Source organism: Pseudoxanthomonas sp. PXM04, from assembly GCF_014851695.1.
Classification (GTDB): domain Bacteria; phylum Pseudomonadota; class Gammaproteobacteria; order Xanthomonadales; family Xanthomonadaceae; genus Pseudoxanthomonas_A; species Pseudoxanthomonas_A beigongshangi.
The window spans coordinates 108,393-166,063 of record NZ_JACVAG010000002.1 but is presented as its reverse complement, the minus strand read 5'-3'; the positions used below and the strand labels follow the sequence as shown (position 1 = coordinate 166,063).

The window sequence follows — 57,671 nt, the reverse complement described above, 5'->3', positions numbered from 1 at the left end:
GGAACCGCCGGATGGACCTGGCCGCTGCTGCTGATTGCCGGCCTGGGCCTGAGCCTGTGGGCTTCGCGAATGGTCCATGGCGGCCTGGCCGATCGCACCGCGGTGGTGTTGATGGACTACCGCTTCGCCCTGTTCGTGGTGCTGGCCTGGTTCGTGCTGTGGTTGCCGCCGCGCCGTTCCATGCTGGCGCTGTCGGCGGCGCTGTTCTGCCTGGTGGTGGCGATGTCCGCGAGCGCCGAATACGGCAGCACGGTGCTGGGCCTGTTCAATCTGCTGCACCTGGCGGCCGAAGTGAACATCCTGCTGCTGGCGATGCTTTATCTGTGGGTGATCAGCCGGGATCGCCGCGAACTGTCGCGTCGGTTGGCCGAGGAGATCCAGCGCGATACCCTGACCGGGCTGCCCAACCTGCGGGCGCTGCGCCGGCGCATGGCGGTGGCTCCGCCACGGCGGCGCGAACTGGGTTTCCTGCTGCTGGACAAGACCGACTCGCTGGTGACCGGCTACGGCCTGGACATGCAGGCGGCGGTGGTCAGTGGCATGGCCGCGCGGCTCTCGGACCTGGCCGAGGTGTACGTGCTTGGCACCGGCCAGTTCGCGCTGGTGCCGGTGGCCGACGCCGACGACGATATCTGGGAACGGCTGGTCGCGCGGGTCGAACATGCGGAGTTCGTCGCCGATGGCCAGCCGGTACGGTTGCTGCCGTACCTGGGTGTGGCCTCGCTGCCGGCGGCGGGGACGGATCCGGTGGCCGATGTCGTGGATACCGCGCTGCTCAACGCTTCGCACCTGGCCTTCGACGCGCGCCAGCATGGCGAGCTGCGGCCGCGCTACAGCGATTTCGATGATGGACGCCTGCGCCGCGCCCACCGGCAGCAACTGCAGGATGCCGCGATTGCGCTGGCCTGCCTGCGCAACGAACGGCTGGTGCTGCACTTCCAGCCGATACGCAGGCTCGAACTGGCGGCGGAGCCGGGACCCACCATCTCCGGCGAGGTGCTGTGTCGCCTGCGCGACGATGATGGCAGGCTGATACCGCCATCGCGCTTCATGCGCCCGATCGAGGCGGCGGGGCGAGGCGCGGAACTGGATCTGGCGGTCATCAAGTCGCTGTTCCGGCTGCTGCGGAAATACCCGGAATCCCTGCCGTATTGCGAACGCATCGCGATCAACCTGACCGGGCAGAGCCTGGCATCGATGAGTTTCCAGGTGGAACTGCGGACCCTGCTGGCCGACTCGCCGCTGCCGCTGACGGCGCTGTGCTTCGAGGTCACCGAATCCGCCGCCATTTCGAGTACCCCGGTGGCGGCGCGGCTGCTGCGGGATCTGCGCGCGCATGGCTGCCAGATCGCCATCGACGATTTCGGCACCGGCATGCAGAGCTTCGCGCGGTTGAAGGAGCTGCCCGCCGACGTCATCAAGATCGACGGTTCCTTCATCCGCAACGTCGCCCAGCGCGGCAGCGATCACGCGATGGTCAAGGCCACCGTCGCGGTGGCGGGCGTGTTCGGCGCGGAAACCGTGGCCGAGTTCGTCGAGGACCTCGACACCGCCGACTGCCTGCGGGAGCTGCGCGTGGACTGGGTGCAGGGCGATCTGTACGCGCCCCCGCGGCCGCTGTCGGAAATCCTCTCCGAGGCGCTGCCGCGCGAGTTGCAGTACGCGCCCTGAGCCGGCTCAGCCGCCCGTGCGCAGCGCGCGGTAGGGCGGCGTCGCCATCACCATTTCCGCCAGCGAGAACGCCAGTTCGCGTTCGGCCAGCACGGCACCGTCGGCGCCGTGCTCCAGCAGGTGGCGCACCTCGGCGTCGCTGTGCGCGCGCGCCAGCAGGGTCAGGCCCGGATTGATCGCGCGCAGCTTGGCGATGGCCTCGCCGGCCTCCAGCGGCTGCGGGATCGCGAGCACCGCGATCTTGGCCTTTTCCGGATGGGCTTCGGCCAGCACTTTGTCGGCGGCCGCGCTGCCGCGGATGGCGGGAATGCCCGCGGCGTGCGCACGCTCGACGTGCTCGCCGTTGTCGTCGATGACGATCAACGGCACGCCACGCTCGTGCAGCACGTGCGCCAGCGAACTGCCTACCCGGCCATAGCCGATGATGATGGCGTGATCCTGCACGTCCAGCGAGGGGCCGGGCGGCGGTTCGGGTTCGACTTCTTTCGGTGCGGCCGCCTCCTGGCGCGCCTGCCAGCGATCCAGCAGACCGAAGATCAGCGGATTGAGCATGATCGAGATCAGCGCGCCGGCCAGCACCAGGTCATGGCCTTCCTTGGGCAGGATTTTCAGGTCCATGCCCAGGCCGGCGATGATGAAGGCGAATTCGCCGATCTGCGCCAGACTGGCGGAAATGGTCAGCGCGGTCGAATTGGGGTGGCCGAAGGCACGCACGATCAGGTAGGCGGCGGCCGACTTGCCGAACAGGATGATGAAGGCCGTACCCAGCACTTCGAACGGATGCTCGACCAGGATGTTCGGATCGAACAGCATGCCGACCGAGACGAAGAACAGCACCGCGAAGGCATCGCGCAGCGGCAGCGAGTCGTTGGCGGCCTTGTGGCTGAGTTCGGACTCGTTGAGCAGCATGCCGGCGAAGAACGCGCCCAGCGCGTAGGACACGCCGAACAGGGTCGCCGAGCCGAACGCCACGCCCAGCGCGATGGCCAGCACCGACAGGGTGAACAGTTCGCGCGAGCCGGTGCTGGCGGTGCGTTCGAGGATCCAGGGAATCACCCGCCGTCCGACCACCAGCATCACGGTGACGAACAGCGCGAGCTTGAGCAGGGTCCAGCCCAGGCTGGCGATGATGGCGCCGGCGCTGAGTCCGCCGGTCTCGCCCTGCTGGCCGGCCAGTCCGCCGATCACCGGCATCATCACCAGCGCCAGCACGCAGGCCAGGTCCTCCACGATCAGCCAGCCCACCGCGATGCGTCCGCGCGAGGTGTCCAGCAGGCGGCGTTCCTCCATCGCCCGCAGCAGCACCACGGTACTGGCGGTGGACAGCGAGAAGCCGAAGATGATCCCGTACAGCGTGGGCCAGCCCATCAGCGCCGCCAGGCCCCAGCCGAGCAGCGTGGCCGCGCTGATCTGCACCAGCGCGCCGGGGATGGCGATCCACTTGACCTCCATGAGGTCCTTGAGCGAGAAGTGCAGGCCGACGCCGAACATCAGCAGCATCACGCCGATCTCGGCGAGCTGCTTGGCCAGCTCCTGATCGCCAACGAAGCCGGGGCTGAAGGGCCCCACGCAGATGCCCGCCACCAGATACCCGACCAACGGAGACAGCCGCAAGCGATTGGCCACCGCGCCCAGGACGAAGGCGAGGGCAAGACCAATGGCGACGATGTTGATCAGGTCGGTGTCATGGTGCATCGAGGCTCGCGTTTTCCAGGGGAAAGGAGGTCGAGTTTCGCCGATGCGGCGCCGCTGCGGCAAACGGAAAACTGAGCGGCGTGTTCATCCTACACCGTGCGTGGACCGGGCGAGCCGGCGCCGACGGACGGCGGCGGAAGGCAAATCCCCCGTCGCCTCCGGCGCCCGCCCTTTTCCGCTTTCAACAGCCACATGGCTGGTCAAGGGGGCTATCGAGGTACTCCGACGCTCGCAAACCCGCTTTGCCTCCCCTTTTTAAAAGGGGGACCGAGGGGGATTTGCTTTTCAGCAGCAAGAGCAAATCCCCCGTCGCCTCCGGCGCCCGCCCCCTTTTTCGCTTTCAACAGCCGCATGGCTGGTCAAGGGGGCTAGGAGAGAGTCCGTTGCCGCGCACTCACCACTTGTAGCCGATGCGTCCATACACGTAGGCGCCGTTGAAGCCGGCCGGCGACTGGCTGCTGTAGGGGAACTGGCCGCTGTTGGAGTTCGGGAAGATCGTGCGATCCGGATACTCGTCCAGCAGGTTGTCCGCGCCCAGGGTGAAGGTCCAGCCGTCGAGCCGGTAGCTGGCCGAGGCGTCGACGGTCCAGATGGCGCCGTATTTCTGATCGTTGGCCGGATTGCCGGTTTCGCTGACCCGGGTGGTGAACTCGCCGTAGCGGGTGGTGCCCAGGGCGAAGTCCCATCCCGCCAGGTTCCAGACCGCGTTGAGGCTGAACTTGTCGCGTGGATAGCCTTCCTCGATGCGACCCTGTTCGTCGCGGCCCACGCGCCAGAGATTGGCGCCCAGCGCGGTCAGTTCCGGCGGGTTCGGCGCGATGCGGGTGATCTCGGTCTTGTTGCGGTTGTAGCCGGCGGTGAGGTTCAGCGTGCTGGCGGCCAGCGGGATCGAATAGGTGCCGACCACGTCTACACCGCGGGTGCGGGTGTCGATGGCGTTGTTGAAGTAGCGCGCGCTGGTCACCCCGTTGATGCCCAGGCTGGCGAGCAGCGCCTGCGCGGCGGCGTTGTTGGCCAGCAGCAGGTTGGACGAGAGCACGATGCGATCGTCGATGTCGATCTGGTAGGCGTCGATGGTGATGTACAGGCGATCCACCGGCTGCAGCACCAGACCCAGGCTGTAGGACAGCGAGGTCTCCGCCTTCAGCGCCTCCGCGCCCAGCGCCTGCGCGACCGCGCTGGTGGCCGGGAACGTGCCGGATTCGAAGAAGCGATCCACGCTCGCGTTGTACTGCGAGGTCACCACCTGGTAGTACTGCTGGGCCAGCGCCGGCGCGCGGAAGCCGCTGGCGACGGTGGCGCGCAACGCGACCTTGTCGGTGAACGCGTAGCGGGCCGACAGCTTGCCGGACGTCTCGCTGCCGAAGTCCGAATAGTCCTCGTAGCGCGCGGCGATACCGGCGGAGAACTTGTCGGTGAAATCCGCTTCCAGGCCGACGTAGGCGGCATAGCTGTGGCGGTCCTCGTGCACCGCGTTGGCGGGCGTGAAGCCGCCGAAGCCCTGCGCGCCGCCGCCGGTGTAGGAATTTGGGTTGCCGGGCGACTGGTTCCACTTCTCGCGGCGATACTCGGCGCCGAAGGACAGCGTGGCCGGATAGGCCAGGCCCCAGTCCAGGGTCTTGGTGAAGTCGGCGTTGAACAGGTTCTGGGTGTACTCCAGCGCGCCGTCGTAGAAACGGCGCGGGCTGTTCGCGCCCAGGCTGTAGTTGATGCTGTTCCGGGTGTAGAAGAACAGCTTGTTGTAGCCGTAGTTGTAGCTGACGTCCCAGGTCCAGCCGCTGTCGGTGCCGCCCTTGAGGCCGGCGACCAGCGAGCGATCCTTGGACACCTGGTTGATCTCGGGCACGTAGCCGTTCGGATAGACCTGTGGCACCAGCGGGTTGTGGCCGGGTGAGCGATAGAACGCGAACGAGGTGATGTCGCGATTGCTCAGGATGGTCGTCGCGTAGGCGCTGAGGTTGTCGCTGAACTGGAAGCCGGCATTGGCCGATACCGCTTCGGCTTCGACTTCCGGATCACCGTAGACGTAGGCGACCTCGCCGATGTCGGGATTGTTGCCGGTGTTGGGCGAGGTGCCACCGTAGGGGCCCGCGCGATCGGTCTCGTCCTGGCGGGTCACCTGGCCGGCCACGTGCACGAAGCCGCGTCCGTCGCCGAAACCGACGCCGGCATCGCCGGCCAACTGGTACTGGCGGCCGTCGCCGGCCGAGTACTGGCCGGCGTCAAGCACCAGGCTGCCGCCTTTCTCCGCGCCCTTGAGCACGATGTTGACCACGCCGGCGATGGCGTCGGAACCGTACTGCGCCGAGGCGCCGTCGCGCAGCACTTCGACGCGGGCGATCGAGGACACCGGGATGGCGTTGAGATCCACCGCCGAGGAACCGCGGCCGATGGTGCCGTTGACGTTGACCAGCGCGGACAGGTGGCGGCGCTTGCCGTTGACCAGGATCAGCACCTGGTCCGGCGACAGGCCGCGCAGCTGCGCCGGGCGCACGCCGCTGGTGCCGTCGGTGATGGCCGGGCGCGGGAAGTTCAGCGAGGGCAGGGCGCGCGCCAGCGCGGTCGCCAGCTCGGTGGTGCCGGTGGCCTGCAGCGCTTCCGGGGTGAGGATGTCGATCGGCGACTGCGATTCGGCCGCGGTGCGGTCGGCGACCCGGGTACCTGTGACAATGAGGGTGTCCAGGGTCTGCGGTTTCTGTTCGTCCTGGGCGAAGACGTGGGGGGAGGCGAGGGCCAGGACGATGGCGGCGGACAGCGGAGAAAGCGTGCGGATCATGGGTACTCCAATGCTCGGAACGGGATGCGACGGCCGCGATGCGGCGGTCGTTGGCGTGGCAGAGGCGGCATTCCCGGAGGTATGCTGCACCACAACATAACGTCAATTATTCGTTAACGAGTAGAATCGCGTCGCAGAACTTCTGCTTATGTGCTTATGCCGGTTGGTGCGATTCGTAGGTCGTGATAGCCGCCGGCGCACGTGCATGTCAACGATTTATTAACAAATGTGAGGCCGGCGTGGCGTCGTGCGGATGCCGGAGCCGGTTTCCAGGAACGGACTTTTCATCGTGATTTCCCTGCGTAATTTCGCTCTCCGGCGCGGCGAGCGCCTGCTCCTGTCCAATGTCGATCTGGCCCTGCACGCGGGTTACCGGGTGGGCGTGGTCGGCCGCAACGGCACCGGCAAATCCAGCCTGTTCGCCGCCATCCGCGGCGAACTGGAAGCGGACAAGGGCGATGTCGACCTGCCGGGCAAGGTGCGCATCGCCAGCGTCGCCCAGGAAACCCCGTCGCTGCCGGATCCGGCCATCGACTTCGTGCTGGGCGGCGACACCGAGGTGGCGGCGGCGCTGAAGGCCGAGGCCGACGCGCTGGCCGCCGAAGACTGGGAAGCGGTCGCCGCCGCGCACATCCGGCTGGAGGAAGTCGGCGGCTACGACGCCACCGCCCGCGCCGGCAAGCTGCTGCACGGCCTCGGCTTCCCGGCCGAGACCCACCAGCGCGCGGTGTCCGCGTTTTCCGGCGGCTGGCGGGTGCGCCTGAACCTGGCGCGCGCGCTGATGATGCCCAGCGACCTGCTGCTGCTCGACGAACCGACCAACCACCTGGATCTGGACGCGGTGCTGTGGCTGGAGCAGTGGCTGCTCAAATACCCCGGCACGCTGCTGCTGATCTCGCACGACCGCGAATTCCTCGACAACGTCGCCACCCACACCCTGCATCTGCACGGCGGCGGGGCGAAGCTGTACACCGGCGGCTACACCGACTTCGAGCGCCAGCGCGCCGAGCAATTGCGCCAGCAGCAGATCGCGTTCGAGAAGGAACAGGCCGAACGCGCGCATCTGCAATCCTTCATCGATCGCTTCAAGGCCAAGGCGAGCAAGGCGCGCCAGGCGCAGAGCCGGATGAAGCGGCTGGCCAAGCTGGCCGGCACCGAGGCGGTGCGGATGGAGCGCGAGTTCCGCATCGAGTTCGCCCAGCCCAACCGCCTGCCGCACTCGCTGATCCGCATCAACCACGGCGAAGCCGGCTATGCCCTTTCCCCGCAAGCGGGGGAAGGTGCCCGAAGGGCGGATGGGGGCAAGGCTCCGGAGAGCGGCCCCCACCCCAACCCTCCCCCGCGGGCGGGGGAGGGAGCGACGATCATCCTGCACGAGGTCGGCTTCGGCCTGGAGGCCGGCGATCGCATCGGCCTGCTGGGTCCCAACGGCGCCGGCAAATCGACCCTGGTCAAGACGCTGGTCGGCGAACTGCCGCTGCTCGACGGCGAGCGCAGCGCGCATCCGGATCTGCGCATCGGCTACTTCGCCCAGCACACGGTGGAATCGCTGCATGAGGGCCAGTCGCCGATCGATCATTTCCGCGAACTTTCGCCGGATGCCTCGACCCAGTCGTTCCGCGACTTCCTCGGCAAGTGGAATTTTCCCGGCGATCGCGCGTTCGAATCGGTGGACGGTTTCTCCGGCGGCGAGCGCGCGCGCCTGGCGCTGGCGCTGATCGCCTGGCAGCAGCCGAACGTGCTGCTGCTCGACGAACCGACCAACCACCTGGACCTGGAAATGCGCGAGGCGCTGGCCGAGGCGCTCAGCGACTTCGACGGCGCCATCGTCATGGTCTCGCACGATCGCCATCTGATTGGCCTGGTCTGCGACACCTTCTGGCGGGTGGCCGACGGCAAGGTGGAACCGTTCGCCGGCGACCTGGACGAATACGCCGCCTGGCTGCGCACGCGTCCGGCCGCGCAGGGCACCAAGATCCGCATGGCGGAAGCCGCGCCCACGCCGCCACCCAAGCCGGCACCGGCGCGCAAGCCGCCCAATCCGCACAAGCTGGCGCAGGCCGAGGCGCGGATGACCGAGCTCGAGGAACAACTTGCGGCGGTCGACGCGGAACTGGCCGACCCTCGCAGTTATGCTGACGCCGCGCGCGCGGCGGATCTGGGGCAGCAGCGGACCCGCCTGCAGCAGGAACTGGAACAGGCCGAGCAGGCCTGGTCCGCACTGTACGAGGCAGGTTGACCGCGACGGGCGGGATCCCGGAGGGCGAATGAACCAGGAACTGATCTATCTGGCCTTGATCTTCGGCCTGCTGGTGGTGCCGCGCGCATTGCAGCGCTTCAAGCTGCCGGCGCCGCTGACCTGCCTGGTGCTGGGCATCGCGGCGATGCTGTGGCTGGGCGAGCGCTCGCATGACGGGGTGATCGCGCTGCTGGCGACGCTGGGCATTTCCTCGCTGTTCCTGTTCGCCGGCCTGGAAGTCGAACTGCAGGCGCTGCGCCGCGGTTTCTGGCCATTGCTCACGCACCTGCTGATCCGCAGCGCGACCCTGTGCGGCGTCGGTTGGCTGGCGTGGCGCTACGCCGGCCTGTCATGGCAGGCGGCGGGCCTGCTGGCGCTGGCGCTGTTGACCCCTTCCACCGGTTTCATCATCGACACCCTGGGACGGCTGGGGCTGGACGAGCAGGAGCGCTTCTGGGTCACCAACAAGGCCATCGCCGGCGAACTGCTGGCGCTGGCGGCGCTGTTCCTGGTGCTGCAGGCGGATCAGCCGATGAAGATGGCGATCTCCTCTGGCATCCTGATCGCGCTGCTGGTCGGACTGCCGCTGCTGTTCATCGCGCTGGGGCGCTGGGTGGCGCCGCATGCGCCGGGCTCGGAATTCTCGTTGCTGGTGATGGTGGGACTGATCGCCGCCTTCACCACCTACAAGCTGGGCGTGTACTACCTGGTCGGGGCGTTCGTCGCCGGCCTGATCGCGCGCCTGCTGCGGCAGAAGATGCCGCGCCTGGCTTCCGACGAGAACCTGCACGCGGTGCGCCTGTTCGCGACGTTCTTCGTGCCGTTCTACTTTTTCAACGCCGGCACCAAGGTGCCGGCGGGTGCGCTTAGCTGGGAAGCGCTGGGCCTGGGCCTGCTGCTCACCCTGGCGGTGCTGCCGCTGCGCATCGGCGTGATCTGGGTGCAGCGCCGGCTGATGTTCGGCGAGGACATGCGCAGCAGCCTGCGGGTGTCGCTGGCGCTGGCGCCGACGCTGATCTTCACCCTGGTGCTGGCGGGCATCCTGCGCGAGCGTTTCCACATTCCCGATGCGTTGTTCGGCGCACTGCTGCTGTACGCGGCGCTGACCACGCTGCTGCCGTCGCTGGTGTTCCGCACGCCGTTCGACGTGGATCCGATGGCCGCGCCCGAAGCGGACGCGGCAAGCATGGCGGGCGACGCCCCCGCGTCGTCGCCGGAGCAGCCGGCGGGTGCCGTGGCCGCCGCGGCGGACACCGTGCCGGCGCCGGATTCCGGAACGCGTCCGGCCTAGCGTTCGCCGCCCTCGTCTTCCAGCCATTGGCGCAACCGCGCGGCGGCGACGGATTCCGGGCGCGAGCGCAGGCGAGTGAGCCAGTAGCGCCCGAGTTCCAGCGTCTGCGCGAACGGTTGCAGCAGACGCCCGGAGGCGAGCTCCTGTTCGAACATCGCCAGCGGCAGCAGCGCCACCCCGGCGCCGCGCGTCGCCGCGCTGGCCAGGGTCAGCGAGGAATCGAACTGCGGTCCACGCGCCTGCAGGCCGGAGAGGCCGGCGGCGGCGAGCCAGCGTGGCCATTCGTCGGCGCGGAACGAGCGCAGCAGCGTCACATGGGCGAGATCGCGCGGCTGCCGCAGCGCCTGCGCCAGCACGGGCGCGCAGACCGGCGCGAAGGGCGTGGACCACAGCGGCGTGCAGACCTCGCCGGGCCAGTCGCCGTCGCCGAAACGGATCGCCGCGTCCAGGCCCTCGCCGGGCAGATCGACGCGATTGTTGTGGGTGGAGATGCGCAGCTCGATGTCCGGATGCGCGGCGGCGAACGCGGGCAGGCGCGGCAGCAGCCAGCCGGTGGCGAAGGTGCCGACCACGCTCAGGTTCAGCACTTCGCGCGCTTCGCCGCCGGCCAGCCGATCCAGGCTCAGGCCGATGCGATCGAAGGCCTCGCTGAGCACCGGCAGCAAGGCCGCGCCTTCGTCGGTGAGCGCCACGCCACGCGGCAGGCGCTGGAACAGCACGGTCCCCAGACGTTCCTCCAGCGCCTTGATCTGGTGGCTCAGCGCGGCCTGGCTGACGCACAGTTCGTCGGCGGCGCGGGTCAGGTTCTGGTGGCGCGCGGCGGCCTCGAAGGCGCGCAGGGCGTTGAGCGGCAGTTGGGGCCTGAGCATGACCTGTCATGAGCCTGGCTAATGGATGGCATTGAATAACCTCGCTGGTGGCGTCCGGTCAACGCGGGAACAATCAGCTTTCCTCACATGGAGCCCCCCGCATGTTCGCCCGTCGCCAGTTTTTGCAGATGTCCGCCGCCGCGCTGGTTTCGCTGCCCGTCGTTCGCGTGCTGGCCGGGGAGGACACCACCGGTTCACCGGAGGCCGGCTTCGAGGACGCGCTGGACGGACTGGAGCGCGGCAGTGGCGGACGGCTCGGGGTCTGCCTGTTCGATACCGCCAGCGGGCGGCAGTGGGGACGGCGCGTGGATGAGCGCTTCCCGATGTGCAGCACCTTCAAGTTCCCGTTGGCCGCGGCGGTGCTGCGGCGGGTCGAGCGCGGCGAACTGGCGCTCGACCGGCGCGTGTCGATCCGCCGCGAGGACATGATCCCGCATGCGCCGGTGACGGAAAAACACGTGGGCGGCCAGCTCAGCGTGGGCGAACTCTGCCAGGCCACGATGATCTGGAGCGACAACCCGGCGGCCAACCTGCTGTTGCCGCTGGTGGGAGGTCCCGCCGGGGTGACCGCGTTCCTGCGCGCCAGCGGCGATGCCGTCACCCGCAACGACCGCGACGAGCCGGAGGTCAACCGGTTCAGCCCGGACGACCCGCGCGACACGACCTCGCCGGCGGCGATGACCGGCAGCCTGCGCCGGCTGGTGCTGGGCGAGGGGCTCGGGGCGGAATCCCGCCGCCGGCTGGCGGACTGGCTGATCGACAACCGTACCGGCGACCGCCGCCTGCGCGCCGGCCTGCCGGCCGGCTGGAAGGTCGGTGACAAGACCGGCAGCAACGGCGAGGACACCACCAACGACATCGCCATCGTGTGGCCGGACCGGGGCCGCGCGCCGTGGCTGCTGACCGCCTATCTGCAGGGGGCGAAGGTCGATGCGGACGCGCGTGATGGCGTGCTGCGGCAGGTCGGGGTGGCCGCGGCGCGGTTCATCGGATGAGGCCGCGGCGGGCAGGCCACCGTTGAATCCGGGCCGCCAGGCCCCAGAATAGGGGCCTGCGTTTCCTCATCAATGCGTTTCCGCCATGCCGATTTATGCCTTCGAGTGCGCCGAATGCGGCCACGCCTTCGACCGACTGCAGAAACTGTCCGACCCGGATCCCGATGCCTGCCCGTCCTGTGGCCGGCCGGCGGTCAAGCGCCAGCTGACCGCGCCCGCCTTCCGCCTGGCCGGCGGCGGCTGGTACGAGACCGATTTCAAGAAGGATGGCGACAAGAAGCGCAATCTGGCCGAAGGCGGCAGCACCTCCGCCGCTTCGTCCTCCGGCGACACGGCGGCCCCGGCCAAGACCGAATCCAAGCCGGCCTCGACGCCGTCCGCGGGTTGAGCCTGCGCGGGGACGGCCCGTGCGGCCCGTCCCCGGATCGGACCCGCGGGGCTAGCGCGCGCTGAAGCGCGCGTTGCAGCCGCCGCGGACCCAGATTTCCTGGCGGTTGGCGTCATACCCCCAGCCGCGGGTCTCCACGCAGATGCCCTGCGAGAATTCCTGCTGCACGCGCGGCCGGCCCTGGCGGGCGTCCCAACGGCAGCGGTTGAGCCGCGGATCGCCCGGACGGCTGGCGCACTGGACGCTGTAGCCCGGATTGCCGCCACCCCAGCCGCCACCGGCCACGCCGAAACGGGCGCGGCAGCCGTGGTTGACCCAGATGAGATTGCGCTGGTGGCCCCAGTTGTTCCCTTCCCGGCATTGGGCCTTGGAAAGGTTCTGCACCACCACCGGGCGGCCGCGGCGGTCGTCCCAGGCGCAGGTGCGGTAGCGCGCGTCCTCGCTGGCGCAGGTCACGGTGTAGCCGCTGTTGCCGCCGCCGTTGCCCCACCCCTGCGAGGTTTCCACGAACTCCCCCCGGCAGCCGTTGCGGACCCGGATCACCCCGGGCTGCTGCTGCCAGGACCGGCCCTCGACGCAGGCCCCGCTGGACAGTTGGCGGGACAGCCGGGCGCGGTTGGCGAAGCCGGTCTGGCAACTGCGTTCACGCTGGTCGACGCTTTCGCAGCGGACGGTGCGGCCGGGCGCCGGGCCGGGATTCCAGCCGCCGTTTCCGCCCCCCAGCGAGGTGGCGATGTCCTGCTTGATCCGGCTGAAAGGCCAACCGGACAGGCGCACCTGGTCGAGGTAGAAGCGCAACTGGTCGTCGGGAATGCGGCGCCCGCGCGACTGTTCGCTGTACTCCAGGCTGATCACCCGGGTCTGCTCCGCCACGGTCAGGGTCCGCAGGTTTTCCGGCGCGTAGGCCCGGGTCTGGACCTGGGCCGGGGCATGGCTGGCCAGCAAGGCCAGGAAGAGTGCGCACAGCGACTTCATCACAGCCTTGTTCATGGTGGTCTCCCGTCGGGAGCGGCAAGCTTAATCCCGTTGCGGGCCGGGTAGGCTAGGCCCGCGCGGCGGGGGGCGGGCGACCCGGGCCGGGTTAGACTATGCGGCTTTCCGGCCCTCGCCGGATGCAACTCGCGGAGCCCCCATGCGTACCCATTACTGCGGCCTCATCAACGAGGCCATGATCGGCCAGACCGTCACCCTGTGCGGCTGGACCGACGTTGCCCGCAACCTCGGCGGCGTGTGCTTCATCGACCTGCGCGACCACGAAGGCATCGTGCAGGTGACGGTGGAGCCGGCGGCTGGCGATCGGAATGCCGCGGACGTGTTCGCGGTGGCCGCGGACCTGGGCTATGAGGACGTGTTGCAGGTCGAAGGCGTGGTGCGCGCGCGCCACAGCGTCAACGAGAAGATTCCCACCGGCAAGGTGGAAATCGTCGCCACCCGCATCAGCGTGCTCAACAAGGCGCAGCCGCTGCCGTTCCACGCGCACGAGAACGCCGGCGAGGACATCCGCCTGAAGTATCGCTACCTGGACCTGCGCCGTCCGGAGATGCAGCGCATGCAGCGCACCCGCATCCGCCTGGTGCAGGCGCTGCGCCGCTGGCTGGACGCCCGTGGCTTCCAGGACATCGAGACGCCGATCCTGACCAAGGCCACGCCGGAAGGCGCGCGCGACTTCCTGGTGCCGGCGCGCCTGCATCCGGGCGAGTTCTACGCGCTGCCGCAGTCGCCGCAGCTGTTCAAGCAGATCCTGATGGTCGCCGGCTTCGATCGCTATTACCAGATCGCGCGCTGTTTCCGCGACGAGGCGCTGCGCGCCGATCGCCAGCTGGAATTCACCCAGCTGGACATGGAGTTCGCCTTCGTGCGCGAGCGCGACGTGCAGGACACCGTGGAAGGCATGATCCGCGACATCTTCAAGGAGGTGATGTCCGTCGATCTGGCCGAGCCCTTCCCGCGCATGACCTGGGCCGAGGCGATGCGCCGCTACGGTTCGGACAAGCCCGACCTGCGCATCGACCTGGAACTGGTCGATGTCGCCGAACTGGTCAAGGACAGCGAATTCGCCGTGTTCTCGGCCGCCGCCGCGGATCCGGACGGCCGCGTCGCCGCGCTGCGCGTCCCGGGCGGCGCCAGCCTGTCGCGCAAGCAGATCGACGAGTATGCCGCGCATGCCGCCAAATACGGCGCCAAGGGCCTGGCCTACATCAAGATCGCCGACAACGGCGAAGTCAGCTCGCCGATCCAGAAATTCTTCGGCGAGGAAGCGTTCTCGGCGTTGGTCGCGCACGTGGGCGCCGGCAACGGCGACATCGTGTTCTTCGGCGCGGGCGGCTACAACAAGGTCTCCGACTTCATGGGCGCGCTGCGCCTGAAGGCCGGCAAGGAATTCGGTCGCGTCGCCGAAGGCTGGCGTCCGCTGTGGGTCACCGATTTCCCGATGTTCGAGTGGGATGAGGAAGCGCAACGCTACGTGGCCCTGCATCATCCCTTCACCGCGCCGGCGGTGGACGACATCGCCGACCTGCGCGCCAACGCGAAGACCGCGGTGTCGCGTGGCTACGACATGGTGCTCAACGGCAACGAGATCGGCGGCGGTTCGATCCGTATCCATCGCCCCGACATGCAGAGCGCGGTGTTCGAGCTGCTGGGCATCGGCGCGGAAGAGGCGGAGGCCAAGTTCGGCTTCCTGCTGGACGCGCTGAAATTCGGCGCGCCGCCGCACGGCGGCATCGCCTTCGGCATCGACCGCATCGCCGCGCTGATGGCCGGCACCGAATCGATCCGCGACGTGATTCCGTTCCCCAAGACCACCACCGCGCAGTGCCTGATGACCGGCGCGCCGTCGCCGATTCCCGACGAGCAATTGGCGGAACTGCACATCCAGGTGCGGCCGGTCGCGCCGAAGGCACAGTAATCCGTCGCCTGGCCCCGCATTCGCGGGGCCGGGTTCCGCGAATCGTTCTTCCATTCGTCTGGCGGCAATCGCCGCCTGATTCCCCGCCAGGGGATTTTCTTTCTTCCGGAGTATTGGCATGACCGAGTTTGCATTCGCATTGCAGTGGGAAAAGCTGGGCAACGAGGGCACCGAGCCGGGGCTGGTGACCGAACGCGCCCGCGTGTTCGGCGGCTGGGTGGTGCGCATCGGTACCTCGCCGGCGGCGATGGCGCTGACCTTCGTGCCGGACGGCGAGGGCCGCTGGGATGGCGAGGACTTCGGCGAGGACGACTACGAGTACGAGGACGAGGACGAGGAAGAAGGCGAGGACGACGAGGACGCCGAAGAGGAAGACGAGTCGGACGAGGACGACGAGGAAGAGTGAGCGTGGAGATCCGCCGCGCCACCCCGGATGACGCCGGAACCCTGTCGGCGCTGGCAACACGCACCTTCGTCGAGACCTTTGGCCACCTGTATCCGCCGGAGGACCTGCAGGCGTTCCTCGCGGACGCCTATGCGGTGGACAAGCAGCGGATCATCCTGAGCCACCCCGACTACGCGGTGTGGCTGCTGGAAGCCGACGGCGTGGCGGTCGGCCACGCCGCGGCCGGCCCGTGTGGCCTGCCGCATCCGGACGTCATCGCCGGTGACGGCGAACTCAAGCGCCTGTACGTGCTGAAGACGCACCAGAACGGCGGCTGGGGCGCGCGCCTGTGCGACACCGTGCTGGCGTGGCTGGAACGTGACGGCCCGCGCACGCTGTGGATCGGCGTGTGGTCGCAGAACTTCGGCGCCCAGCGCTTCTATGCCCGCTATGGTTTCGAAAGGGTGGGCGACTACGAGTTTCCGGTCGGCCGCGTGCGCGACCACGAGTTCATCCTGCGACGGACCGCGCGCACGCGGCCCTGATCCGCGCGGCCAGCCTTCCCCGCGAGATCCGGTTGGGGGCTGCGCCTGCGGAGCATCCCTCCACGCGCCCGGTTGGCGGGTGGAGCGGGAATCGGAGAGACTGCGGACATGGTCAAATCCGCGTCCGCTCTCCCCCGCGCCCTCATTCTTCATGGCATCTGGAATGCGCGCTCGTGGGTGGCGCCGCTGGCGTGGCGGCTGCGCGCGGAAGGGTTCGATGCCGAGGTGTTCGGCTATGACAGCGTGTTCGGCGGTCCCGAAGCCGCGATTCCGCGCCTGATCGACCATTTGCGGTCCACTGGCGGCCCCATCGGCCTGGTTGGCCACAGCCTGGGCGGCGTGATCGCCCTGGAAACCCTGCGCCAGGCGCCGGATCTGCCGGTGCCGCGGGTGGTCTGCCTGGGCTCGCCGCTGCGCGGCAGCCTGACCGCGCGGAATCTCGCCAGCCATCCCTGGAGCGTGCATGCGCTCGGCCGCAGTGGACCATTGCTGCTGTCCGGCTGCGCGGCCTGGCAGGGCCCGGCGCAGGTGGGCGTGGTGGCCGGCAACGTCGCGCGTGGTTTCGGCCGCCTGCTGGCCCGGTTCGAAGGGGAATCCGACGGCACCGTGTCGGTGGAGGAAACCCGCCTGGCGGGCCTGGCCGACCACTGCATCGTCGCCGCCAGCCACACCGGCCTGGTGTTCTCCGCCGATGCCGCGCGCCAGGCCGCGAATTTCCTGCGCCACGGACGTTTCGCCCATCCGGAAACGCGTGGAACCGGAGCCGGAACACTGCCCGGAGCGGCGGCCGGAACACGAGCCGATAACGGCCGCGCCGGCGCGATGGAGTAGAATCGCCGCCCCGTCAGCAGCCTTGTTCCGGAAGACCCATGGGTAGAGGACCCTCGATCGAAGCCCGCAAGAATGCCAGCGACGCCAAGCGCGGCAAGATCTTCACCAAGATCATCCGCGAGATCGGCGTGGCCGCGAGGGCGGGCGGGGGCGATCCCAACAACAATCCGCGCCTGCGGGTGGCGGTGGACAAGGGCCTGGTGGCCAACATGTCCAAGGACGTGATCGAGCGCGCCATCAAGAAAGCCACCGGCGAGCTGGAAGGCGTGGTCTACGAGGAAGTGCGCTACGAAGGCTACGCGCCGGGCGGGGTGGCGGTGATCGTCGACTGCCTGACCGACAACCGCGTGCGCACCGTGGCCGACGTCCGCCACGCCTTCAGCAAGTGCGGTGGCAACATGGGCACCGAAGGCTCGGTCGCGTTCATGTTCAAGCGACTGGGTGTTCTGAGCTATGCGCCGGGCGCCGACGAGGAAAAAATCACCGAGGCCGCCATCGAGGCCGGCGCGGACGACGTGGTGGTGTATCCCGACGACGGCTCCATCGACGTCATCACCGCGCCCGACGCCTTCCAGGCCGTGAAGGACGCCATGGACGCCACCGGCCTGTCGGCCGACCAGGCCGAAGTCACCTTCCGCGCCGACAACGACATCGCCGTGCAGGGCGACACCGCCAAGCAGGTGGTGAAGTTGCTGGACATGCTCGAAGACCTGGATGACGTGCAGAACGTCTATTCCAACGCCGAACTCGGCGCGGATGCGTATGCGTAAGGACGGGATTGGGGATTCGGGATTGGGGATGATGACGTCCCCGAAACCGGCCCCGTGCCGTGCGCCATGCATTCCATCCCGAATCCCGAATCTCCAATCCCGGCCCCAATGACCCGCATCCTAGGCATCGATCCGGGTTCGCAGCGCACGGGCGTCGGCATCATCGACGTGGATGGCGCGGGGCGGACGACGCATGTGCACCATGTGCCGCTGGTGTTGCTGGGCGCGGAGGATTTTCCGCAGCGGCTCAAGTGCCTGCTGACCGGGCTGGCCGAGATCATCGAGACCTGGCGGCCGGACGAGGTGGCGATCGAGAAGGTGTTCATGGCGCGCAATCCGGATTCGGCGCTGAAACTGGGCCAGGCGCGCGGCGCGGCGATCTGCGCGGTGGTGCTGCGCGATCTGCCGGTGCACGAATACGCGGCCAAGGAAGTGAAACTGGCCGTGGTCGGCAAGGGCAGCGCCGAGAAGCACCAGATCCAGCACATGGTCGGCATCATGCTGGGCCTGCACGGCAAGCTGCAGGCCGACGCCGCCGACGCACTGGCCGTGGCGATAACTCACGCGCACGTGCGCGCCACCGCCAACCGCCTGGGCGTCAATGCCCGCCAGGCATGGAGCCGCAAGTGATGTCCGGGATTCGGGATTGGGGATTGGGGATTCGCAACGGCGTGGCGCGGCGGAAGGCCGTGCTTCGCCAATCCCCAATCCCGAATCTCCAATCCCGTGCCCGGAGGGCCAAATGATCGGACGACTGCGCGGCATTCTTTCGCACAAGCAGCCCCCGTGGCTGATCATCGACGTGGGCGGGGTGGGGTATGAGCTGGAGGCGCCGATGAGCACCTTCTACGATCTGCCCGACGTCGGCCGCGAGGTCACCCTGTTCACCCACTACGCGCAGAAGGAAGACAGCGTGTCGCTGTACGGCTTCCTGCGCGAGGGCGAGCGGCGCCTGTTCCGCGACGTGCAGAAGGTCAGCGGCATCGGCGCCAAGATCGCGCTGGCGGTGCTGTCCGGCGTCAGCGTCGACGAGTTCGCGCGACTGGTCCAGTCCAGCGACGTGACCGCGCTGACCCGCATCCCCGGCATCGGCAAGAAGACCGCCGAGCGCATGGTGGTGGAACTGCGCGATCGCGCCGCGGATCTGGGCGGCGGCGGTGGCGGGACCAGCGCCAGCCTGCCGGTGGATCCGCAATCCGAAGCCACCATCGCCCTGCAGCAATTGGGCTACAAGCCGGCCGAGGCCGCCCGCATGGCCCGCGATGCCACCGGCAGCGGCGACGATGCGGCGACGATCATCCGCAAGGCCCTGCAGTCGGCCCTGCGCTGAACTGTTTAGAGCCTTTCCTCACTTACCGCGCGCTAGCCTTTACCCCGCCATGTCCGCATCCGCTTCCTCCCATTCGGCCGCTTCGTCCTCCGGCGGCCACGGCCACGGCCATTCGCACGGCACGCCGCAGGGCCTGCCCGGCCTGGTCATCGCCGCGGCCGGCGTGGTGTTCGGCGACATCGGCACCAGCCCGCTGTACACGCTGAAGGAAGCGTTCTCCGAACACTTCCACCTGCAGGCCAACCACGACACGGTGCTGGGCATCCTGTCGCTGGTGTTCTGGGCGATGATGATCGTGGTGACGGTGAAGTACGTCTCCATCATCATGCGCGCCGACAACGAGGGCGAGGGCGGCATCATGGCGCTGATGGCGCTGACCCAGCGCACCCTCAAGAAGGGATCGCGCACCGCCTACGTGGTCGGCATCCTCGGCATCTTCGGCGCCTCGCTGTTCTTCGGCGACGGCGTGATTACCCCCGCCATCTCCGTGCTGGGCGCGGTCGAGGGCCTGGAGGTCGCCGCGCCGGCGCTGGATCGCTTCATCGTGCCGATCACCATCGTGATCCTGCTGGCGGTGTTCCTGGTCCAGCGGTTCGGCACGCAGAAGGTGGGCCGGGTGTTCGGGCCGATCATGGTGATTTGGTTCCTGTCGCTGGCCGCGATCGGCATCGGCAACATCATCGACGCGCCGGAAGTGCTCAAGGCGCTCAACCCGCTGTGGGGTGCCCGTTTCTTCATCGACCACGGCTGGCAATCGGTCCTCATCCTCGGCGTGGTGGTGCTGGCCGTCACCGGCGGCGAGGCACTGTATGCCGACATGGGCCATTTCGGCATCAAGCCGATCCGCTACGCCTGGTACATCCTGGTGCTGCCGTGCCTGTTCCTGAACTATCTGGGGCAGGGCGCGTTCGTGCTGGAGCATCCGGCGGCGGTGGTGAATCCGTTCTATGAAGCGGTGCCGCGCTGGGCGCTGTACCCGATGATCGTGATGGCCACGCTGGCGGCGGTGATCGCCTCGCAGGCGGTCATCACCGGCGCGTTCTCGGTGGCGCGCCAGGCGATGCAGCTGGGCTACATCCCGCGCATGCAGATCAAGCACACCTCGCACGACACCATCGGCCAGATCTACATCCCCGGGATCAACTGGATCCTGATGGTCGCGGTGCTGACCGTGGTGCTGATGTTCCAGGATTCGACCCGCCTGGCCGCGGCCTACGGCATCTCGGTGTCCGCGACCATGCTGATCGACACCCTGCTGCTGGCGCTGGTGGCGCGGGCGCTGTGGCCGAAGGGCAGCGGCGTGGTCATCGCGCTGTGCGTGGTGTTCTTCGTGGTCGACGTCGGCTTCGTGTTCGCCAATGGCGCCAAGTTCTTCCAGGGCGCCTGGTTCCCGGTGGTGCTGGGCATCGTCGTGTTCACCCTGCTGCGCACCTGGCGCCGCGGCCGCGAGCTGCTCAGCGCCGAGATCCGCAAGGAAGGCATCCAGCTGGATACGTTCCTGCCGGGCCTTATGCTGGCGCCGCCGGTGCGGGTGCCGGGCACGGCGGTGTTCCTGACCGCCCAGACCGGCATGGTTCCGCACGCGCTGCTGCACAACCTCAAGCACAACAAGGTGCTGCACGAGCGCAACGTGTTCCTGACCGTGGAAACCCTGCCGGTGCCGTTCGCGCCGATGGAAAAGCGCCTGAAGATCGACTCCATCGGCGACGAGTTCTACCGGGTCATCGTCAAGTTCGGCTTCATGGAGACCCCGGACGTGCCGCAGGCGCTGATGCGTTCCTGCGACCGTGGCGGCATCTACTTCGATCCGATGGAGACGACCTATTTCGCCAGCCGCGAGAGCATCGTCGCCACCGCCCATCGCGGCATGCCGGTCTGGCGCGACAAGCTGTTCGCGGTCATGCACCGCAACGCGGCGCCGGCGACCGGATTCTTCCGTATTCCGGGCAACCGGCTGGTCGAACTGGGCGCGCAGGTCGAGATCTGAGCGCGGCATCGCGGAGCGCATGACCTGAAGGGCCGGACCCGCGCGGGCGCCGGCCCTTTTTCCATGGCGGTTTGCCCCATAATGGCGGCATGACCGAAGACCGCATCATCGCCTCCGGCGCCACCCGCGAAGACGAAGCCATCGAGGCCAGCATCCGGCCCAAGCGGCTGGACGAGTATCTCGGCCAGAAACCGGTGCGCGAGCAACTGGACATCTACATCCAGGCGGCCAAGGGACGCGGTGAGGCGCTGGATCACGTGCTCATCTTCGGGCCGCCGGGGCTGGGCAAGACCACCCTGAGCCACGTCATCGCCAACGAGCTGGGCGTCAACATGCGGGTCACTTCCGGCCCGGTGATCGAGAAGGCCGGTGATCTGGCCGCGCTGTTGACCAACCTGCAGCCGCACGACGTGCTGTTCGTGGACGAGATCCATCGCCTGTCGCCGGTGGTCGAGGAAGTGCTGTACCCGGCCATGGAGGATTTCCAGATCGACATCATGATCGGCGAGGGGCCGGCCGCCCGTTCGATCAAGCTGGACCTGCCGCCGTTCACCCTGGTCGGCGCGACCACCCGCGCCGGCCTGCTGACCGCGCCGCTGCGCGACCGCTTCGGCATCGTCCAGCGGCTGGAGTTCTACAGTGCCGAGGAGCTGACCAGCATCGTGCGCCGTTCGGCCCGTATCCTCGGCATCGACTGCGAGCCACAGGGGGCCGCCGAAATCGCGCGGCGTTCACGCGGCACGCCGCGTATCGCCAACCGACTGCTGCGACGGGTCCGCGACTACGCCCAGGTGCGTGCCACCGGCCACATCGACCACGCTGTCGCCGATGCGGCCATGCAGATGCTGAAAGTGGACCCGGAGGGCTTCGACGAACTGGATCGGCGCATGCTGCGGACCATCATCGACAGCTTCGACGGTGGCCCGGTGGGCGTGGAATCGCTGGCGGCGGCCCTGTCCGAGGAACGCGGCACGCTGGAGGACGTCATCGAGCCCTACCTGATCCAGCAGGGTTTCCTGATCCGCACCGCGCGTGGCCGCATGGCCACCTCCAAGGCCTACCGGCACCTGGGCCTGAAACCCCGCCGGGAACTGGAACTGGGCGGCGGCGGCAATGACGAACTGTTCTGAGCCGATGGCCCGGTACCCCGTTTTGTCCGGAGAAGCCTGCCTTTGAGCGCCCAATCGCAGACCAATGACCCCGTTCCCCGGCTATTCAGTTGGCCGACACGCGTCTATTGGGAAGATACCGACGCTGGCGGCGTGGTCTATCACGCGCAGTACGTGGCGTTCCTGGAACGTGCGCGGACGGAATGGCTGCGCGCGCGCGGCCACAGCCAGGAGTGGCTGCGCGGGGACCATGACCTGGTCTTCGCGGTCCGCGCGATGACGCTGGATTTCCTGAAACCGGCGCGCCTGGACGACCTGCTGCAGGTGGAACTCGTGTTACGCCAGTGCAAGCGCGCCAGTGTCGGCTTCGCCCAGCGCATCCTGCGCGGCGAGGACGTCCTGCTGACGGCAGAGGTGAAGGTCGCGGCGCTTTCCGCCGCGGGATTCAGACCCAAACCGCTGCCCGAAGCGTTGTATGAAGAATTCAAGTTGTTCGAAACGCCGAACTGACCAATCCGAAACATCGAGGAATACCGGATGATCGCACCGCTCCTGGCCGCCGTGGTCGAAGCCCTGCCCGAGGACACCGCCGCCGCCGCCGTCCAGGCGACCGCCGCCGCCACCCACAGCGGCATCAACTACCTGGAGCTGATGCTCAAGGCCAGCCTGCCGGTCAAGCTGATCGTCGTGCTGCTGCTGCTGGGCTCCCTGATCAGCTGGATCATCATTTTCCGCAAGGCGCGGGTATTCAAGGCCGCCAACCGCGACGCCGATGACTTCGAGAGCCGGTTCTGGTCCGGCGCCGAACTGAGCAAGCTGTACGCCAGCGCGGCCGACCGCAACCGGGTGGTCAGCGGACTGGAGGCGATCTTCGAAGCCGGCTTCCGCGAATTCGCCCGCCTGCGCGACAAGCGCAAGCTGGACCCGCGCGCCCAGTTGGAAGGCGCCCAGCGCGCCATGCGCGCGACCTACGCGCGCGAGGTCGATCAGCTGGAACGCAACCTGGAGCTGCTGGCCAACATCGGCTCCACCGCGCCGTACGTGGGTCTGGTCGGCACCGTGTTCGGCATCATGGTCACCATGCACGACATGCTCAACAGCGGCGAGCAGGCGGGCATCGCCTCGGTCGCGCCGGGCATTTCCGAAGCGCTGTTCGCCACCGCCATCGGCCTGTTCGTGGCGATTCCGGCGGTGTGGGCCTACAACCGCTTCACCACCCGGGTCGAGCGCATCTCGGTGCGTTATGAAACCTTCGCCGAGGAGTTCAGCTCGATCCTGCAGCGCCAGTCCTCGGGCGACGAATAAGCGGAGTCCGCCATGACCGCCGCCATCTCCCGCGTGCGCAAGCGCCGCAAGCTCAAGTCCGAAATCAACGTCGTGCCGTACATCGACGTGATGCTGGTGCTGCTGATCATCTTCATGGTGACCGCGCCACTGCTGACCCTCAGTGTGGACGTGGACCTGCCCAGGTCGAACGCCCGTTCGGTCGAGAGCAAGAAGGATCCGATCATCGTCAGCGTCAACGCCGACGGCGCCTATACGCTGACCCTGGAAAGCGGCAAGCCGGAGCGCCTGGACGGCGTGACCCTGGCCGCCAAGCTCAAGGCCTTCGTCAGCCAGAATCCCGATGCGCCGGTGTTCGTCGCCGCGCCGGGCCATTCTGATTACCAGAAGGTCATGGACACGATGGTGATGTTGCAGCAGGCCGGGGTGAAGAAGGTCGGCCTGATGAGCCAGCCCGGTGGCAATGCACGCTGACGCGCTCCCCCCCCGGCATCGTCCCGAAGAAGACGATCTCGCCGTTCCGGTCGCACTCGCGATCGGCGTGCATGCGCTGATCGCGCTGCTGTTCCTGGCCGCCTACCTGTGGTCGCCCTCGCACGACTTCGACGCGGCCGCCGGTTCGCCGGTGATCGAGGCTTCGCTGGAGATCTCCAGCGCCGATATCCGCTCGGCCCAGCAGGCGATGGAAAACGCGCCCAAGCCGGAGCCGATGCCGACCCCGATCGAGGAAACCGCCGAGGAGGAGACGGTGCCGCCGCCTCAGCCGCTTCCCGAGCCGCGCCCGCAGGACTCGCCGGTGGCGCCGCAGCAGCAGGCGCAGGAACGCATCCCCGTCCCGGACACCGAGGACCAGGACGCCGCCAGTCGCCTGGCCATTTCCCAGGAAAAGGCGCTGAAGGAGCAGGAAGAGAAGCGTCGCCAGGAACAGATCGACCTGACCGAGCGCGAGCGCCAGCAGGAGGCCGAGCGCAAGCAGCGGCTGGCCAAGCAGCAGGAGGAGGCCGAGCGCGACAAGAAGCTGGCCGACCTGCGCCGCCGCCGCGAGCAGGCCGCCCGCGAGGCGCAGATGGCCGAGCAGAAGCTGCGCCAGTTGCAGAACGTGCAGGCCCAGCGCGCCAGTACCACGGCCAGCGCGGCGACTCCCGCTGCCAGCCGCAGCGGCGGCCAGCCGGGGCAGGGCGGCACCAGCAACGATCTGACCGCGCAGTACGCCGCCGCCATCCAGCGGGCGGTGCTCAACCAGTGGATCCGCCCGGACAGCGTGCCGGTCGGCCAGCGGTGCCGCATCACCATCCGCCAGTTGCCCGGCGGCGAAGTCATCGACGCCAAGGTCGACCCGAGCTGCCCCTACGACGAGGCCGGCCGGCGCTCGGTGGAGGCCGCGGTGCTGCGCGCCCAGCCCCTGCCGTACCGTGGATTCGAGAATGTTTTCCAGCGCACCCTGAATTTCACGTTCGAAGCGCAGGATCGCTGAGAGAATCGCGTTCCTGAACAGGCGCCGTTCACGATTGCGAAAACGTTCACGCGCAAGCTGGTATCCCTTTCCGTTCAGACAGACCGAGAACCCCCGACCTGCCATGAAAAAACTGCCGCGCTGGCTTTCCGCCCTGACCCTCCTGCTGCTGTCGTTCGCCGCTGCCGCCCAGGAGCGTGGGCTGGACATCGACATCATCGGCGGCAATGCCTCGGCGCTGCCCATCACCATCGTGCCGATGCCGTACCAGGGCTCGGCGGGCGCCCCGCAGACCGACGTGGCCGGCGTGGTGCGTGCGGACCTGGAGCGTTCCGGCTCCTTCCGCACCCTGCCGGAGGCCAGCATCGTCGAACGCCCGACCCGTGGCAGCGAGGTCCAGTATCCGACCTGGCGCGCGCTCAAGCAGGACTATCTGGTGGTGGGCCGCGTGGTCGACGCCGGTGACGGCGGCTACCGGGTCGAGTACGAACTGTTCGACGTGGCCAAGCAGGAGCGCCTGCTGGGATTGGCGATGACCGCGCGCGCCAACGCCATGCGCGATGTCGCCCACCAGATGGCCGACGCCATCTACGAGAAGATCCTCGGCATCCCGGGTGCGTTCTGGACCCGCATCGCCTACGTCACCGCCAGCGGCGCCGGCAAGGGCGCGCGCTATGCGCTGATGATCGCCGACTCCGACGGTTTCAACCCGCAGACCGTGGTGCGCTCCTCCGAGCCGCTGCTGTCGCCGTCGTGGGCTCCCGATGGCCGTCGACTGGCCTATGTGAGCTACGAGGGCGGCAACTCGGCCGTCTTCGTCCAGGACATCACCACCGGCGCACGCCAGAAGGTCTCGGGCTTCCGCGGCATCAATGGTTCGCCGTCGTTCTCGCCGGATGGCAACCGGCTGGCGCTGACCCTGTCGCGCAGCGGCAATCCGGAAATCTACGTGATGGACATCGCCAGCCGGCAGCTGCGCCAGCTGACCAACCAGTCCAGCATCGACACCGAGCCGGTCTGGAGCCCGGATGGCGGCAGCATCTACTTCACCTCCGATCGCGGCGGCCGTCCGCAGATCTACCAGGTGCCGGCCAGCGGCGGTTCCGCGAGCCGGGTAACGTTCGAAGGCAGCTACAACGCCTCGGCGAAGATTTCCTACGACGGCAAGAAGATCGCCGTGGCGCAGGGCAGCGGCAACACCTACCGCATCGCCCTGATGGATCGCAGCCTGGGCTCGCCGCGCTGGTCCACCCTGTCGCCGGGCTCGCTGGACGAGTCCCCCAGCTTCGCGCCCAACGCCAGCATGGTCCTGTATGCCGCCCGCGAAGGTGGAAGAGGCGTACTGTATGCGGTCTCCGCCGACGGCCGGGTCCGCCAGCGCCTGGTGCTGGCCGATGGCGATGTGCGCGAGCCGGCATGGTCGCCGTACCGCGCAAAGCGTTAAGATAACGTCTACGGTTTTACCCCCATCCCTGCGAGAAGCCGAAGGAATGACGATGAACAATACTGCCCGCGTTTTGATGCTGTCCCTGATGTCCGTGGCCGTGCTGGCCGGTTGCAAGAAGGCTGTGAAGGAAACCCAGCCGACCGACACCACCACCACCGTCCCGACCACCCCGACCGAGCCCACCACTTCCGGCGTCTACGGCCCGAACGACCTGGACACCGACGCCTGCCTGCGCCAGCGCGTGGTGTACTTCGATCTGGACCAGGATTCGTTGAAGCCGGAATTCCAGGCCATCATGGGCTGCCACGCCAAGTACCTGCGTGACCGTCCGTCCTCGCGCATCACCCTGGAAGGCCATGCCGACGAGCGCGGCAGCCGCGCCTACAACCAGGGTCTGGGCGAGCGCCGCGGCAACGCCGTGTCGTCCGCGCTGCAGGCCAACGGCGGCTCCGGCAGCCAGCTGAGCGTGGTGAGCTACGGTGAAGAGCGTCCGATCTGCACCGAATCCAACGAGTCGTGCTGGGCGCAGAACCGTCGCGTCGAGATCGTCTACACCGCCAAGTAAGCGATGAGCGCGATGTCGATCGGCAAGCGTTTCCTGCTGGTCACGGCGGCGGCCCTGGTGGCCGCCGCTCCCGCCTGGGCGCAACGCCAGAGTCTGGCGGACCGCGTCGCGGCGCTGGAGGCCAAGGCCAACAATTCCCAGGCCAACATGGAATTGTTGAACCGCCTGAGTCAGCAGGAAGGCGAAATCCGCGAACTGCGTGCGCAGATCGAGAAGCTCCAGCACGATCTGCAGGAGTTCCAGCAGCGCAATCGTGATCAGTACCTGGATCTGGATGGCCGGCTGAACCGCATGGAAGGCGGTGCCGCGCCGCCCGTGGCGGTGCCCGCGACCAGCAGTGGCGGCGGCACCCCGCCCACGACCCCGCCGGTGGCCGCCAATGTCGAACCGGCGCCCTCCGTGCATGGCGATCCCGGATCCCTGGCCCAGGCCGGGGATGAACGTACCGCCTACAACCAGGCGTTCGACAAGCTGAAGTCCGGCGACTATGTCGGCTCCGCCCAGCTGTTCACGGCCTTCCTGCAGGCGTATCCCAGCGGGGTCTACGCGCCCAACGCGCTGTACTGGCTGGGCGAGAGCTACTACGTCACCCAGAATTACGCGTTGGCCGCGGAGCAGTTCCGCGCGCTGATGGAGCGCTATCCCACCCACGACAAGGCGCCGGGTTCGCTGCTCAAGCTGGGCCTGTGCGAATACGGCCTGGGCAAGGTCGACGCCGCCGAGCGCACCCTGGCCGACGTGGTCAGCCGCTATCCCGGCAGCGATGTCGCCCGTACCGCCGACGATCGACTGAAGGCCATCCAGCTCGGCCGACTGCGCTGAGTCCGTGCCAGGGAAAGGCCGGCCGCGGTCCGCGGTCGGAACGGCACGCGCCCCTGGCCGCGGCCGTCGCTGAACGCAATCCACCCACCGCCCGACGGCCGCCGCGCCGACAGGCGATAATGTGCCGTCATGAACGCCGTCCCCACGTCCGAGCCCGTTGCCCAGGAACGCCTGAAGCTGACGGAAATCTTCCTGTCCCTGCAGGGCGAGGCCAACACCGCCGGCTGGCCCACGGTGTTCGTGCGCCTGACCGGCTGCCCGCTGCGTTGCCAGTACTGCGATACCGAGTACGCGTTCTATGGCGGCCAGTGGTGGGACATCGAGGCGATCCTGGCCGAAGTCGCCCGCCACGGTGTCCGCCATGTCTGTGTGACCGGCGGCGAACCGCTGTCCCAGAAGCGCTGCCTGATCCTGCTGCGCCGGCTCTGCGACGCGGGCTACGACGTCTCGCTTGAGACTTCCGGCGCGCTCGACATTGCGGAGGTCGATTCGCGGGTTTCGCGGGTGGTCGACCTGAAGACCCCCGGCTCGCGTGAAATGGCCCGCAACCGGCTGGAGAACCTGCCGCTGCTGACCCCGCGCGATCAGGTGAAGTTCGTCCTGTGCGGACGCACCGACTACGACTGGGCGCGCGGGATGGTGGCCGAGCACCGGCTCGCCGAGCGCTGTGACGTGCTGTTTTCGCCTTCCAAGTCCGAACTGGAGCCGCGCCAGCTGGCCGACTGGATCGTCGAGGATCGGCTGCCGGTACGTTTCCAGATGCAATTGCACAAGCTGCTCTGGAACGACGAGCCGGGCCGGTAGCGATGGGCGTACGTGCGCGGCCCACGTGGCGCTTCGCGCGTGAATCCCCCATAGCCCCCTTTGACCAGCCATTGGGCTGTTGAGGAGCATTGCAAAAGGGGGCGAAAGCAGGATGCTTTTCCCGATTCCCGATTCCCGATTCCCGATTCCCGATTCCCGATTCCCGATTCCCGATTCCCCATGAAAAAAGCCGTCGTTCTTCTCTCAGGTGGCATGGATTCCGCCGTCGTCGTCGCCATCGCCCGCGAGCAGGGCTATGCCGTGCATGCGCTGAGCGTGCGCTATGGCCAGCGCCACACCTCGGAGCTGGAAGCCGCGGACCGGGTCGCGCGTTCGCTGGGCGCGGTCGCGCACAAGACCGTGCATGTCGACCTGCGCAGCATCGGCGGATCCGCGCTCACCGACGACATCGACGTGCCTGAAGCCGGCGGCGGCGGGATTCCGGTGACCTACGTGCCGGCCCGCAACACCATCATGCTGTCGGTGGCGCTGGGCTGGGCCGAGGTGCTGGGCGCGGCGGACATCTTCTGTGGCGTCAACGCGGTCGATTACTCCGGCTATCCCGATTGCCGGCCGGAATTCATCGAGGCCTTCGAGAAACTCGCCAACCTGGCCACCAAGGCCGGCGTGGAAGGCGCGCGCCTGCGCGTGCACGCGCCGCTGATGAGGATGGGCAAGGACGACATCGTGCGCGAGGGCCTGCGCCTGGGCGTGGACTTCTCGGAGACGGTCTCGTGCTACCAGGCCGACGAACAGGGCCGCGCCTGCGGCCACTGCGACGCCTGCCGCCTGCGCGCAGCGGGTTTTGCCGATGCCGGCGTGGCCGACCCGACCCGGTACGCCTGAACCCCGGATTTTTCAGCCGCCCCCAAGCTGGGTTAGAATTCGCACCCCGGCGCAACGCCGGGTGCATGGGCCGTTAGCTCAGTCGGTAGAGCAGAAGACTTTTAATCTTTTGGTCGAAGGTTCGAATCCTTCACGGCCCACCAATCGCATCAATAACTTACGTCGTGACGCGGCGCGCAAAAACGCCCTTCCGGAAAAATGACCGGAAAAATGGAAGCCCGGCGCGACGTTCCACGCATACCTGCATGCATGAAAAAACCCGCCGATGGTGGGCGGGTTTTTCGTGGTCGACCAGGGCATGGCCAACTCAGGGTTTCGCTGGCTTCGCTGGCTTTGGCGGCGTGACAACTGGAAGCGCGTGATAGTAGCGGACCGTCGTGCTCGGCGACTTGTGGCCAGCGCCGTCCTGCGCATTGCCGATGTTTCCTACGGTGTCAGTGGATGAGTTTACCGGGATCAAGGGCGTCACCCGCGATGACGTGTTGGCGTCGCTGCGTATCCCGCCCCAACTGCTCGGAATCGTGCCACAGAACGCGGGTGGCTTCGGTAACATCGGCGATGCGTCCTCGGTATGGGAAGCTAACGAACTGGTGGCGATTCAGCGGCGTCTGCTGCGGGTCAATGAGTGGCTGGGTTCGGAGGTGATCCGATTCAATGAGGCGGAGCCGAAGGCGTCCCGATGAACCGTTCGTTGCTTTCAAATCTCCGTTGTGGTGATTGCGCGCGCCTGCTGGCGAAAGCGGGCGCGTTCGATGAGCTGCAGATCAAGTGCCCACGCTGCGGCGTGGTCAATCATTTGAAGGCCCAGAGCCTCCCGACAGATCGCCAAGAGCGGCTGACAGAAGGCTCTAGCCATGAAAAACCAGCTGCACCAGGGCGACGCCCTGAAGTTCCTGCCGACGCTTGAATCGGCTTCGTTTGATGCGGTGATTACAGATCCGCCATACGCCAGTGGTGGGTTGACCGCTGCGGCGCGCACGCGCGCCGTCGCAGAAGTATCAGCAATCCGGATCGCGTGGCCTGCACCTCGACTTCGCGGGGGACGAACGCGATCAGCGATCGCACCTGCGCTGGATGGCGTTGTGGTTGTCGGAATGCGTGCGCATTCTCAAGCCCGGCGGGGCGGTGTGTGTGTTCACCGACTGGCGTCAGTTGCCGTTGACCACCGACGCGCTGCAATGCGCCGGCTTGATCTGGCGCGGAGTCACCGTGTGGGACAAGACCGAGGGCACGCGACCGGCCCTTGGCCGCTTCCGCAACCAGGCCGAATACATCGTCTGGTGCAGCAAGGGCGCGATGCCGTTGGAGCGTGATGCGCCGGTGCTGCCGAGCGTGGTCCGCGTGCCTGTCCGACGAACCGACAAGCACCACATGACAGGCAAGCCCACCGAGCTGATGCGGCAGGTGGTCCGCATCTGCGAGCGGGGTGGGCGCATCCTTGACCCCTTCGCAGGTTCCGGGACCACGCTGCTGGCCGCCCAGGAAGAGGGCTACGGCTGGACGGGTTGCGAACTCACCGACCACCTACGCCGCCGTCGCCCGCGAGCGACTGGGCGCGCCCTAGCGCCACGCCCACCGCCATCGCGCCGCAACTGAGCCGCCCTCCGGGGCGGCTTTTTCGTGCGCGCTCGGTGCCGCGGCCGAAATATTAAAAAAACGTGAAGACGGCCGAACCTGAACGGAATTTTGCCCCGGCGCGCGCAGTCGTCGCCCCGCCACGCCTGCGGTCTAAACCCCTGGGTTTTCCGCACGCCTGCAGATCGCAATTCGGGCCGCCGTAGCGGGCTCAGGAGCGCTGAGAGGGGCGCTCCTGAGCCTGCGGAACCCTGCGAAGGCGAGGCGCCCTCAGTGCCGTTCCGCAGCCTTCCAGCGAACCCGGCGGGCAGGGTGAAAAATTTGGATGCCCATCGGAACGGGGCAATAGGTAATTGCCCCCCCTGAAATCCGGTCTAACCCATTGATTTTGCGGTGGTTTTAGATGTTACCTCAGGAGGTAATCCGAGGTAGCACGGGAGCTAGCATCGAGCCAAGTCATTGATTTAAAAGGGTTCCATTTTTGCCTGATATTACCTTCTAAAAAGGTAACAAGATTACCCCGCCGTTACCCTTTTATTACCTTTGAGATTGACTCTTAACTATCTGATATGAAAGAGAAATAGTGCTGCTTTTTCGCCGTATTACCTTTATTACCCGTTTCCGGCGGCCACCTCAAAATTTGACCTTATGTAAGACGGATACACGACCACCACAGGTTTGCTATTGGCGGTGCGAGCGAGCCTTGGGAATTTTCCCAAGTTGTTGCCGTTCCATTGACAAGCAACGAGCGAGCATGCAATGAGTAAGGGCACCAAGGACGGTCGCCTGAGATGCCGTCTCATTCGCCAAGAGGACGGCCATGGGGATATGGAATAGAACCGCGAGTATTGCCCTGCAAGCGGTCATGGCTGCGGGTTTGTACGGGCTCGTTTGCGGTCAGGCATCGGCAATGCGGCCAGTCTGTGACTATCGTTCGGAAGGTTATGCGTGCGGCGATGGCCGTGTGTGTGTAAGAGCGGTGGCGGAGAATTGCCGTTGGGAATATGACGCCTCAGACTTTGAAAGATTGAGTGGAGTCCGAGACCGGGATTCGCTGATCAACCGTGAGCCCATCGTCGATAGCCGTGAACCGCTCACGGACCTTGCCGTGGGGAACGATGTCATCCTCGCGTCGCTCATCGACTGCGGCGAGAGCGCATCTGTCGCTCAGAGCACGGGCCGACCGGTGGGCATTGCCACGGGCAAAAAGTACCTGCCGGAACTCGATTTCGGCGTCATGCCCGAAGCAGGCGTCCAACTGGTCATCAGCCGTACCTACGACAAGTTTCTGGATCGCACAGGCATTTTTGGGCGCCGCTGGGCCTCAAGCCTCGAATATACCTTGAGTTTCGACTACAGCGGCACGCAATGCCATGGCCGGCTGGATGCCATTGCGTCTTGCACGCCGGGGACCAATCCACTGACGAAAATCTACGCCAACCGCACCAATGGCTATGCCTGGGTATTCAGCAAGGATGCTTCCGGTGTTTGGCGTACCGACAAGGGCGATACGCTGGTCGCCAACGGGACGGGCTGGAAGTTGCAAACCCGCGATGGCGAGCAAGTCGAAACCTATGACGCGCATGGCCGTCCTCTGACCGTGCGCAATGAACGCAACATTGGACTGTCCTACAGCTATAACGCCAGCAACCAGTTGGCCACCATCACGCATTCCTCCGGCCGCGCGATTCAATTGACGTGGGCCTCCGGCAAAGTGAAAACCATTACCGCGCCGGATGGGAAGGCGTATACCTACAACTACAACACGGCAGGTTATCTGAGCAGCGTTGTCTACCCGGATACGCTAGGTACGCGTTCCTACCACTACGAAGACTCGGCCCAGCCGGGTGGTTTGACGGGTATTTCCGTCAACGGGGTGCGTTACAGCCGGTATGCTTATCAGGCCGATGGCCGCGCAGCATGGTCGGGGTTGGAGGGGGGCGTAGAGCGCAGCACCTTCGCGTATGGGGCGACCTATACCGATGTCACCAATGCCTTGGGACAAACTACGCGCTATCAGATTGCGGATTTGAACGGCAGCAAACAAGTCATTGGCGCGGAACGGCCAGCCAGCACGGTCTGCCCCGCCGGGGCGCGATACACCGCCTATGATGCCAGCGGTAATGCCGACTATGAGCTGGACGCCTTCGGAGTCAAGACGGACTATACCTATGATACTGATGGCCGTCTGACCCAGGAGATAACAGGCATCGGTCCCAACGGCGAAACCGACCAGCAGCAGATAACCCAGTACCTGTGGGATTCAGCGCGCAAAGGACGGCTGCTTGCCCTCAAGGTTTACGGGGTTTCCACAAGCCAGCCTGTCTCCGAAACGCTTTACGACTACTACCCTGACGGCGACCCGGCCGCGCGACTGCTGCGTTCTGTCAAGACCATCAACCGGAGTGCCACCGGCATCATCAATCAGGAGCGCATTGTCGCCTACGGCTATGCGGTCTATGCCAACGGCATGGTGAAAACCATGGTCGTGGATGGTCCGGTGACCGGTACGGGGGACCAGGTGACCTACCAGTACGATACGTCAGGTAACTTGACCTCCGTCGGCAATACGCTCGGACACGTCATGACCTACAGCAATTACACCGCGATGGGACTGCCGGGTCGCATTACGGGCCCGAACGGCAGCATTACCGACTTCACCTACAATGCAGGGAACGATGTACTGACCCGAAGCAATGTCATCGGCGGCGCGGCACAGACCACCACCTACACCTATGACAGCCGAGGGCGCGTGACCGGCGTCACCACGCCAGATGGCGTGACGACCACCTATGGCTATGACGCATTGGACCGGCGTACCTATCAGTCCCGCACTTCGGCGTACGAAGATGGCATACCGGAAACGACGGACGAAACGCTCACCGAACGGGTCAACTACACCTACAACCTCAACAGTGACGTAACCGCTACGGAGGTGAAGTCCATCTACCGGGGCAAGGAATTCGACCCCGACCTGGGCAAGGTGCTTCATCTGAACAGCACGGTGACGCAGTACCAAACCTTCACCGATTACGACGAAGGCGGGTTCGTCAAGGCGCGCCGAGGCAACAACGGCCAGCAGGTCAGCTATACCTACACGGCCAACGGCGACGTGGCCACGGAGACCTCGGCCGGGCGGGTCACGCGCTACTTCTACGACCGGCAACGCCGCCAGAACCGCGTGCAGGATGCCTTGAACGGCAATACTTACCTGTATTACGACGCAGTGGGCAACCTCATCAAGGTCACCGACCCGCGCGGCAAGCACACCACCTATGCCTACGACGGATTCGGCCAGGTGTGGGCACAGACCAGTCCGGACACGGGCACCACCACGTTCGAGTACAACGCGGCAGGTCTTCGCACCAAGTTCACGCGGAGCAATGGGGTCGCGACCACCTTGGGGTACGACGGCCTGGGGCGTCAGACGAGCGCGGTGGCGGGTGGGCAGACGCTTGCCTACGGCTACGACTGGTGCACGAACGGCAAGATGTTGCTGTGCAATGCGGACGGACCGAACAGCAGCGTTCATTTCGCCTATACGACCGAAGGACAGGTGTCCATCCGGCGGGAGCGCACCACGGCCAACAGCGTCCAGAGCGATTACTGGACCCGCTTCTATTACGACGGCCTGGGGCGGACGAGCGCCATCACCTACCCGAACGGCATGGCGGTGGGTTATGGATACGCTGATGGTCAGTTGAAGGCGATGACGGTCAACACCGGCGGCATGGTGAGCAATGTAATCACCGGAGTGGAAAGCCAGGCCTTCGGTCCGCCGATTTCCTGGCTGTACGGGAACGGACTGCGCCGCGGATATACCTATGACGTGGACCGCCGGTTGACCACGCTGGGTACCTACAACGGTTCCACCAGCGTCCAGAAGTTGAGCTACACGTATAACGCCGTCAATGAAATCACCCAGGTCGCCAATGCGGTCAACAGCAACCTGACCCAGAACTTGGGCTATGACAGCTTGAGTCGTCTGACGAACTTCACTTCGATGTCTGGGAACCAGAGCTTCTACTACGACGCCAACGGCAACAAGACGCGTCATGTGTGGACGTGGGACGAGGCGCTGACGGTGGATGCCAACAGCAACCGCATCAGTGCGATGACCTCGCACGGTTATACCCACGACAGCCTGGGCAACCGGACCACCCAGTCCTGGGGGGGCTCGACCGCGACCTACAGCTACGACCCGTTCAACCGGATGAGCAGCGCGTCGCGGAACACCGCCATCACTCAGGCGGAGCCCAACTACACGACCGTCAGTCTGCCGGCGGGCACCGCGACCTACGCCTACAATGCCTTCAATGAACGCGCATGGAAAGCCGCGCCCAGCCACGGCAACTACCGTTACGTGCATGCCCCGGGCAGCGCTCTGCTGGCGGAGTACAAGGACAACACCAGCGCATGGACCAACTACCTGTGGTTCGGTGGGCAGTTGGTGGGTATGGTGCGGGGCAATCAGGTGTACTACCTGCATCCCGACCATCTGGGCCGGCCGGAAGTGGCGACCAACAGCGCCAAGGCGGTGGTGTGGCGGGCCAGCAATTTTGCCTTCGACCGCAAGGTGACGCTGGACAGCCTCGGGGGCCTGAATGTGGGGCTGCCGGGCCAGTACTACGACCAGGAGACGAACCTCTGGCACAACGTCAACCGGTACTACGATGCGCGGTTGGGCCGTTATACACAGTCCGACCCGATTGGGTTGGGGGGCGGATTGAATACCTATGCCTATGTCGGCGGGAATCCGGTGATGTGGGTTGACCCAGAAGGGCTGCAGTTCTTCCCGTACTCTCGAAACCTCAACACACGCTCCACTTCTGGCCAGCGTCTGCCAGATGGCGTTGCAATGAGACTCAACGTGTATTGGGGTGGAGCTACAGCCGGTGCTGCCGTGGGTATAGCCGGGCCGTATGTGATCGCAGGCGGTGTTTCATTGACGCCGGAAGCATTGGCCGCAGCCGTTAGCGCAGCCAAGAAGAGCGCGGATGTCTGCAAGACCAAGGAGTTCCAGGAAGGGGTGTTGCGCGCCTGCCTTGCGCTTGGCGTGTGCAGCAAGGACAAGCCGGACCAATGGGTAAATGATCTGGAGCGACTTCAGAGAATGGTTGAGGGCTCTGTTCGCGAAGCGCAGCAGCGCGGAACGATCATTTTCCCAAGACCGCCAAGTCCATGAAGCACTCCGATACCTATAACGATGCGCGTAATGCAATTCGCAGCAATAGCGCAAAAGAGTTGTTGGCGCTATCAGAAACCCTCATTAACTCGGATCACACCCCGTCGCATGCGTCGGGGTACCTGATGAGGGGGATCGCTTATGAGCTCGGTGGTGATGACGTTGAAAGCGATCTGGAGCGTGCTGCTGCCAACTATCGAAAGGCTGCCAGCATGGTCCCCGATGCAATCACCTTTTTGTATTTGGCTCGAGCCCTGATGAAGCAAGGCGGTGAGCGACATCGTGAAGCACTGCGGTACATCGATGAAGCAAAGTCGCTCCGAATGGTTCCGGAGGTTAACTTGGCCTATGCGAAGTATTACGAAAGCAGCGACGAGCCGAATTATGCCAAGGCGCGGCACTATTACCTGCATGCAGCGCTGGCTGGCCGGTTTGCTGGGTTCTTCGGCTACGCGTCGATGTCGAGAAAGATGGACCAGAAAGCCAGGGCAATTCTCGTTGATGGTCTTCGGCTTGCACTGGGCCCCTTCTTGTTCCTGCTATTGGGCAAGCAGGCCAGCAAGACCCTGTGAATTAAATTTTGATGAGCCGTTCGAAGTCCCACCATCCCTAGGCGGGGCCTCTTCTTCTTTACGCACGGCGCAGGCAGGGGAAAAGCAGCAACCATTTCAGTTCCCAGGATTTGAGAAACCATGGAACATGGTCAAACCAGCTACCTGAGAACAGGGATTGGGACCGAGACAGTATTGGGGACATTGATGCTGGGGCTGATATGGCCAGGAAGGAACTCGATAGCGGTAGGTTGAATACATGCGGGTGCACCAAATGACGATGGTCACCCTAATTACTGCCGTATTCTGTGCAATTGCATTCGTCTTTGCCGTGAGGGGCGGGAGCGTGCTTTTTCGGAGCGTCTATTGCGCCTCCATATCAGCCTGGACTTTTTTTATCCTGTACTTCTACATGCACGGGATGGCTAGAAAAGTTGCGGCAAATCCATCTTCTCCGCCGCTTTCGACGGACACCTATATCAGCGGAGTTGTTGCTTACGAGGTGAGCCTGCTTGAAACAAAGATTGCATTGCTCTTGATTGTTCTATCTTTGGCGCTATTGGTTATATTCCCTGCGTCAAAAAGCAATCGGCCCTAATACAAGGCTTGCCCGTAATTCTGAAGCCCCGCATTGCGGGGCTTCTTCTTAGTCGCTGTGGTCCAGAGTGGATGACTTGAGCCTGTTGAATGACCTTGGTGAGGTGCACAAGTTGACCTTGAGCGCACCCCGCATCTCGGGAGCTTGGTAAGCGCATGATCACGCTCAGCAGTGAGCGAGGGCTCGGGTTAAGCCGGACGCCCGCTCCTGGCCGATAGCGGACGTTGCTTGTTGGCCAGCACTCGCGTATCAAGTTAAGCAAACCAATGGGCCCGGGGGGGGGGGGATGAAACGCTTGTCTATGAAAGCTGCTGGCGCTTCAAACAGGTTCTGGAGCTGGCTAGCGATAGCAATCGGCTTAGCCACAGTACTTCTAGCACTGAACCAGGCTATTCTTTCGCTGGTCGTTGGCTCGTTGCAGTTCTCGTCCAGCAAGTACGGATTCATTGCATACGGCATAGAGGCGGCGATGATCTATGCAGTACTTCTCATTGGCTCAATTCTTATCATCGGTATCGGTTGGCGAGGGCTGCGGCTTGGTCGACAGGACGCCTAACAATTCATTCAAGCCGACGCCGCTTCGCGGCACGGCTAAATTCAGGCGTTAGGCCGCATGAGTATCACTCCGCAAGAATGCGAGACGCTCCTTTCAAGGATGGAAGACGCCGATATGGCTCGGTTCCTGCCGCTCTTTGGGCATGAGCTCACAGTGATTGCCAGGACGGCTTACGAGTTTCAGGGCCCCGGCGTCACAGACCCGCGCTTCCTTCGCGACATCAATGAGATCCAACACCGAGTATTTGGCCAACTGATGGCAATTGGTCGCAGCAACCGATCCAGCTATCTGCCAGTAGATGTTCTGGCTTCCTGGCTGCTTGCGGAAAACAAAGCACCTCGACTAAAGCTCGAGGTGACACATGCTTTTATGCGGGCCGTCCAGCGCTTCCGTGCTGCGGCCTAACAGTTCATTCAAGCCGAACCCGCGTCGCGGGTCAGCTTAATTCCGATGTCCGCTCCTGGTCGATAGCGGACATCGTGGGATCGCCGGAAAAATGGCGTCCAGCCTTACGACAAGTCAATGGTTTCACGGCTGCGGTCTGGAAAAATGGATCTTTCTAACCCATTGAAAGTAAGGCTTAATCGAACAGACTTTTAATCTTTTGGTCGAAGGTTCGAATCCTTCACGGCCCACCATTTCGATGCAGGCGGTTGAAGGCGCGCGAGCGCCTTTTTTCGTGGCCGCGGAACACTGGCAGGCGGGCCGGAAGGACCTTGGGGAACCCCATGAAGGGCTCCCCTCCCGTGCCGCGGCTCCACCTGCTGCATGCGGGCGGGCTGGACCGTTGCGGCTACAGCACCACCCGGTACAGGGTGCCGCCGAAGTACACGTACCAGCTGCCCTGCAGCCAGGCACCGCCGGTGCCTTCGGCAAAGGGTGAAACCAGCACGGGCGCCGCGCCGGGCCGTCCCAGGTAGAGATAGCCATTGCTGACGAACATCACCTGGCCCCCCGCGATGGCATGGATCGATGCGTCCGCATCCGCCCGCGAGACCGCCGTCAGCTGGCCTTGCGGAGAGCGCAGCCAGACCTGCCTGACGGTGTTGCCGTTCACGGTGTTCAAACGAGTGAAACCGACCCATCCACTGCTGGGGAAATAGTCCGCACGGGGCGTGAAGTAGTCGCTGCTGGCATCGCGCAGGACCACTTCGCCGAGATTGTCGTTGTACAAGACGATCTGCGAGGCCGTGGTCGACACCTGCTTGCGATAGACCACGTTGATGCCGTCGGTCAACGGATTGAAGTGCGAATAGGTCGGATCGTGGGTCAGTTGCACGGCCTGCCCGGCCCGGTAGCGGAACACGTTGTAGGGCGCCGGCCCTTCGGTGTAGACGACTTCGCCACCGTCGCCGACATCGGCCAGATCGGCGACGCGGCCGTTGCCGACCAGGGTGTCCTTGTAGAGCATCACGTCGCGCAGGTTCAGGTAGCGTCCCGGGCGCCAGGTCGGCCAGATGACATAGCGCTTGTTGTTCGGACTGACGCGCATGCCACGTGGCGTTCCATCATTTCCCAACGGCGCGGCGGCGCCGTTCCATTCGTACACCGACGTTTCGTCGTCCTCGGTGATCCCGTACACTACGCCACGCGCGGTCAGCTTTTCGTAACCCGGCGTATGGCCTGTCGGATCCGGGACCGTGCGCAGGCTCCCCGTCGCGCGGTTGTAGACCTTCAGCAGTGGCCGGCCATCCTCGATGACGAAGAACAGGATGCGTTGCGGGGTGACGTCGGTGATGGTGCCGTCGACTGCGGTCACGTACTCGAGGCGGGCGGCCTGGCTGGAGAGCGGGATTGCGACGGCAAGCAGTGCGAGTGCCGTGCGAACCAGAAACAACGTAGGGAACTGCCGCATGATGATGCGCATGTCCATGGCGGGCTCAGCAGTATCGTCGTCTTGACGGGAGCCGAGCGTGCGAGCGTGTCCGTGAAACGGATGTCAAGCAGATTCAGGAATGGCGCCGATGCCATCCACGTTTCGAGGAGTCGTCATTGGATGAAAAAAGCCCGGCACGTGGCCGGGCCTTGTTTCATCCAGGCATCGAACGCTCAGGTGTCGTATCCGACCTGCCCCAAGGTGAAGCCGCGGGTCTTGCGTATCGCCAACTGGTTGGTCACGCCGAGCAGTTCGTAGTGTCCCGCCAACGTGGCGAGCATGCCGTCGACACCCAGCTTGGGCGTTTCCGTGGGAACGCTGGCGATCTGGCGTTCCAGTGCGTCGCGGCGCCAGTCGCGCCCCCGCAGCTTGGCCCAGTTGCGCACCAGTGCGTTCGGCTTGCGGGGCGCCTGCTTCGGCGGAACCCACAGATAGTCGTCGAAGATCATCACGCCGCCGACCTTCAGCAGTGGCCAGGTCATCACGCCATCGGCAAGCGCGCCGAAAGCCGAATGCCAGCCGTCGATGTAGATGAAATCGAACTCGCCTTCGATCCGGCGCAATGAATCGAAGCTGTAACCCGGATGCTCGGTGATCCGATCGGCGAAGGCGGCCGTGTTCTGACGGAATCGCGCGCGGTAGTCGCCATAAACGGGATCGGGGGCGAACAAATCGACGCAATCGACGCGTGCGCCCACGCCGGTGAGGATGTGCTGGCACAGCCACAGCGTGGAGCGACCTTCGAAACTGCCAATTTCCAGCGCACGGATGCCTGGCCGATCACGGAAACCGCCCAGCCATTGCTGCCAGTGCGGGATGTTGTGATCGAACCAGTTCTCGCTGTATGGGTTCTGCGTCTGTTCCGGCATTGCTTCCTTCAACACAATGTGAGTTTCCCCCGCCCGTTTGCCACGGGCTGGGCGGATTTAAGCTGCTCCGCCTTGGCACGCGATGGCCTGCGCCGCCGGGTGCGGCAGCAGGCTCCGGGGCGCTAAGGTAGCGTGCCCGCGCCCGGCGGGCGTACGGATACGAATCATGTTGAAAATCCTGGGAAAGTCGACCTCCATCAACGTCCGCAAAGTGCTCTGGCTGTGCGAGGAACTCGGCTTGCCCTTCGAGCTGGAGGAGTGGGGCAGCGGCCACCGCTCCACTTCGGAACCCGAATTCCTGGCGTTGAATCCCAACGCGCTGGTGCCGGTGATCCGCGATGGAGGGCAGGTGCTATGGGAGTCGAACACGATCTGCCGCTACCTGGCCGGCCGCGAGCAACGCGACGATCTGCTGCCACGGGCGCCGGCCGAGAGGGCCAGGGTCGAGCAATGGATGGACTGGCAGGCCACGGAACTCAACAACGCCTGGCGCTACGCCTTCATGGCACGGGTACGACAGAGTCCCGAGCACGCCGATCCCGCGCAAATCGAAGCCAGCGTGCGGGAGTGGAACCGGCGGATGGGTATCCTCGATGCGCAACTGGCCAGGACCGGCGCGCATGTTGCCGGCGATGCCTTCACCGTGGCGGACATCGTGGTGGGGCTGTCGGTCAACCGCTGGAAGGTGACCCCGATGGAGCGTCCGGAACTGCCGGCGGTGACCGCCTACCTGCGTCGGCTGGAAGCGCGGCCGGGTTTCCGCCGACATGGCGGCAATGGCATTCCCTGACCGGCAGGCCTCCTGACCCGGATGCGCGCGCGCGGGAAAGCGGTTGGTCACTCGCCGCGATGCGTTCGTCACAGCCGCATGGCGGCCGGAGCCGGCCGCGCGGACAGTGCAAAACACCATCCGCACGAGGGACTTCCATGAAGCACGTCGCTCCGTTGTCCGCCGCCGTTGCACTGGTCCTGGCGCTACCGGCCTGGGCGGCCAAGCCGCCGCCGCCGGTTTGCCTGGGACCGGCCCAGGTGTTCGCCCCGGGAGTCATCAGTACGCCTGGACTCAATGAAGGCCGACTGGCATTCACTCCGGATCGGCAGACGATCTACTGGCACGTCAACGAGATCCCGGGTCCGCCCGGATCCGACGCACTGTTCACCATCATGACCGCCCAGCGCACCGCGACCGGCTGGTCGACCCCGGACGTGGCCTCGTTCTCCGGCCTTGGCCAGTTCGCCGATTCGGACCCGGTCGTCTCGCTGGATGGCCAGCGACTGGTGTTCTCGTCCAACCGGCCCGGGAACCAGGGGCCCTATCCACTCAACGACCTTTGGGTGGTCGAGCGCACCGGGTCGGGCTGGAGCGAACCGGTCAATCTGGGACCGAACGTCAACAGCCCCTACAACGAGCTGTATGCCAGCCTGGATCGCGCCGGCAACCTGTACTTCGCCAGCGATCGCGACCGCGGGCAGTGGGACATCTACCGGAGCCTGCGCCAGCCGGATGGCCGCTATGGCCCGGCGATGTCGATCGGCCCGGGCGTGGACCATTCCCACCTGTGGGAATTCAATCCGCAGATCTCGCCGGACGGCCGCAGCCTGTTGTATTCCACGGTGGGCCGGCAGGACGGGCTGGGCGATGTCGACATCTACCTCAGCCGTATCGAGCGCAACGGCCGGCTCGGCAATCCGGTCAACGTGGGAAGCTGCGTCAACAGCGCGGGAACCGAGTTCCATCCGACCATGCTGTGGGATTCCAACGAGCTGTACTTCGCGCGCGTCCATGAAACGATCGATTTGATGGTGGCGCCGATCGAGATGCCGTGAGCGAGTTGTGGGAGGCGAACGAAAGAGGCGCCGGAAGGCGCCTCTTTTTCTTTAGGGGGCGATGGGGTGCGGATCAGGGCCGCATCGGCGTACCGCCGAAGCCGCGCGGCGGCGGCGGTCCCACGTCGCCGGGCAGCCGGCGATAGCCATGGAAGCCCGGACCGTCGTACCGGCTCACGCCGATGTTGAGGTTGAACGCGCGGGATTCGCCCTCGTCGTTGTTGTAGGACTTGCAAAGGTTGATGTTGGCGGCGTTCCAATGGCTGCTGCCATAGCCCTTGGTATAGCCGATGCCGGTAGCGACGCTGCCGGAGACATCGACCTTGCCGTCATCCTCGTCGACCGGCTTGCCGCAGGCATTGCGGGCCACTGGCGCCGGACGCAGTGCGCGGGCCGGGCGTCCGCTGGTGTCGCCGTAGTAGGTGCCGGGCGGGTCGGCCGAATAGAGCGCGGGCCGGGGCAGGGTGAGATCAAGGGACTCCGCCGATTGGGCCAGGGCGCTTCCGGAAGCCAACAGACTCAGCAGCAGCGGGGCAATTGCCTTCATGGGGGCCTCGGTCGAATGCGGATCAGTACGCGATCCATGCGCCAGTTGCCAGACGCTAGCAGCCACTGCTTGAACCCAGGCTGGCTTCCGCATGAACTTTCCGGCTAGGACGAAGGTCACGGTGACTTGATGGCGTCGCCCTGCCTTCCCGCAGCGGGAATCATGGCCATGCCGGACCGCTCCAGCGGATTCCCGTCGTGTCCGCCGGGCGGTTCCCCGCATAACAACCACAATATAGCTGTGCTCTCTCATCGCGGTCGCAGGGGTCCTGCGGCCGCATTTTTATTCGTGGAGGTCCGCCCTCAACCGGCCGCGCGGATCGCTTCCAGCACCTGTTCGCCGTAGCGGGCCAGCTTGGTCCCGCCGATGCCGCCGACCTGGGCCAGTTCGTCCAGGGTGCCGGGCCGGTGCTCGGCGATGTTGCGCAGGGTGCTGTCGTGGAAGATGACGTAGGCCGGGACGTTCTGTTGCTTCGCCAGCTGTGCGCGCAGGTCGCGCAAGGCGCCGAACAGGGGCTGGTCGGTAGGCGCGACGACCACGCCGCTGCGCGGGGAGCGCTCGCGTTCCCGGGCCGGGGCATCCTTGCGCAGCAGCAGGCGGCGTTCGCCCCGCAGCACCGCCCGGCTGGCCTCGGTCAGGCGCAGGCTGCCATAGCCCTCCGCGTCGACCTCCAGCAGGCCGGAGGACACCAGTTGCCGGAACACGCTGCGCCAGGTGCCGGCGTCCAGATCCCGGCCGATGCCATAGGTGGTGAGCTGGTCATGCCCGCACTGGCGGATCTTCTCGCTCTCGCTGCCGCGCAGCACGTCGATGATGTGGTTCACGCCGAAGCGCTGGCCGCTGCGATAGACGCAACTCAACGCCTTCCGCGCGGCCTCGGTGGCATCCCAGGTGGCGGCCGGATGCAGGCAGTTGTCGCAGTTGCCGCATTCCTGGGGATAGGTTTCGCCGAAGCTGGCCAGCAGCACCTGCCGGCGGCATTGCATGGATTCGCAGTAGCCCAGCAGCTGATCCAGCTTGCGCCGCTCCAGCCGCTTGCGTTCCTCGCCGGCCTCGGACTGCTCGATCATCTGCTTCAGCAGCACCACGTCGCCCAGCCCGTAGCACAGCCAGGCGTCGGCGGCCTCGCCATCACGGCCGGCGCGTCCGGTTTCCTGGTAGTAGCCCTCCAGCGACTTGGGCAGGTCCACATGCGCCACGAACCGCACGTCCGGCTTGTCGATGCCCATGCCGAAGGCAATCGTCGCGACCATGACGATGCCTTCCTCGCGCAGGAAACGGCGCTGGTGGTGCGCGCGCACCTCGGCGTCCAGGCCGGCGTGGTAGGGCAGGGCATTGAATCCCTGCTCCAGCAGGTAATCGGCGAACTGCTCCACCCGCTTGCGCGACAGGCAATAGACGATGCCGGCCTCGCCCTTGTGGGCCTGTAGGAAATCGCGCAGCTGGCGCTTGGCGTTGTCCTTCTGGGTGACCGTGTAGCGGATATTGGGGCGATCGAAGGAACTGACGAAGCGCTGCGCCTCGGTCAGGCCCAGGCGCTCGGCGATCTCGCGCTGGGTGGGCGGGTCGGCGGTGGCGGTCAGGGCGATCCGCGGCACGTCGGGCCAGCGCTCATGGAGGATCGTCAGTTCCAGGTACTCGCGGCGGAAATCGTGGCCCCAGGCCGAGACGCAGTGCGCCTCGTCGATGGCGAACAGCGCGATCCGGCTGCGATCCAGCAGGGACAGGAAGCGCGGCGTCAGCAGCCGTTCCGGGGCCACGTACAGCAGGTCCAGTTCGCCCTTCAGCAGGGCGCGTTCGACGTCCGCCGCGGTGGCGGCGTCCAGCGTCGAGTTGAGGAAGGCGGCGCGCACGCCGAGCTGGCGCAGTGCTTCCACCTGGTCCTGCATCAGCGCGATCAGCGGGGACACCACGATGCCCACGCCTTCGCGCAGGAGCGAGGGAATCTGGTAGCACAGCGACTTGCCGCCGCCGGTCGGCATCAGGACCAGGGCATCCTGGCCGGAGACGAGCTGTTCGACGATGGCCTGCTGGTGGCCGCGGAAACGGGAGTAGCCGAAGACCCGCTGCAGCAGGTCCGTGGGACGTTCTGACATGGGCGATAGGGTAGCAGGCGGGCGGCCGCGCAGCGCTCGGAAAACCGCCCGGAGCGCCGTCCGTGGATGCGCGAGTGGCCTGTCGGGATTTTCCCGGCCGGCGAGCCAAGGGCGGATTCGGGGGCCAGGGTGCCCCATAAGCACGCGCCCGGCGGGGAAGCCGGGCGCGCGGGTCGTCTTCAACAGGCCGTATTCAAACGGCCGGTTGCAGTCTCATTCGAGCAGCGAACGCAGCATCCAGGCATACTTCTCGTGCGTCTGCAGGCGCTGGGTCAGCAGGTCCACGGACGGGTCGTCACCGGCGTCGTCGGCGGTCTTCAGCACCTTGCGGGCGGTCCGGCACACCGCTTCGTTGCCGGCCACCAGCTGCTTCACCATGCCCTGCCAACCCGGCACGCCATCGGCGCCGGATTCCTCCTGGATGGAGGACAGGCGGACGAATTCGCCATAGGAGCCGGGCGCGTTGTAGCCCAGCGCGCGGATGCGCTCGGCGATCTCGTCCAGCGCGGTCCACTGTTCGGTGTACTGGGTCTCGAACATGGTGTGCAGCGAGTTGAACATCGGGCCGGTGACGTTCCAGTGGAAGTTGTGGGTCTTCAGGTACAGCGTGTAGCTGTCGGCGAGGAACCGCGACAGGCCCTCGGCGATCTTCTTGCGGTCACCGGTGGTGATCCCGATGTCGATGTTCGGGGAGGTGGCCGCGGGCGCGGCGGCCGTCTTGGTCTTCGCCTTGGTCTTGGACATCTGCATTCTCCTTGAGGGGGATCAATGGCCCACAATAGCTACCCTAAACGAGTTTGGGTAATAAAACGTTTCACACCGTTGGATTGATGAACGCTATCGAACCTTCCCCCGACCACGACCTCCAGGCCGCCCGTCGCGCCATCGACGGCGCGCTCAGCCGGGACCGCGGACGCCTGCACGGACTCTGGTCGCGCTGGCAGTCGCGGCCGCGCGATGCCGCCGCGCGCGAGGCCTTCGCCCAGGCGCTGGCCGGCTCGGTGTCGCTGCGCGAAGCGCGCGCGGCGTCGGTGCCGGAGGTGAGTCTTGACGAAGCCCTGCCGATTGCCCGTGAAGGCGAACGCATCGTCGAACTGATCCGCCGCCATCCGGTGGTGGTGATCGCCGGCGAGACCGGCTCCGGCAAGACCACCCAGCTGCCCAAGCTGTGCCTGGCCGCCGGACGCGGAGTGGCCGGCATGATCGGCTGCACCCAGCCGCGCCGGATCGCCGCGCGCGCGGTCGCGCGCCGGGTCGCGGAGGAACTGAAGACCGGCGTCGGCGACGCGGTCGGCTACCAGGTGCGTTTCACCGACCAGGTCGGCGACAACACCCGGGTCAAGTTCATGACCGACGGCATCCTGCTGGCCGAAATCGCCAGCGATCGCTGGCTGTCGGCCTACGACACCATCATCGTCGACGAGGCCCACGAGCGCAGCCTCAACATCGATTTCCTGCTTGGCTACCTCAAGCAGTTGCTGCGCAAGCGCCGCGACCTGAAGGTGATCGTCACCTCGGCCACCATCGACACCGAACGCTTCTCCCGCCATTTCGACGACGCGCCGGTGATCAGCGTGGAAGGGCGGACCTATCCGGTCGAAGTCCGCTACCGGCCGCTGGAAGGCGAGGGCGAGCAGCAGGGCGAGCGCACGGTCAACGACGCCATCGTGGCGGCGGTGGACGAGATCACCCGCCAGGATCCGCGCGGCGACGTGCTGATGTTCCTGCCCGGCGAGCGCGAGATCCGCGACGCCCACCAGGCGCTGGAACGGCGCAAGTACCGCGAGACCGAAGTGCTGCCGCTGTACGCGCGACTGTCGGCGAAGGATCAGGACCGGGTGTTCAACCCCGGCCCGAAGCGCCGGCTGGTGCTGGCGACCAACGTGGCCGAGACCTCGCTGACCGTGCCGCGGATCCGCTACGTGGTCGATCCGGGCTACGCGCGGGTCAAGCGCTACAGCCCGCGACAGAAGCTGGATCGCCTGCATATCGAGCCGGTCTCGCAGGCCAGCGCCAACCAGCGCAAGGGCCGCTGCGGGCGCATCGCCGAAGGCATCTGCTATCGCCTGTATGCCGAGGCCGATTTCCAGGCCCGCGCCGAATTCACCGATCCGGAAATCCGGCGTTCGAGCCTGGCCGGGGTGATCCTGCGGATGCTGCAACTGGGGCTGGGTCGGATCGAGGATTTCCCGTTCCTGGAACCGCCGGACGAGCGCGCCATCGCCGATGGCTGGCAGCAACTGGCCGAACTGGGCGCGGTGGACAAGGATCGCAAGCTCACCACCATCGGCCGGCAGATGGCGCGCCTGCCGGTGGACGTGAAGCTGGCGCGCATGCTGGTGGCCGCGCAGCAGCATCGCTGCCTGCGCGAGATGATCATCATCACGGCGTTCCTGGGCATCCAGGATCCGCGCGAACGCCCGCCGGAAGCGCGCGAGGCCGCGGACAACGCGCATGCGACCTTCGCCGATGCCCGCTCGGAGTTCCTCGGCATCGTCAAACTCTGGGACGCCTACCGACAGGCCCACGAGGATCTGACCCAGTCCAAGCTGCGCGACTGGTGCGAACGCCACTTCCTCGGGTTCCTGCGCATGCGCGAATGGCGCGAGCTGCATCGGCAGTTGCTGCTGCTGTGCGAGGAGCTGGGGTGGACGCTGGAAGCAATGCCTGCGGCCAACAGCGACGTCCCGCGCAAGACACCGGAGCGTGCACGCAAGCGTGGCGATTCGGATGCGGCCGCCGCGCCCGCCACGGCCGACGGCCCCACCGAAAAGCAGCGCCAGGCCGCGTATGTCGCGCTGCACCGCGCGTTGATCGCCGGCCTGCCCACCCAGGTGGGCCATCGCGGCGAGAAGGGCGACTTCCAGGCGCCGCGCCAGCGCCGCTTCCAGGTTTTCCCGGGCTCGGCGCTGGCGAAGAAGCCGCCGCCGTGGATGCTCAGCGCCACCCTGCTGGATACCCAGCGCGTGTGGGGCCTGACCAACGCCGCCATCGAACCGGACTGGGTCATCGCCGAGGTCCCGCACCTGCTGATGCGCAAGCATTTCGACCCGCACTGGTCGCGCGCGCAGGGGCATGTGCTGGCGTCGGAGCAGATCAGCCTGTTCGGGCTGGTGCTGGCGCCGAAGAAGCCGGTCCACTACGGCCGCATCGCGCCGGTGGAAGCGCACGACATCTTCGTCCGCCAGGCGCTGGTGACCGGCGAAATCAACACTCGCGCCAGCTTTGTCGCCGACAACCTGAAGACGCTGGAACAGGCGCGCGAGGAGGAAGCCAAGCTGCGCCGCGCCGGCCTGGTGGCCGACGAGGACTGGCAGGCGCGCTGGTATCTGGACCGGATTCCGCCGGACATCCATTCCGCCGCCGGCCTGGATGCGTGGTGGAAGGGCCAGCCGCCGGAAGCGCGTCGGCGCCTGCTGTGGACACTGGCCGATCTGCTGCCGGGCGAGGGCAGCGAGGAGGATCGCTTTCCGAAATACTTCGCGCTCGGCGACGCGCGCCTGCCCCTGCATTACCGCTTCGAGCCCGGCGCGGCGGACGACGGCGTCACCCTGGAAGTACCGCTGCACCTGCTTAACGCGCTGGATCCGGCCCGCCTGTCCTGGCTGGCGCCGGGTTTCATCGGCGACAAGGCGTCCGGCCTGATCCGCAGCCTGCCCAAGGCGATGCGGCGCAACTACGTGCCGGCGCCGGATTTCGGGCGTGCATTCTTCGAGGCGTATCCGCAGGCCACCGCCGACGACATCCGCGGCGAACTGGCGCGGTTCCTGTCGCGCACGACCGGCGTCACGGTGGCCGCCACCGACTTCGACGAGTCGGCGCTGGAACCGCACCTGCGCATGAACCTGCGCCTGCGCGAGGACCCGCGCAAGGGCGGGGAGGCGCGGATCCTGGCCGAGTCGCGGGATCTCGATGAACTGCGCGCGCGTTTCGGCGAACGCGCCGGGCAGGCGTTCGCCGCGCGCGCCGGCCGCGCGATGGCGGCGAGCGGGTTGCGCGAGTTCCCGGCCCAGCCGATCCCGTTGCAGGTACCGGGCGAAGCCGGCGTGCCGGCGTTCCCCGCATTGCGCGACGACGGTGACAGCGTGGCGTTGCAGGTGTTCGCCGACCGCGTGGAAGCCGAGGCCGCCCATCCCGCTGGTGTGCGCCGCCTGCTCGAAATCGCCCTGGCCGATCGCGTGCGCCAGGCGCGCAAGCAGTTGCCGGTGGCGCCGAAGGTGGGGCTGCTCTACGCCGCCATCGAGCGCTTCGCCGAGGGCGACAAGGCGGGCGAAAAGGAGCGTCTGCGCGCGGACATCGCCGACGCCGCGCTCAATGCCGTGCTGGCCGACGGACTGGAAGGGATCCGGGATCGCGTCGCGTTCGAGCAGCGCCGAGACGACGCCGGCCGCCGGCTGTTCGGCGAGGCGATGGAGCGGCTGAAGCTGGCCGAGGCGATCCTGTCGGCGGTCGCGGAACTCAAGCCGCAACTGGAATCGCCGTTGATGGGCTGGGCGCGCGGCAACCTGGACGATCTGCGCGCGCAGCTGGACGGCCTGGTGCATCCGGGCTTCCTGCGCGACACGCCCGCGCAAGCGCTGGCGGAACTGCCGCGTTACCTCAAGGGCATGCGCCTGCGCGCCGAACGCGCCCTGCGCGATCCGGTGCGGGATCAGGCCCGCATGCTGGAGATCAAACCGTTCGCCGACGCGCTGGCCGATGCGACGCGACTGGGCGTGGCGCGCCAGCCGGGATGGCAGGCGTTGCGCTGGGAACTGGAGGAATTGCGGGTTTCGATGTTCGCCCAGGAACTGGGCGCGCGCGGCGGCGTTTCCCCGAAGAAGTTGGCCCAGCGGCTGCAGGCGTTGCGTGGTTAGCAGCAGACAACCGGCCGGCATGAAGGGAAACCGCCGCAAGGCTGTTCGTTCGCGCCGTGTACGGGTAACGTAACCGGACGCCCCCTCAGGATCCGATCGTGTTCTCCGTCCCGCGCGAAGCTCTGCTGGAAGTGCTGCAACGGCCCTCGGCCGCGATGCTTCCGGCGGATTCGCGCCAGGCCATCCGGACACGCATCGAAACCTCGCCCGGGCCGGAGCTGCCATTGCAGGATCCGCTGCCGGTGCTGGTCGACACGCTGGAGACGCTGGCCGCATTGTCCGCCGACGGTGAAGTGATCGCCGCGGCCTGGCTGTTCGCGCTCCCGCCGATCCCGGAGGCATCCGGACCACGCAAGGCCGCGCCCACGGGCATCGTCGACCTGCTGGAAGGACAGCAGGCGGCCGCGCAGGTCTGGGCGCTGCACGCGGAACAGCATCGTGGCGCCAACAACGAAGGCCTGCGCCGGTTGCTGTTGGCAATCGTGCGCGACCTGCGGGTGGTGCCGATACTGCTGGCGCGGCAACTGGCGCGGATGCGCAACGCGGGCCTGCTGGACGACACGCAGCGGCGCGCGCTGGCGCGGCTGACCCGCGACATCCATGCACCGTTGGCCAACCGGCTGGGCATCTGGCAGCTGAAGTGGGAACTTGAGGATCTGGCCTTCCGCTACCTGGAGCCGGATACCTACCGGCAGATCGCCGCGCAGCTGGATGACAAGCGCGCCGGCCGCGAGCGCTACATCGAATCGGTCAAGTCGACCTTGCGCCAGGCGCTGGCCGAGCACGGCATCGTCGCCGAGATCAGCGGACGGCCCAAGCACATCTACAGCATCTGGCGGAAGATGCAGCGCAAGCAGGTCTCCTTTGACGAGCTTTATGACCTGCGCGCGGTGCGGGTGACCGTGGAGGACGTCGGCGCCTGCTACGCCGCGCTGGGCATCGTGCACGCGCTGTGGACGCCGGTGCCAAGCGAGTTCGACGACTACATCGCCCGGCCCAAGGCCAACGACTACCGCTCCCTGCATACCGCCGTGGTCGGCCCGGAAGGCCGCACACTGGAAGTGCAGATCCGCACGCACGAGATGCACGCGCAGGCCGAACTCGGCGTGGCCGCGCACTGGCGCTACAAGGAAGGCGGCGGCGACCGCGCCTTCGATCGCAAGATCGCCTGGATGCGCCGGCTGCTGGATCAGTCGCAGGAAGGCGGTGAAGGCGGCGGACTGGCCGGCGACCTGGACTCGGAACTGGTCGAGGATCGGGTCTACGTGCTGACTCCCAAGGGCGAGGTCATCGACCTGCCGCATGGCGGCACCGTGCTGGACTTCGCCTACCACGTGCACACGATGGTCGGCCACCGCACCCGCGGCGCCAAGGTCAACGGCCGCATCGTGCCGCTGAACCATGCCCTGCGCAGTGGTGACCGGGTCGAGATCATGACCTCCAAGACCGGTGAGCCGCGCCGCGATTGGTTGCTGCCGGCCAACGGCTTCCTCGCCTCGGGTCGATCCCGCGACAAGGTGCGCGCCTGGTTCCACAAGCTCGATCGCGCGCGCAACCTGCAGGCCGGGCGCGAATTGCTGGAGAAGGAACTCAAGCGGCTGGGCCTGCACCACGCCGACCTGTCCGGCGTGGCGAAGAAGTTCCATGCCGAGAACGTCGAGGAACTGCACATCCAGATCGCCCTGGGCGACGTCGGCCCCAACCAGGTGGTGCGCGCGCTGCACGAGGAACAGCGCGCGGCCGCGCAATCGGCCGCTCCGCAGGGCCTGCCGCCTGGCCTGCCGCTGCGGAAGCCGGGCGGACGCAAGCCGTCGCCGCCGTCCAGATCGCAGTTCACGGTGGAAGGCGTCGGCAACCTGCTGGTGCAACTGGCGCGCTGCTGCCAGCCGGTGCCGGGAGAGGCGATCAGCGGTTACCTGACCCGCGGCCGCGGCGTCAGCGTGCACCGGACCGACTGTGCCGCGTTCCAGCGCCTGGCCGCCTCCAACCCGCAGCGGGTGCTGCCGGTGGAGTGGGGCCAGACCGGTGGCGGTTACGAAGTGGACGTGCAGGTGCGGGCCATCGACCGCAAATGGCTGCTCAAGGACATCACCACGCTGATCGCGCAGGAGGACGCCCACGTGCTGGGCATCAACAGCGACCAGGCCGGCGCCAGTGGCCGGGTGCAGTTGCGCCTGCGCTTGAAGGTCGCCGATTTCGGTCAGCTGTCCACCCTGCTCGGGAAACTCGATGCGCTGCCGGGGGTGGAGGAAGCGCGACGTTCAGCCTGAATGGTTATGCTGGGCCGGTGATGCCCGAGCACAGCCCCGAGCAACCCCGCCAGGACGGCCGGATCGAACCGATCGCCGACTGGGAACATCTGCGTTTCCGCGGCGACGACGCGCCTCCGCGCAGCGCGCCGCCCTTGTGGCGGGCACGACGGACCTGGCGATGGGGCGCGCTGGCGGTGGTGCTGCTGCTGACCCTGCTGGCGGTGTTCCGGCAACCGCTGGCGAACCTGTTCTGGCCCGACACCCGAATCCAGCAATTGCTGGACAACGGCCAGGCCGCGCTCGCTTCGGGCCGGCTGACCGCGCCCGACGGCACCGGCGCCCGCCAGTACTACGAGGCTGCGCAGGCATTGGACAGCGACCGCAGCGAGGCCCGCGACGGCCTGGCTCGGGTGGCGCGGACGGCGCTGGAACAGGCCCGCCAGGCGACCGCGCGCGGGGACTTCGCCGCCGCGCACACCGCGCTCGCGCTGGCCAACGAATTGCAGGTGCCCCGCGCGGAAGCCGCCAGGGTGGCCGAACAACTGCGCAAGCGCGAAGCCGCCGACGCCGGCATCGAGTCGCTGCTCAAACAGGCGCTGGAGGCGCAGGCGGCCGGCCATCTCGACGGCGACCCCGCTGCGGCGCTGCCGTTGTTGCAGCGCGTACTGGCGCTGCAACCCAACCGCATCGAAGCACTCGAGGCCCGCGAAGACATCCTCAGCGACCTGCTGCAACAGGCCGGCACGGTGATGGCGCGCGGCGATCTGGAAGCGGCCGGCCGGCTGATCACCCAGGTGCGCGGCTACGACGGCGGCCACGTGGATCTGCCGGCGGCGCAGGCTTCGCTGGCGCGCGCGATCGACGAGCGTCTGCGCCGTGCCGATACGGATCTGCGCCGTGGGCGACTGGCAAAGGCGACAGAGGGCTACCGGGCGGTGCAGTCCGCCGCGGGCGATGACGCGCGCGCGCGACAGGGCATCGAACGGCTCGCCGCCGCCTATGCCGAATCGGCACGGCGCCAGGCGGGCGATTACCGCTTCAGCGAGGCCGAGTCGGCGCTGGCGCAGGCGCGCGAGCTGTCGCCGCAATCGCCGGCGGTAGGCGAGGCCGTGCAGTACCTGGCGCGCGCCCGCGCCTCCCGGGCCAGCCTGCCGCCATCGCTGCCGCCGCGCGAACGGCAGCGCCGGGTGGAAAGCCTGCTGGCGGGCATGGCCCAGGCCGAGGCTCGCGGGGACTGGATGACGCCACCGGGCGAAAGCGCCTACGACAGGTTGCGCGCGGCGCAGGCGCTGGCTCCCGACGACGTGCGCGTCCGCCGTGCCGCCTCCCGCGTGCTGGCGGCGGCGCAGCAGTGCTTCGAACAGGAGTGGCGCGGCAACCGGGTGCGACGTGCGCAGTCCTGCCTGTCCGCGTGGCAGACGATCCGTCCAGGCGATCCCGCCCTGGCGGAGGCGCGCCGGCGGATGGCGCAGAAATGGATTGCGGTCGGCGACGAGCGCCTGGGCGCGGGCGATGTCGCCTTCGCGGCGCAGGCGCTGGAGGAGGCGCGCGGGATCGAGCCGCGCGCACCCGGCCTGTCCGATTTCGCCGAGCGGGTCAGGCTGGCGCGGCAGGCACAGCGCTAGCGCTGCGGCGCCTGCAGCACCTGATTCGCGATCGCTTCCAGCCTGCGGGTGAGCGCGGGCCAGCTGTATTGGGCGACGGATTCCAGGTCGAGTTCCAAACCCTCGTCCAGGCTGGCCGTCTCCTTCAGCAGGCTGGCCCGGTCGAGCCAGCCCTGCAATGAAGCCAGGGAACCGTCGCTCACCCAGCCGCGCCGCGACGTGGCGATCAACTCCGAACTGATGTCGTGCTGGCGCGTCACGTGCAGGATTGGACGACCCGACCCCAGATACTCGTAGAGCTTGCCCGGAACCTGGGAGGGATCGTCGTTGGCGATGTTGATCAGCACGTCGGCCGAGCGCTGCAACTGCAGGATATGCCGATGGGGAAGGAATCCCAGCAGGCGAATCTGGTCCGGCATGGATTCGGCGGCGCGAAGCAGCGACTCGGGTACGGTGACGGAAGCGATGTTGAGCCTGGCCGCCGGATGGGCGGCGATGGCGGCCACCAGATCGTCCGGCTTGCGGAAATGGTAGAAGCTGCCGGTGTACAGCAATTCCAGCCGCGCCGGATCGAACAGGACATTCGCGGAAGCGGCCGGAGGCTCCGGCGCGAAGCCCTGGGAGATGATGCTGATGTCGTTCCTGTGTCCATGGCGCTCCGCCAACAGTGCTGCGGCTCCGGCGTTCGTGACGATCAGGTGATCGGCTTTCCTGCAGGTCTCACCTTCCACACGAAGTGCGCGGTCACGCCAGCGCGCGGGTGTGTAGGGCGCCAGCACGGGATCTCCAAGATCAGCGATCCAGGGGAAGCCCTTCGCCTTGGCCAGCAATCCCAGTTCCAGCGACGTCGCCGGCTCATGCGAACTGATCACGATGTCGGGCTTGAACTCGTCCAGGCATCGGGTGAGGGCGCGCCTGGCCCAGGGAAACCATTCACCGCGCACATCCGGGAACACGAAGCGCGCCGCGAGCCCCTGCGCGGTCTCCGACAGCGATTGCTTCCAACTGCGGGGCGGGCGCAGGGGAGAGGAAGATGGCGTGGGAGAACCGGCATCCGGCGTCACTGAAGAGGCCTGCGCCTGCCGGCGGTCCCGCAAATAGGCAAGCAGGCCTCGTACAGGCCCGGCGAAAGTCCGATGCGTTTCCAGCGTGGAAGGAAGATGCGGCAGACCCGGGGTTTCTCCGCCCAGGTGGATGGTCAGGACCTTGACCTGATGCCCGAGCGCGATCAGTTCGCGCACCAGGTAAGCCCAGCGCAGCGATTGTGGCGAAGGACTCGGCGGGAATTCGTAGGCGATCAGCAGAAATCGCATGTGGTCGGTTCTTTCATTGCGCGGCGAGTTTGATCGGCGTCAGCGGATGGAGGTCGATGCCGGCGGGAAGGTGCGCAGGATGGCAGGCAGCATCGCTTCCTCGGAAAAATGGCGCCGAATGTTGGCCAGGCCGTGCCCGGACAGTCGCTGCCACAGATCCCCTTCCGCATGGAGCCGTTCAATCGCGGCGGCGAAACCGGATTCGTCATCCGCCAGCAGTACATCCTGGCCATCGGTCAGGTGCATCGCTTCGGCTGCGAGGGACGTTGCCACCGTGGGGAGTCCGTGGGACATGTACTGGTTGATTTTTCCCTTGACCCCGGCCCCGAAGCGCAACGGCGCCACACCCACGCGACAGCGCTCCAGCAAGGGGGACAGATCGGGGACGTGGCCATGCACCTGCACGTTCGCGGGAAGGCTGAGGCCGCCCAATGCTTCCTGCAGCCCAGCTCCCACCAGGTGGACATCGATCGCCTGCCTTTTCCCTTTGCCCAGTCGCGGCAGGATCCCGGAGACCAGCCAGCGCACTGCATCGGCGTTCGGCGGATGCCTGCCGCCGCCCACGAACAACACGCCGTGGCGCTGCGCGAAATGCGGGATTGTCGCGCGCGGTGCGTGAATGTTGGACACGATTTCGATCGTCGCGCCGGGCACGAGTTCGGCCAGCAGGTCGCGTTCCACTTCGCTGACCACCCAGGTCGTGTCCGCCCGGGCGATCTGCTCGAGTTCCTGTCGACGGGTCGCGCGCGCCGCACGTGCGAGCGCGGCCTTGTTCATCAGCTCGGCTTCGCGTCCTTCGCGCAGGAAATGCAGATCCACGGTATCCAGGATTTGTCGGGTCGTGGGTGCGTGTTGCCGCAGGAGCGGGAACCAGTAGCGGGCCAGGTGATAGCGGCATGCCAGCACACCGGCATGGGGTGCGGAACGCAGCAACCGGCTCGCCGGCATGGAGGACCAGCTTCGGCCGAGGACCCGCACGCCCAATGCCCGCAACGCATCGGCATCCGTGCCTTCTTCCCGCCCGTCCTCCGGCAGGAAGTCTACGTCCAGGCCGGCCTCCCTCATCAGGCGCAGAATCGCCAACATGCGGACGGAACCCGAATCGCGATCCGGTCGCGGCAGACTTCCGTCGATGACCAGCAAACGATTCCGCGGGTCGTGGTCGGGGATCGCCAGACGGCGCGGCGCGACGGGGGAAGGGGGCGTCGGCGGATCCGATACCTGGCCGGCCCGCAGCCTGTCCAACAAATGGCCCATGCCCCTGGACGCCAGGGCAACGCGCACGCGGTGCAGCCTGGAAAGCAGCCGGTGCCAATGGAAACCTATCAGTGGGAGCACGGTTAGCTGGGCGGATACTGAATTGCGGGCGATCCGGATCCTGGCCGTTGCCAGGACTGGGGTAGACTGCCCGGAATTCCCATTGTCGCATCCCCGTGGCCCATACCGACTACGACGACGAAGACGATTACGAGTACGACGAGGACGACACCGAGGGCCGCCCGGCCTGGCGCCAGCGACTGATCACCTGGGGCCTGGCAGCCCTGGGCCTGGGGCTGGGATTCCTGATTCCGTATACGTTGTACCTGAACCACCAGGTCACCCAGCGGTTCGGGGAGCTGCGCTGGCAGGTCCCCACGCGCGTCTACGCGCGCCCGCTCGCGCTGGCGCCCGGGGTGGCGATGGATGCGCAAACGCTGAACACCGAACTGGCCGCCGCCTCCTACCGCGATGACGGCACCGGCAAGCTGCCCGGCACCTACGCCCGTGAAGGCGGGCGCTTCACCATTTCCAGCCGCGGCTTCATCGACGTGGACGGGCAGGTGGCGCCACGCCGGGTCCAGGTGAGCCTGTCCGGCGGCCGGGTCGCCGGGGTGCGCGATCCCGATCGCCGGCAGAACCTGAAGGTGGCGCGACTGGATCCCGCCCGCATCGCGACCCTGTACGGCCAGAAGCAGGAAGAGCGCCGGCTGGTCCGGCTGAAGGAGGTTCCGCTGCTGCTGGTGACCGGCCTGCAGGCGGTCGAGGACCGCGACTTCAAGGATCACCACGGTATCGATCTCAGCGGCATCGTGCGCGCCATCTGGGTGACCCTGCGTTCCGGAGGCGAGACCCGCCAGGGTGCCAGCACCCTGACCCAGCAGCTCGCGCGCAGCGGCCTGCTCGGCATCGGCAAGGAAGTCACGCCCTCGCGCAAGTTCAACGAAATCCTGTTCGCGCTGATCCTGGAAGCGCGCTACGACAAGAGCACGATCCTGGAGGCGTACTTCAACCAGGTCTATCTCGGCCAGCGCGGCAGCCAGGCGATCCACGGCGTTGCCGCGGGCTCGGAATTCTGGTTCGGCCGCGACCTCAATTCGCTGACCACCGAGCAGGTTGCGCTGCTGATCGGCATGGTGAAGGGGCCTTCCCATTACGATCCGCGTCGCAATCCGGAGCGGGCGAAGGGACGTCGCGACTTCGTGCTGGGCAAGCTGCTGGAAACGAAGCTCATCGACGAAAAGGAATACAAGCGCGCGCTGGCCGCGCCGCTGGGCGTCACCCAGACCCCGGGTATGGCCGCCGCCAACCGTTTCCCGGCCTACGTGGATCTGGTCCGCCGGCAACTGGCGCGTGATTATCCGGAAAGCGCGCTGCAGGGTGCTGGCCTGACCGTGCTGACCGGCATGTCGCCGTCCGCGCAGGCCTATGCCGAAGGCGCGGTCACCCGCACCATCAAGGCACTGGAGAACAAGCGCCGGCCGCCGTTGCAGGCGGGCGTGGTGGTGACCGACGTGCACGACGGCGATGTGGTGGCGGTGGTTGGCAGCCGCGACGTGTCGCAGCCGGGCTTCAACCGCGCGGTGGAAGCGCAGCGTCCGGTCGGCTCGCTGCTCAAGCCGTTCGTATACCTGCTGGCGCTGGCGCAACCGGACAGCTATTCGCTGGCCAGTTGGGTCGACGATTCGCCGGTGACGGT

General features: G+C 66.6%; 45 protein-coding genes, 1 tRNA gene and 2 pseudogenes (2 of these 48 cut by a window edge). 37 read left to right on the top strand and 11 right to left on the bottom strand.

The genetic code is table 11. The annotated features are described in order from the left end of the window. Positions 1–1,671, top strand: partial view of a bifunctional diguanylate cyclase/phosphodiesterase gene (locus tag IB228_RS20055; protein WP_192197948.1) — the 3' portion only. 579 nt of this gene lie to the left of the window's left edge; the window shows 1,671 of its 2,250 coding nt (coding positions 580–2,250); its start codon lies off the left edge, out of view; the stop codon is at positions 1,669–1,671. 6 nt (positions 1,672–1,677) lie between these two features. On the opposite strand, the gene ybaL is transcribed toward IB228_RS20055, so the two are convergent. Beyond that, complete coding sequence (gene ybaL, locus IB228_RS06735; RefSeq protein ID WP_183638960.1) at positions 1,678–3,366, bottom strand: YbaL family putative K(+) efflux transporter; 1,689 nt, start codon at positions 3,364–3,366, stop codon at positions 1,678–1,680. 394 nt (positions 3,367–3,760) lie between these two features. After that, entirely contained in the window at positions 3,761–6,142 is a 2,382-nt protein-coding gene (locus IB228_RS06730) for a TonB-dependent receptor (RefSeq protein ID WP_192197947.1), read from the bottom strand. A 289-nt stretch (positions 6,143–6,431) separates the two neighbouring features. Here IB228_RS06730 and abc-f point away from each other — a divergent pair, with 289 nt between their 5' ends. Together abc-f and IB228_RS06720 are read left to right on the top strand one after the other, a co-directional pair. Beyond that, positions 6,432–8,381 (top strand): ribosomal protection-like ABC-F family protein, encoded by a 1,950-nt coding sequence (gene abc-f / locus IB228_RS06725; RefSeq protein WP_192197946.1) that lies wholly within the window; start codon positions 6,432–6,434, stop codon positions 8,379–8,381. A 28-nt stretch (positions 8,382–8,409) separates the two neighbouring features. Continuing rightward, the gene (locus IB228_RS06720; protein WP_183638957.1) at positions 8,410–9,672 is read left to right on the top strand and encodes a cation:proton antiporter; all 1,263 of its coding nucleotides are present in this window, start codon (positions 8,410–8,412) and stop codon (positions 9,670–9,672) included. Here IB228_RS06720 and IB228_RS06715 read toward each other — a convergent pair. After that, positions 9,669–10,541 carry a LysR substrate-binding domain-containing protein gene (locus tag IB228_RS06715; protein ID WP_192197945.1) on the bottom strand — a complete coding sequence of 291 codons (873 nt, stop codon included), beginning with the start codon at positions 10,539–10,541 and terminating at the stop codon, positions 9,669–9,671. The two genes, IB228_RS06720 and IB228_RS06715, sit on opposite strands and share 4 nt — an antisense overlap. A gap of 101 nt (positions 10,542–10,642) precedes the next feature. On the opposite strand from IB228_RS06715, the gene bla reads away from it, so the two are divergent. Both bla and IB228_RS06705 read left to right on the top strand, forming a co-directional pair. Further along, positions 10,643–11,536: a class A beta-lactamase gene (gene bla / locus IB228_RS06710; RefSeq protein WP_183638955.1), complete on the top strand. Its 894-nt coding sequence runs from the start codon at positions 10,643–10,645 to the stop codon at positions 11,534–11,536. Positions 11,537–11,621: 85 nt separating this feature from the next. Beyond that, a complete protein-coding gene (locus IB228_RS06705; RefSeq protein WP_192197944.1) occupies positions 11,622–11,924 on the top strand; it encodes a zinc ribbon domain-containing protein in 303 nt (100 codons plus the stop codon). A gap of 51 nt (positions 11,925–11,975) precedes the next feature. Here the strand turns inward: IB228_RS06705 and IB228_RS06700 are convergent, their stop codons facing one another. Beyond that, positions 11,976–12,914 (bottom strand): DUF3011 domain-containing protein, encoded by a 939-nt coding sequence (locus IB228_RS06700; RefSeq protein ID WP_183638951.1) that lies wholly within the window; start codon positions 12,912–12,914, stop codon positions 11,976–11,978. A 142-nt stretch (positions 12,915–13,056) separates the two neighbouring features. Here IB228_RS06700 and aspS point away from each other — a divergent pair, with 142 nt between their 5' ends. From aspS to IB228_RS06570, 26 genes and pseudogenes are all read left to right on the top strand, one after another. Beyond that, positions 13,057–14,832 (top strand): aspartate--tRNA ligase, encoded by a 1,776-nt coding sequence (gene aspS / locus IB228_RS06695; RefSeq protein ID WP_183638949.1) that lies wholly within the window; start codon positions 13,057–13,059, stop codon positions 14,830–14,832. A 118-nt stretch (positions 14,833–14,950) separates the two neighbouring features. Continuing rightward, positions 14,951–15,238: a DNA primase gene (locus tag IB228_RS06690; protein WP_183638947.1), complete on the top strand. Its 288-nt coding sequence runs from the start codon at positions 14,951–14,953 to the stop codon at positions 15,236–15,238. After that, on the top strand, positions 15,235–15,762 hold the full coding sequence (locus tag IB228_RS06685) for a GNAT family N-acetyltransferase (protein ID WP_192197943.1): 528 nt from the start codon (positions 15,235–15,237) through the stop codon (positions 15,760–15,762). The genes IB228_RS06690 and IB228_RS06685 overlap by 4 nt, the downstream gene beginning before the upstream one ends. Positions 15,763–15,870: 108 nt before the next feature. Then, a complete protein-coding gene (locus tag IB228_RS06680; protein WP_225562308.1) occupies positions 15,871–16,593 on the top strand; it encodes an alpha/beta hydrolase in 723 nt (240 codons plus the stop codon). Between the two features lie 38 nt (positions 16,594–16,631). Then, on the top strand, positions 16,632–17,363 hold the full coding sequence (locus IB228_RS06675) for a YebC/PmpR family DNA-binding transcriptional regulator (RefSeq protein ID WP_183638943.1): 732 nt from the start codon (positions 16,632–16,634) through the stop codon (positions 17,361–17,363). 108 nt (positions 17,364–17,471) lie between these two features. Next, positions 17,472–17,993: a crossover junction endodeoxyribonuclease RuvC gene (gene ruvC, locus IB228_RS06670; RefSeq protein ID WP_192197942.1), complete on the top strand. Its 522-nt coding sequence runs from the start codon at positions 17,472–17,474 to the stop codon at positions 17,991–17,993. A gap of 112 nt (positions 17,994–18,105) precedes the next feature. Further along, the gene (gene ruvA, locus IB228_RS06665) at positions 18,106–18,693 is read left to right on the top strand and encodes a Holliday junction branch migration protein RuvA (protein WP_141455743.1); all 588 of its coding nucleotides are present in this window, start codon (positions 18,106–18,108) and stop codon (positions 18,691–18,693) included. Between the two features lie 49 nt (positions 18,694–18,742). Beyond that, the gene (locus IB228_RS06660) at positions 18,743–20,680 is read left to right on the top strand and encodes a potassium transporter Kup (RefSeq protein ID WP_192197941.1); all 1,938 of its coding nucleotides are present in this window, start codon (positions 18,743–18,745) and stop codon (positions 20,678–20,680) included. An 89-nt stretch (positions 20,681–20,769) separates the two neighbouring features. Beyond that, entirely contained in the window at positions 20,770–21,810 is a 1,041-nt protein-coding gene (gene ruvB / locus IB228_RS06655) for a Holliday junction branch migration DNA helicase RuvB (protein WP_183638937.1), read from the top strand. Positions 21,811–21,852: 42 nt separating this feature from the next. Next, positions 21,853–22,299, top strand: coding sequence for a tol-pal system-associated acyl-CoA thioesterase (gene ybgC / locus IB228_RS06650; protein WP_192197940.1), 447 nt, complete (start codon positions 21,853–21,855; stop codon positions 22,297–22,299). 27 nt (positions 22,300–22,326) lie between these two features. Next, on the top strand, positions 22,327–23,094 hold the full coding sequence (gene tolQ / locus IB228_RS06645; protein ID WP_183638933.1) for a protein TolQ: 768 nt from the start codon (positions 22,327–22,329) through the stop codon (positions 23,092–23,094). Positions 23,095–23,106: 12 nt separating this feature from the next. Continuing rightward, entirely contained in the window at positions 23,107–23,547 is a 441-nt protein-coding gene (gene tolR, locus IB228_RS06640; protein ID WP_192197939.1) for a protein TolR, read from the top strand. Further along, entirely contained in the window at positions 23,537–24,547 is a 1,011-nt protein-coding gene (tolA, locus tag IB228_RS06635) for a cell envelope integrity protein TolA (protein ID WP_183641185.1), read from the top strand. Before tolR ends, tolA begins: the two co-directional genes overlap by 11 nt. Positions 24,548–24,650: 103 nt before the next feature. Then, positions 24,651–25,970, top strand: a complete 1,320-nt coding sequence (tolB, locus tag IB228_RS06630; RefSeq protein ID WP_183638928.1) for a Tol-Pal system beta propeller repeat protein TolB — start codon at positions 24,651–24,653, stop codon at positions 25,968–25,970. 52 nt (positions 25,971–26,022) lie between these two features. Then, complete coding sequence (pal, locus tag IB228_RS06625; RefSeq protein ID WP_141455750.1) at positions 26,023–26,538, top strand: peptidoglycan-associated lipoprotein Pal; 516 nt, start codon at positions 26,023–26,025, stop codon at positions 26,536–26,538. Between the two features lie 12 nt (positions 26,539–26,550). Further along, complete coding sequence (gene ybgF / locus IB228_RS06620; RefSeq protein ID WP_183641183.1) at positions 26,551–27,360, top strand: tol-pal system protein YbgF; 810 nt, start codon at positions 26,551–26,553, stop codon at positions 27,358–27,360. Between the two features lie 129 nt (positions 27,361–27,489). After that, a complete protein-coding gene (gene queE / locus IB228_RS06615; RefSeq protein WP_192197938.1) occupies positions 27,490–28,164 on the top strand; it encodes a 7-carboxy-7-deazaguanine synthase QueE in 675 nt (224 codons plus the stop codon). A gap of 180 nt (positions 28,165–28,344) precedes the next feature. Beyond that, positions 28,345–29,010 (top strand): 7-cyano-7-deazaguanine synthase QueC, encoded by a 666-nt coding sequence (gene queC, locus IB228_RS06610; protein ID WP_192197937.1) that lies wholly within the window; start codon positions 28,345–28,347, stop codon positions 29,008–29,010. A 67-nt stretch (positions 29,011–29,077) separates the two neighbouring features. Beyond that, positions 29,078–29,153: transfer RNA gene (locus IB228_RS06605), tRNA-Lys, on the top strand. 297 nt (positions 29,154–29,450) lie between these two features. After that, positions 29,451–29,693: pseudogene (locus IB228_RS06600) on the top strand (Presumed portal vertex protein); the annotation flags it as partial. Beyond that, the gene (locus IB228_RS06595) at positions 29,690–29,917 is read left to right on the top strand and encodes a Com family DNA-binding transcriptional regulator (protein WP_225562307.1); all 228 of its coding nucleotides are present in this window, start codon (positions 29,690–29,692) and stop codon (positions 29,915–29,917) included. The pseudogene IB228_RS06600 and the gene IB228_RS06595, both read left to right, overlap by 4 nt. After that, a pseudogene (locus tag IB228_RS06590) lies at positions 29,865–30,574 on the top strand (site-specific DNA-methyltransferase). The gene IB228_RS06595 and the pseudogene IB228_RS06590 overlap by 53 nt, the downstream one beginning before the upstream one ends. 876 nt (positions 30,575–31,450) lie before the next feature. Next, positions 31,451–35,770, top strand: coding sequence for an RHS repeat-associated core domain-containing protein (locus tag IB228_RS06585; RefSeq protein WP_183638922.1), 4,320 nt, complete (start codon positions 31,451–31,453; stop codon positions 35,768–35,770). After that, positions 35,767–36,342, top strand: a complete 576-nt coding sequence (locus IB228_RS06580; protein ID WP_192197936.1) for a hypothetical protein — start codon at positions 35,767–35,769, stop codon at positions 36,340–36,342. Before IB228_RS06585 ends, IB228_RS06580 begins: the two co-directional genes overlap by 4 nt. Before the next feature lie 863 nt (positions 36,343–37,205). After that, on the top strand, positions 37,206–37,475 hold the full coding sequence (locus IB228_RS06575) for a hypothetical protein (protein ID WP_183638918.1): 270 nt from the start codon (positions 37,206–37,208) through the stop codon (positions 37,473–37,475). A 57-nt stretch (positions 37,476–37,532) separates the two neighbouring features. Then, complete coding sequence (locus tag IB228_RS06570; protein WP_183638916.1) at positions 37,533–37,880, top strand: hypothetical protein; 348 nt, start codon at positions 37,533–37,535, stop codon at positions 37,878–37,880. Between the two features lie 388 nt (positions 37,881–38,268). Here the strand turns inward: IB228_RS06570 and IB228_RS06565 are convergent, their stop codons facing one another. Both IB228_RS06565 and IB228_RS06560 read right to left on the bottom strand, forming a co-directional pair. After that, positions 38,269–39,234 (bottom strand): hypothetical protein, encoded by a 966-nt coding sequence (locus IB228_RS06565; RefSeq protein ID WP_192197935.1) that lies wholly within the window; start codon positions 39,232–39,234, stop codon positions 38,269–38,271. Between the two features lie 290 nt (positions 39,235–39,524). Continuing rightward, on the bottom strand, positions 39,525–40,220 hold the full coding sequence (locus tag IB228_RS06560) for a class I SAM-dependent methyltransferase (protein ID WP_192197934.1): 696 nt from the start codon (positions 40,218–40,220) through the stop codon (positions 39,525–39,527). Between the two features lie 166 nt (positions 40,221–40,386). Between IB228_RS06560 and IB228_RS06555 the strand changes: the two genes are divergently transcribed. Then, positions 40,387–41,010: a glutathione S-transferase gene (locus IB228_RS06555; RefSeq protein ID WP_183638910.1), complete on the top strand. Its 624-nt coding sequence runs from the start codon at positions 40,387–40,389 to the stop codon at positions 41,008–41,010. A 137-nt stretch (positions 41,011–41,147) separates the two neighbouring features. Then, positions 41,148–42,047: a PD40 domain-containing protein gene (locus IB228_RS06550; protein ID WP_183638908.1), complete on the top strand. Its 900-nt coding sequence runs from the start codon at positions 41,148–41,150 to the stop codon at positions 42,045–42,047. Positions 42,048–42,120: 73 nt separating this feature from the next. Here the strand turns inward: IB228_RS06550 and IB228_RS06545 are convergent, their stop codons facing one another. The 3 genes from IB228_RS06545 to IB228_RS06535 form a co-directional block, all read right to left on the bottom strand. Continuing rightward, positions 42,121–42,594, bottom strand: coding sequence for a hypothetical protein (locus tag IB228_RS06545; protein WP_183638906.1), 474 nt, complete (start codon positions 42,592–42,594; stop codon positions 42,121–42,123). Positions 42,595–42,896: 302 nt separating this feature from the next. Further along, positions 42,897–44,690, bottom strand: coding sequence for a DNA helicase RecQ (gene recQ / locus IB228_RS06540; RefSeq protein ID WP_183638904.1), 1,794 nt, complete (start codon positions 44,688–44,690; stop codon positions 42,897–42,899). A 213-nt stretch (positions 44,691–44,903) separates the two neighbouring features. Further along, positions 44,904–45,440, bottom strand: coding sequence for a Dps family protein (locus IB228_RS06535; protein ID WP_183638902.1), 537 nt, complete (start codon positions 45,438–45,440; stop codon positions 44,904–44,906). Positions 45,441–45,520: 80 nt separating this feature from the next. Between IB228_RS06535 and hrpA the strand changes: the two genes are divergently transcribed. From hrpA to IB228_RS06520, 3 genes are all read left to right on the top strand, one after another. Continuing rightward, positions 45,521–49,546 (top strand): ATP-dependent RNA helicase HrpA, encoded by a 4,026-nt coding sequence (gene hrpA / locus IB228_RS06530; RefSeq protein ID WP_183638900.1) that lies wholly within the window; start codon positions 45,521–45,523, stop codon positions 49,544–49,546. 155 nt (positions 49,547–49,701) lie between these two features. Further along, complete coding sequence (locus tag IB228_RS06525) at positions 49,702–51,816, top strand: bifunctional (p)ppGpp synthetase/guanosine-3',5'-bis(diphosphate) 3'-pyrophosphohydrolase (RefSeq protein WP_192198089.1); 2,115 nt, start codon at positions 49,702–49,704, stop codon at positions 51,814–51,816. A gap of 20 nt (positions 51,817–51,836) precedes the next feature. Continuing rightward, on the top strand, positions 51,837–53,423 hold the full coding sequence (locus IB228_RS06520) for a hypothetical protein (RefSeq protein WP_225562305.1): 1,587 nt from the start codon (positions 51,837–51,839) through the stop codon (positions 53,421–53,423). On the opposite strand, the gene IB228_RS06515 is transcribed toward IB228_RS06520, so the two are convergent. Continuing rightward, positions 53,420–54,643 carry a glycosyltransferase gene (locus tag IB228_RS06515; protein WP_192197933.1) on the bottom strand — a complete coding sequence of 408 codons (1,224 nt, stop codon included), beginning with the start codon at positions 54,641–54,643 and terminating at the stop codon, positions 53,420–53,422. The two genes, IB228_RS06520 and IB228_RS06515, sit on opposite strands and share 4 nt — an antisense overlap. A gap of 111 nt (positions 54,644–54,754) precedes the next feature. Further along, positions 54,755–55,972 (bottom strand): glycosyltransferase, encoded by a 1,218-nt coding sequence (locus IB228_RS06510; RefSeq protein WP_192197932.1) that lies wholly within the window; start codon positions 55,970–55,972, stop codon positions 54,755–54,757. Between the two features lie 170 nt (positions 55,973–56,142). On the opposite strand from IB228_RS06510, the gene mrcB reads away from it, so the two are divergent. Next, a protein-coding gene (mrcB, locus tag IB228_RS06505; protein ID WP_183641175.1) for a penicillin-binding protein 1B crosses the window boundary here: on the top strand, positions 56,143–57,671 show its 5' portion. Its footprint extends 892 nt past the window's final position; only the first 1,529 of its 2,421 coding nucleotides appear in the window; the start codon lies at positions 56,143–56,145; its stop codon lies beyond the right edge, outside the window.

Bases quoted from the DNA above. Each gene is read 5' to 3' on its own strand.
- ybaL (WP_183638960.1), bottom strand. From the start codon at position 3,366: ATGCACCATGACACCGACCTGATCAACATCGTCGCCATTGGTCTTGCC.
- IB228_RS06730 (WP_192197947.1), bottom strand. From the start codon at position 6,142: ATGATCCGCACGCTTTCTCCGCTGTCCGCCGCCATCGTCCTGGCCCTC.
- IB228_RS06720 (WP_183638957.1), top strand. From the start codon at position 8,410: ATGAACCAGGAACTGATCTATCTGGCCTTGATCTTCGGCCTGCTGGTG.
- IB228_RS06715 (WP_192197945.1), bottom strand. From the start codon at position 10,541: ATGCTCAGGCCCCAACTGCCGCTCAACGCCCTGCGCGCCTTCGAGGCC.
- bla (WP_183638955.1), top strand. From the start codon at position 10,643: ATGTTCGCCCGTCGCCAGTTTTTGCAGATGTCCGCCGCCGCGCTGGTT.
- IB228_RS06705 (WP_192197944.1), top strand. From the start codon at position 11,622: ATGCCGATTTATGCCTTCGAGTGCGCCGAATGCGGCCACGCCTTCGAC.
- IB228_RS06700 (WP_183638951.1), bottom strand. From the start codon at position 12,914: ATGAACAAGGCTGTGATGAAGTCGCTGTGCGCACTCTTCCTGGCCTTG.
- aspS (WP_183638949.1), top strand. From the start codon at position 13,057: ATGCGTACCCATTACTGCGGCCTCATCAACGAGGCCATGATCGGCCAG.
- IB228_RS06690 (WP_183638947.1), top strand. From the start codon at position 14,951: ATGACCGAGTTTGCATTCGCATTGCAGTGGGAAAAGCTGGGCAACGAG.
- IB228_RS06680 (WP_225562308.1), top strand. From the start codon at position 15,871: ATGGTCAAATCCGCGTCCGCTCTCCCCCGCGCCCTCATTCTTCATGGC.
- IB228_RS06675 (WP_183638943.1), top strand. From the start codon at position 16,632: ATGGGTAGAGGACCCTCGATCGAAGCCCGCAAGAATGCCAGCGACGCC.
- ruvC (WP_192197942.1), top strand. From the start codon at position 17,472: ATGACCCGCATCCTAGGCATCGATCCGGGTTCGCAGCGCACGGGCGTC.
- ruvA (WP_141455743.1), top strand. From the start codon at position 18,106: ATGATCGGACGACTGCGCGGCATTCTTTCGCACAAGCAGCCCCCGTGG.
- IB228_RS06660 (WP_192197941.1), top strand. From the start codon at position 18,743: ATGTCCGCATCCGCTTCCTCCCATTCGGCCGCTTCGTCCTCCGGCGGC.
- ruvB (WP_183638937.1), top strand. From the start codon at position 20,770: ATGACCGAAGACCGCATCATCGCCTCCGGCGCCACCCGCGAAGACGAA.
- tolQ (WP_183638933.1), top strand. From the start codon at position 22,327: ATGATCGCACCGCTCCTGGCCGCCGTGGTCGAAGCCCTGCCCGAGGAC.
- tolR (WP_192197939.1), top strand. From the start codon at position 23,107: ATGACCGCCGCCATCTCCCGCGTGCGCAAGCGCCGCAAGCTCAAGTCC.
- tolA (WP_183641185.1), top strand. From the start codon at position 23,537: ATGCACGCTGACGCGCTCCCCCCCCGGCATCGTCCCGAAGAAGACGAT.
- tolB (WP_183638928.1), top strand. From the start codon at position 24,651: ATGAAAAAACTGCCGCGCTGGCTTTCCGCCCTGACCCTCCTGCTGCTG.
- pal (WP_141455750.1), top strand. From the start codon at position 26,023: ATGAACAATACTGCCCGCGTTTTGATGCTGTCCCTGATGTCCGTGGCC.
- ybgF (WP_183641183.1), top strand. From the start codon at position 26,551: ATGTCGATCGGCAAGCGTTTCCTGCTGGTCACGGCGGCGGCCCTGGTG.
- queE (WP_192197938.1), top strand. From the start codon at position 27,490: ATGAACGCCGTCCCCACGTCCGAGCCCGTTGCCCAGGAACGCCTGAAG.
- queC (WP_192197937.1), top strand. From the start codon at position 28,345: ATGAAAAAAGCCGTCGTTCTTCTCTCAGGTGGCATGGATTCCGCCGTC.
- IB228_RS06595 (WP_225562307.1), top strand. From the start codon at position 29,690: ATGAACCGTTCGTTGCTTTCAAATCTCCGTTGTGGTGATTGCGCGCGC.
- IB228_RS06585 (WP_183638922.1), top strand. From the start codon at position 31,451: ATGGCTGCGGGTTTGTACGGGCTCGTTTGCGGTCAGGCATCGGCAATG.
- IB228_RS06580 (WP_192197936.1), top strand. From the start codon at position 35,767: ATGAAGCACTCCGATACCTATAACGATGCGCGTAATGCAATTCGCAGC.
- IB228_RS06575 (WP_183638918.1), top strand. From the start codon at position 37,206: ATGAAACGCTTGTCTATGAAAGCTGCTGGCGCTTCAAACAGGTTCTGG.
- IB228_RS06570 (WP_183638916.1), top strand. From the start codon at position 37,533: ATGAGTATCACTCCGCAAGAATGCGAGACGCTCCTTTCAAGGATGGAA.
- IB228_RS06560 (WP_192197934.1), bottom strand. From the start codon at position 40,220: ATGCCGGAACAGACGCAGAACCCATACAGCGAGAACTGGTTCGATCAC.
- IB228_RS06555 (WP_183638910.1), top strand. From the start codon at position 40,387: ATGTTGAAAATCCTGGGAAAGTCGACCTCCATCAACGTCCGCAAAGTG.
- IB228_RS06550 (WP_183638908.1), top strand. From the start codon at position 41,148: ATGAAGCACGTCGCTCCGTTGTCCGCCGCCGTTGCACTGGTCCTGGCG.
- IB228_RS06545 (WP_183638906.1), bottom strand. From the start codon at position 42,594: ATGAAGGCAATTGCCCCGCTGCTGCTGAGTCTGTTGGCTTCCGGAAGC.
- recQ (WP_183638904.1), bottom strand. From the start codon at position 44,690: ATGTCAGAACGTCCCACGGACCTGCTGCAGCGGGTCTTCGGCTACTCC.
- IB228_RS06535 (WP_183638902.1), bottom strand. From the start codon at position 45,440: ATGCAGATGTCCAAGACCAAGGCGAAGACCAAGACGGCCGCCGCGCCC.
- hrpA (WP_183638900.1), top strand. From the start codon at position 45,521: ATGAACGCTATCGAACCTTCCCCCGACCACGACCTCCAGGCCGCCCGT.
- IB228_RS06525 (WP_192198089.1), top strand. From the start codon at position 49,702: ATGCTTCCGGCGGATTCGCGCCAGGCCATCCGGACACGCATCGAAACC.
- IB228_RS06520 (WP_225562305.1), top strand. From the start codon at position 51,837: ATGCCCGAGCACAGCCCCGAGCAACCCCGCCAGGACGGCCGGATCGAA.
- IB228_RS06510 (WP_192197932.1), bottom strand. From the start codon at position 55,972: ATGGGCCATTTGTTGGACAGGCTGCGGGCCGGCCAGGTATCGGATCCG.